We start from the raw sequence: 46920 nt of genomic DNA on the forward strand, positions 1-46920 counted from the left end.
CGGCGGGCGGACGCCCGGGGCCTGGTTTCGGTTTGGGGAGCAGGGGCTCAATCACAGCCCATTGTTCGTCTGTCAGCTCATGTCTCGTACTCATACTTCCATTTTACATTGGCAGATCATGTTTTTGAAATAGCTTGTAATCCTGTTTTATAAATTGCAATCCAATTTAAACGTTAAAGCTACTAAAATATCGATAAACGATTATGATAGAATTACTAAAGCTATCACAATAATAAAGGAGCACCCCGTTTCAGGCACTCCTTTTTCACCATATCGTTCCGTTTGACAAACCCTGTAAAAGACGGCTCAATCACCGCCCCTTGAAGTTGGGGGTCTTTTTCTGGAAGAAGGATGTGACGCCCTCGATGGCGTCTTCCGTCCGGATGACCGAGAGCATGTTTTCCCTCTCGATGGCCAGCCCCTGCTCCAGATCGGCATCGGTCCCCCGGATGACCGCATCCAGGATCCCCTTCATGGCGAGGGGCGGCCCTCCCGCCAGCTGCTCCGCCCACTTTATCGCCTCCTCCAGGACCTTCTCCCGGGGAACCACCCGGTTGACCAGTCCCCAATCCAGGGCGGTTTGGGCGGGAATGCGCTCCCCGCTCAACATCACCGCCAGGGCGCGCCGGCGGCCGACCAGGCGGGCCAACCGCTGGGTCCCTCCGTAACCGGGCATGATCCCCAGGCGCACCTCCGGCAGTCCCAGCTCGGCGGTGTCGGCGGCGACGGCCAGGTGGCAGGCCATCTGCAGCTCGTTTCCGCCGCCCAGGGCATGCCCGTTGAGGCAGGCGATGATCGGTTTGGGGAAGCGCTCGATCCGGTTAAACAGGTCGTGCATCCGCTTGAGGGTGGCTTCGGCGGATTCGGGATCCGCCATGCCCGCAAACTCCGTCACATCCGCCCCGGCGGAGAACATCTTCTCCCCGGCCCCGGTCAGAACGACGGCGCGGACTTCCCCGTCCCCCTCGATTTTGTCCAAAATCGTGCCGATTTCCGCGAGCGTATCGCGGCTCAAGGTGTTCATCGGGGGCCGGTCGATGGTGATCACCGCCACCCGCTTCCGCATCTCAAGCCGACAGTTTTCTCCCCCCACTTCCATCCCTCCGTTCTCTTTTCAGTCGGCCGTTGCGGCCACTTCTCTTGCCGCCCCGGCATCTTCGCTGTAAGCTTTTTCGATCTGTTCGGCATATTTCTTCTCGATCTCCCGCATCCGCACCTTGAGGGTCGGCGTCAATTCGCCGGTTTCCACCGACCACTCCCGTTCCATGATCACCACTTTTTTCGGCTGCTCGTGGGGAGCAAACCCTTGAACGGCCCTTTCCACTTCCTCCCGAATCAGCCGCTGAACCTCGGGATGCCGGACCACTTCCGACCGGTCTCCCTCGATTCCCTTCTTCTTCGCCCAGGGCAGGAGGTTTTCAAACTGGGGAACGACCAGAACGATGACATACTTGCGGTTGTTGCCGATTAGGGCCGAAATCTCGATGTAGCGGCTTTCGTTGATCGCCGTCTCCACCGGCTGCGGCGCCACATTTTTCCCGGTGGAAAGCACCAGGATGTTTTTCTTCCGGTCGACGATCTTCAGGTAGCCCTCCTCGTCCAGTTCGCCCAGATCCCCCGTGTGGAACCAGCCGTCCTCGGAGATCGCCTCCCGGGTCGCCTCTTCGTTTTTGTAGTAGCCGACCATCACGCTGGGGCCGCGGACCAGAATCTCCCCGTCCGGGGCGATCTTCACTTCCACGTTGGGCAGGGGTTTGCCCACGGTTCCCACCTTGGAACGGACCATCGGGTTGGCGGCGATGACCGGAGACGTCTCCGTCAATCCGTAACCCTCCAAAATGGGAACATCAACGGCCCAGAAGAATTTCCCGATCTCCGGATTGAGGGGCGCTCCTCCCGAGACCATGCCCCGGATGCGGCCGCCGAGACCGTCCTTCACCTTTTTGTAGACGAGGGCCCTGGCCAGTTTCCACTGCCTGCGCAAGCCGGGAGGCATGGGATCCCCCAGGAGCAATTTGTCGATGGATTCATTGAGATAAATCTCGTAGCGCCTCATACCGACGCGGACCGCCCAGTCAAAAATTTTCCGCCGAAGGGGCGTTCCCGACTCGATTTGCTCCTGCACCTTTTCATACACCTTTTCGAAGAGGCGGGGAACGCTGGTCATCACCGTCGGCTTCACTTCCTGCAGGTTCTCCTGGATCTTGTCGATGCTCTCCGCGTAGGCGATGGTCGTGCCGATATACAGGGGCATAAATTGGCCGGCCATCCGTTCGAAAACATGGGATAAGGGAAGGTAAGAGAGCAGGACGTCCTCGGGTTTCAGTTCGATCACCCAGAAATGAACGCCTTCCATGTTGGACAGGAAGTTTCCGTGGGTGAGCATCACCCCTTTGGGCGGCCCCGTCGTTCCCGATGTGTGGATGATCGTCGCTATCCGGTCCCGTCCGATTTCCTCGAAGGCTTTCTCCCACCCCTCCAGGGGATGGGATTTCCCCTCCTTCAGGAGACCGGCCATGTCGAGAATGCCTTCACCGGGCGCAAACCCGTCCCCGGGACGGATCACGATGATGCTGGAAACTTCCGCATCCCCTTCCCGCACCTTCTTGAGTTGATGTTCATTTTCGACGACAATCGCTTTGCATTCGGCATTTTTCAGAATGTAGGCCACCTGCTCCGGAGTCAGCGTGGGGTAGACCGGAACTGTAACCGCTCCCAGACTCAGGATGGCCAAATCGGTGATGGGCCACCAGGGATTGTTCTCCGACATGAGGGCCACCTTGTCGTCCCTTCCGATGCCCAACCGGGCCAACCCGGCGGCCGCATCCTGAACCTGTTGCCACATCTCCCGATAGGTCATGCTGTGATACTTCCCGTCGCTTTTCCACATGAGGGCCGGCTTGTCGGGGTAGCGCCCAACGGTTCGCTGCACTGCCTCCAACAGATTTTTGGGCTTCATCGAAACCCTCCCGTCGGTGTAAACTCGTACGGTTTCTCCCACAACCATTCCGAATTTATTTTTATTCCGGAAACACAGGGGGTTCCGAAGTTTCCGTCTTTTGAGAGGCTGTTTGTTCCCCTTCACGCTTTGCCGAGAGTGGAAGAAATCAAAAAATGCCGAATCCGTCGTCCTCACGTCCGCGGAGGTTCGTATTGACCCAATACGTTCTGCAGTTTCATCGCCAGTCCCAGGTTCCCCTTCACCTTCAGCTTGCCGGACATGAAGGCCGCCGTCGGATTCAGGTTGCCGAGCAGCATGTCTTTGAAATCGGCGGCGGTCATCTGGATGGTGCAATCGGCGGGTGCCGCTTCCCCTTGCTCCACTTTGGCCGCCCCGTCCGCGAGATGGAGTTGATACACGGCGCCGTCCTCCCCGGACAGATCAAACTGGTAGATGGCCTTCATTCCCTCGATCGGCTTCGGATTTTCCTTCAACCGCTTTTCAATCTCCTGAAATACTTCCGCTGTCGTATAATTGGCCATTTTCCCGCTCCTTTCGGGTGATGAATTTGAGGCAAACCGGTCCTTCGACCGGAGAAAAACGCTTTTCACCATCCTTTTCTCATCATCCGCCCGTCGCCGTCCTTCTCCCGTGCGGAAACCTGCGCATTTTCCCTTTCTTCCGACATTTCCAAACCGATGAAGCCTGCCATCGCACCGGTTCATTTCGGGGGGATGCTCAATTGGCGGGCTGTTTCATCACGAGGGCCGAGAAGGATCCCACAACCATCCGGTTCAACATCCGCGCCAACCGGTCGAGATCCACTTCCTGTTCCGAAGTGATCACGTTCTGGATCACCACTTCGTTGATCGCCCCCACCATCGCTTGGGCTCCGATTTTCAGATCCTCCTCGGGAACGGTACCGGACAGCACGTCCCGCACAATGCTGTAAATCAGTTCCGCAAAACGGAGATGAGCTTTGCGCCTCACCGCTTCCACCTCTTGGCTGACACCCACCGAGGCGACCAACAGCAGGCGCGCCACCGTCACCCGATCGGTGCACAGCTCGATATAGCGGCGGATTCCGGAAAAGGCCTTGTAGGACACCTTCTGTTGCCGATCCGCGGCTTTTTTCACCTCGTCCAGCACTTCGTCGACCAACCGTTCAAACAGCTGGACCAGCAATTCCTCTTTGCTGCGAAAAAAATTGTAGAACGTCGTTTTGGAAACGTGGGCCGCCTCCACCATTTCCAGGATGGAGGTCTCCTTAAACCCCTTGTCCGTAAACAGGCGCAGGGCCACATAAAGCAATTTCTGACGGGCGTCCTTGGGCATTCGTTTCGCAAAAAGCAGGGACTCCAAAAGATCATCCCCCCGTAAATACCAGTACGTATCGGTATTTTACTTCACGGTGGAAAAGGATGTCAAGATGGCATGGACTTTATTCTATTCTTGCATAAAAAAATCCTTCGGAATCAAAAGATGCCCTCCAGGCACAGTCGGCGGAGAGCGGATGCCGCCAACGGATCGTTTACAGAAGATGTAAATACAGTTAATATAAAAATTAACAGTAATAAGTCGAATATTCAAATATCGTATGCGCTCTCCAGGATCGATCTTTTGAAAACCCTTCAAAAATCATCGCCAGGACGTCCCTCCAGCCGGACCAGTGCCTTTGAATAACCCGTTTACAGGAGGTTCCTTCGATGGTCCGAAAACGAAACCGGCGGCTCCTCGCCGCCCTCATCACCCTCGTCTTGGTCGTGACCCTCCACTCTCCGTCCGCCTCCGGCGCCAGTCCGGATCCCCGCTACCGGGACTTCGGCGATCCGGGAGGGTTTATGAACATTCTGCCCCCGGGACAGGACGGCGTGGTCAACGGTGCGGAAATGCTCCTCTACCAGCTGACAAAGAAATATCCCAAGCACTACAACGACCAGACGGACATGTACAATTCCCTGGTGTACGCCGCACCGGGAATTTCCGACGAGGACCTGCCCAAGTATTTCAAGGACGCTTCCTTCGGCGTGAAGGGGAAAATCGAACGGTCCTACTCCCCCACCAAGGGAGCCACCATTTTGCGGGATGAATTCGGCGTTCCCCACATCTTCGGCGAAACCCGGGAGGCGACGATGTTTGCCGTCGGCTATGCCACCGCCGAAGACCGCCTGTTCCTGATGGATGTCCTGCGCCACCTCGGCCGGGGACGGGTGAGCGAATTCCTCGGAGCGAGCGAGCGAAACAAGGAGATGGACCGGGCGCAGCTGAAGGTGGCTCCCTACAAGGAGTCGGAGCTGACGAAACAGGTGAACGACATTTGCGACTCCGGTCCCGAGGGGGCCCAGGCCTGCCTGGACGCGCAGGCGTACATCCGGGGCGTCAACGCGTACATCAAAAAGGCGTATCTGGACCCGCGGCTGATGCCCGCCGAGTATCCGCTCCTGCAGCAGGTGCCGAAAAAGTTTGTTCCGGAGGACATCGTGGCCATCGCCAGCCTGGTCGGCGGCATCTTCGGCATGGGCGGAGGGAATGAAGTGGCCTCGGGCGCCTTCCTTCAGGGGCTGCAGCAAAAATACGGGGAAAGGGAAGGGAGGGCCATCTGGGAAGACTTCCGCAGCGCCAACGACGCGGAGGCGCCGGTTACGGTGAAAAAACCCTTCCCCTACAACAACCACCAGCGGATCGACCCCGAAACGACGGCCCTGCTCGACCCGGAAACGGCGGATGAGGCCATCAAGCAGCTGGACAAGCCCGAAATGATCCTCGACGGTCCGAAGGGTCCCATCCGCCTCAACCCGCCCAAGGGAAACAGCAACGCCCTGCTCGTCGCCGACAAGCACACCGCGGCCGGGCGTCCCATCGCCGTGTTCGGACCCCAAACCGGCTATTTCAGCCCGCAACTGCTGGTGGAAATGGATGTGCACGGTCCGGGAATCGACGCCCGGGGCGTGGCCTTCGCCGGAACCAACCTCTATGTCCAGCTGGGGCGGGGGAAAAACTATGCCTGGTCGGCCACCTCGTCCGGCGCCGACAACGTCGATCAGTGGGTGGTCAAGCTGTGCGAGCCGGACGGCAGCCGTCCCACCAAGAAATCGAAGCACTACTGGTACAAAGGAAAATGCCGGCCGATGGACGTCTACACCCACCGCCAGATCGCCAAACCCACCCTCGCCGGCATGCCGGATAAACCCTCCCTGAAGAACATCATTTTCGACATCCGGGTGGAGCGGACGGTCTACGGTCCGGTGGTGGCCCGGGGAACCGTCAAGGGGGAACCCGTCGCCGTCACCGTCCAAAGGTCCACCTACGGCCGGGAGCTGACCAGCGCCATCGGGTTTCAGCGGGTGAACAACCCGCAATTCATGAAGGACGGCGCCCGGTCCTTCCTGAAGGCCATGGATGGCGTCGAATACTCCTTCAACTGGTTCTACGCGGACGAAAAGGACATCGCCTACAAGCACACCTGCCTCTGCCCGGTCCGGGATCCGCGGACCGACCCCGATCTGCCCAGCTGGGGCACGGGCGAATACGACTGGACCGGCGAGTTCCTTCGCCCGGAAGAGCAGCCCCAGGCGATCAACCCGCCGCAAGGGTATCTTGCCAACTGGAACAACAAGCAGGCTCCGGAGTTCCGGGCCAATGACGCCAATTTCAACTACGGTTCGATCCACCGCTCCCTTTTCCTTGAAAAGCGGGTCCAAAAAGCGATTGCCTCCGGGAAGAAGCTGACCCGCTCCGACATGGTCAACCTGGTGATGGACGCCGCCACCGTCGATCTGAAGGGACAGGAGGTGTATCCCCTCGTCCTGCGCGTCCTGGGCAGCGAGGCCCCGGGAGGTGATCCGGTCCTGCAGCGGATGCGCGACCGGCTTGCGGAATGGGTGAAATCCGGGGGACACCGCCGCGACTTCAATCCCCGGGACGGGAAATACGATCACGCAGCGGCCGTGGCGATCGGGGACGCCTATTTCGAAACTCTCGTCGAAGCGATCTTCGGAGAGACCCTCCAGGGGACCCATCTGCCCAACCAGCTGGAGGATTCGCCGCGAAGCGGCCAGGGTTCCGCCTACATGGAAGGATACTACGCCTACGTCCACAAAGACCTGCGCCAGGTTCTCGGGGAGTCCGTCCGGGATCCCTGGCACAAGACCCACTGCGGCGGAGGCGATCCGGCCGACTGCCGCTCCAAACTGTGGCAGGCCCTGAGAAAAGCGGCCGACGACCTGACGAAGAAATACGGCTCCCCCGATCCCGACGATTGGAAATACGATTCCTCCCGGGACAACATCAAGCAGAGCCCCGTCGGACTGATCGCGGCCCCGGACATGCAGTGGATGAACCGTCCCACCTTCCAGCAGGTGGTTCAGGTGGGAGTGGACTAAGGTCGACGGGAAATGGGTTTCTCACCTCCTCCCCAATTCCTCGGAGAAGACAAACAACGCCGCCTCTACCGGGCGGCGTTGCTAATTTGCTGCGGTACGGAAGAGGATATTTGCCGTCTTTCCGCGGAACTTCTCTCCAATCACAACAACATGTAAGCCAGCCCCGCTCCCAACCCTCCGAAGACCAGAGAAAAGCCCAGATTCCAGCGGGAAATGCGGTAGGGACTGATGCCCGTCCGCTCACTCATCAGCATGACGGTCGAGTTGTAGGGACCGGCCACGTCCGGGGCGACGCTGGAGGTCACCAGCACCACGGCCAAGCTCAACGGATGGATGCTTTCGAGAAAGGGCTGAATGAACACCCCTACCAGGCTTAAGGTGACGAGCGTGCTGATTCCCAAGAACGTCATGCCCAGCATGAACAGCTGGATGGTCAGAAACAGGAGAAGAGGCATGTCTTCCACCCGGTGCAACAGGCTTTGGAGTCCGTCCATGGCCGCCGACTGTTGAATCATTCCGTTGAAAAATCCGACGGACAGAAAAAGGAGCACCATGTTCTGCATCCGCGGCGTCTCACGCTTCCAGGTGGAGTAGCTGTGCTTCACATAACGCTTCAAGCGGCCGAGCAGCGCCGCCCAAACGGCGGCGTACGGAACCATCGCAAGCGTCACAGCGGTAAAGAAGCGGATCTCCAAGAGGCTCTGCACCAACAAAACGAAACCCATAAAGAACACCAGCACCGCCGGAAGCAGAATCAACCGGCGTCGATCCCGGTCATCTCCTACCGGCTCACGGGCGCATCCGCCCCATTCAACGGCACGGTAGCGATAGCCCGCCGCCCCGTCGGCCAACAACAGCGCCAATGAAAACAGGAGGAGCCAGGGAAGCATCGCCGTATAATCGACCCGGGTCATTTCGGCCACGAGGGCGATGAGCACCTCCAAGGGACTCCACACCGTCCCCAGCGCAAATCCCCGCAGGATCGCGCGGCTCAAAAACTTCTTTTGAAGGGAGGAAGAAATTCCGGCAAGATTCCGTTTCAACAGGTCGTGGGCGATCGGAATCGCCGCAAAAAACAAAAAAACCGTCAACAGATAGCTCACGAGAGAGCCGCGGATATAAAGCTTTCCCAGGTGATCGACCCGAACGCTCAGCATCCGGTTCAGCGTCCGTTCGAAGGCTCCCACCTTCATCAGACTCTGAAAGAAGGGGAGAACGAACAACAGGGCGAGCAGCATGACGGGCGATGCCAAGTGGTCCGGCACATTTTGCAGGCTGATCCCCTCCAACCAAGCGATGCCGATCCCGGCCGTCAAGAAGAGGAAACCGGCCATCCGATACAACCGGTCAGCCCCCGGAAAAGACAAGAGGATGCAGATGACGCCGACAAGGCCGAAGGCATCCCGCAGGACCCTTGAGGGAAAAAAAAGCGTGAGAAAATATAAAGCCACCAAGAGGGAATAAAAAAAGAGCCTGGCGTGACCGCTTCGCTTTCCCATGGCGTGAACCTCCGGAACCGATTGTGCTGAAATGGGAGACGCATCGAGTATGGCTGACCGTCCGGCCTGCCCCTGCCCTTGAAAAAACTCAGACATCAAATTAGTTTTGGTTTGAACTAGACGGATTCCCTCATCGCTATCGCAAACATGGTGAAACCAAGCACAGTACAGACCTTCCAAACAGTATCATCCAGCAACAACCGCTAATACGATTTGACTCAGTCGGGAAAGTTGCCGGACCCGATTTGCGGGATTCTGAAGCGGTGATTTTGCTTAAAAAAGGGCTGCCTCAAAACAGGCAGCCGATATTAATAATATCATTTTTACTCCTATGCTGCTATCAACCTGCACCAGGGTTGCTCGATTGAATAGTTACATCTGCGACAGAAACTGCCGCTTGTGCCTCATAGCCCACCCAGGCAACGGACAAGACTGCGGCCGCTATAAACAGGAGTTTAAACCATTTCACGGCTTACACCTCCCTTTTGACGATCAAGCTCTTCTTGTACTATAAACATCTTCTCTGTACAACGTCGAAATTCCTCCTGGTCGATATCTTTCCAGCACTGACTGAGCCGGAACCATGCCTCGTATTCCATTTCCTTCAAATTATGTCTGTTGGCCAACTTCTCCACCCGTTGATAGTAGGAAAGGGCCTCCCGGCTATTTCCCTGAAGCCGGTAATAATCGCCCATGGCCGTCAAAGCCATCGTCAAGCGAGGAACATCGTTCATATACTCACCTTTTTTTATCGCCTCATCCAAAAAAGGCTTCGCCTGATCCCATTCTTTCAAATTCATATACATGATTCCGATTCTGGTATATGTGGTGATAAACAATTCCTTCTCGGGAAACTTGTCCTGCAAAGACAACACCACATCAAAGCACGCCTTGGCATTTTCGTAATCTTTTCGATCCATATAGATCGTGCCCAAAACGGTCCAAAGGTCAAAGAGGCTGATCCACACCCAGTTTTTGCGGGCAAATTCGATTCCTTCCTGGGCGTATTTCATCGCTTCATCAAGCACTCCGCCTCGTCGCAGCAGTTCGGAACGCAGCCAGTAGAAACTGAGAACGGTTTCCGTCTGATCAATTTTCCCCAGCTCGGGCCACACCTTGTCCACAATCCGCAGGGCCGGAACCACCCGACCCATCCGCTCTAAATAGATCCCCTTGTTCCGGAGGAGCACATATTTTACATGCTTTCGTTCTCCCTCAGGGTTGAAAGCTTCCAGCCCCTGATCCGTGTAGTGGACGGCTTTGGCCATGTCGTTCTGGTAATAGCAGCTCAGACTGAGCAAGTTGTACGCGTCCGACTCAACATTCATCCGTTCCGCCTGGGAATTTCCCTCACACAAGCGGATGGCGTTGGACAAAGCTTTCTCCGCCCGGTTCCACTTTCTTTCGTATATTAAATACTTTCCTCGCAAGCGATGAAAATGGGGAGCAAAAGGGTGGTCATCTTCCAATTGCAAGGATTCCAACTTCTCCGCGGCCAATTTGGTTTCTTGCGCGTCAATCAAACTTTCCACCGCGGCCAGCTGCAACCGGATGTCCTCCAGTTTCTTCTGCTCCCCGGTCATCATCTCCGGCAACCGGTCCAACGACAGCCCCAGTTTTTCGAGGACATAGTTCACCTTGTCCTTGCTGACGTGGGGGACGCCCCGCTCGATATTGCTGATGGTCGCCGGTGAAATATGTTCGTCAGCCAGATCCTCCAGGCGCATTCCCCGCTCTTTTCGCACCTTGCGGATCACTTCACCGATTTCCCTTATTTCCAATGGATCCACTCGTTCTTCCACCTCACCAGTCATATCATACTGAACATTTATATGATACTACTTTTATTCGGATTTGGAAATAGAAGGAGCTTAAAAAAACAAAAAATTTTACATCCAAAAAATTGCATTGCTTCGCAGGGGAGAAGCCGCCGAATCCCAGCTCTTCCGGGCTTGTAAACCTTGTCCCCTTGAAAGGGCGGGGATGCTTGTCCCCCCGCCATTTTATATAAATCAACAGGCACCTTTCTTCGATTCACACGCCTCCTCAGGCCACCACTCCCCGCTTTTTCTCATAGCGCTCATAGCTCTTTTCCTCCATAATTCTCCTCAACCGCTGCACCGCCTCCCACACGTCGGCAAAGGACGTATAGAGAGCGACGGGCGCCAGACGGATCACGTCGGGAGCCCGGAAGTCCGGGATGACCCCTTCGTCCTTCAGGGCTTTGCAAATCCGCACCGCCTCTTCGTGGATCAGGGCCACATGGCCGCCCCGGCGGCGATCCTCCGTCGGATTGCCCAGGGCAAAACCGTATTTCGAAAGCTCCTTTTCCGCCCAGTCCATCAAATATCGGGTCAGCCGGAGGGATTTCTCCCGAATCCGTTCGATCCCCGCTTCCGCGAACATCTCCAGGGAGCCGATCAGCGGGGCGGTACTCAAAAGGTTCGGCGTGCCGATTTGATAGGCCCCCGCCGTTCGAGCCGGAGTGAACCGGTGCTCCATGTCGAACTGCTTCGCCTTGTCGGAGCCGAACCACCCGGCCAGCCCGGGAAGCCGACCGAAATGCTTCCGGTTCACAAACAGCCCGGCCGTTCCCCCGGGTCCGCTGTTCAGATACTTGTACGTGCACCAGACGGCGAAGTCCACCTCCCACTCGCTGAGCGCATGGGGGATGGCTCCGATGGAATGGCACAGGTCGAAACCGATGGGAATGCCCCGTACCCGGGCCGCCCGGGCCAGGCGCGGGATATCCAGCAATTGTCCGCTTCTGTAGAGCACGGATGGAAGGAGAATCAGCGCCACCTCGTCGGTCATCGCCGCAATGATCTCTTCCTCATCAAGGGTGTTTCCGTCCCGGCTCGGCACGCGAACCAGATGTTCCTCCGGATCCAGCCCGTGGAGCCGCAGCTGGCTCTGCAGGGCGTAGATGTCGGAGGGAAAATTGAGGACATCCGCCAGGATCTTCGTCCGCTTCCCCCGGGGACGATAAAAGGTGGCGACCATCTGATGCAGGTTGACCGTCGTCGACCCGGTGACGATCACCTCTTCCGGATCGGCACCCACCAGGGGGGCCATCATCGCCCCCAACCGTTCGGACAAATCGAACCAGGGTTGCTCCCCTTCAGTCCACCCGTCGATCCCCAGATCCCGCCAGGCGGCGATTACTTGTTGCAGGGAGCGTTCCGCCCGCCTGGACAGGAGGCCGAGGGAGTTGCCGTCGAGGTAGATTCGGCCCTCCGGGAGGTAAAATTCCTGTCGGAAACGGCCCAGCGGATCATTCCGGTCCAACTCTTCGGCGTAGGATTTCGATGGATTGAAAGAATGAGTGCCCATTGCCGGCAGCCTCCTTTGCCAACTCGTTCGAAGACTCCGCATTTTTTGGAAAAAAGAGGAGTGACAATACCTGTTTCAGATAACTCGCGCCGGAGGAGGGGCCGCACTTCTTTCTTGCAACCGGTGCCGTACATTCCGGCGCGAAACGCATAAGCAAGGCCGTCGGGCAATAACCACAAGATCCGGTGCTCCCTGCCGCATATCCCGCTCTCCCGGGTCGTCACCACCCCCGGCCTCACCTTCGAAGAAAGGCCTACAACCATAGCATACCGAAAAATTGACGCCCTTTCACCGGGAAATCAGAAAACGAATACTACCGCTTCTCTAGTCTTCCCCATCCTTCTTCAGCCCAAAGAGCTCCACCGGTTCGTACATCGGCGTCCTCCCAAGATGGGAACGGTACAGGACGATCCGGTGCACTTCCCATTCCGGCCGGACGGAATCGTCCATCCATAGCGCCTCCAGCTCCCGGAGGGAAAAATCCCGCTGCCGGCAGTTCCTGGCCAAAGTCAGATGCGGGCGGAAGGGGCGCGTCTCCGCGGGAAAACCGAGGGGGGACAGCCGGCCCACCACTTCCCGTTGAAGGCGGCCCAAGGCCTCCAGTTCCCCCTCCACCCCGCTCCAAAGGATCCTCGGGCTCCGAGGGTTGCCGAACAAGCCGAGATCACCGAGCTTCAATCGAAAGGGATCCAGCGTCGGGGCCATCTCCCCCAACCGCTCCTTCACCCGCTCACAGGTCCGTGGGCTGCATTCGCCCAGGAATTGAAGCGTGATATGCAAATCCCGGGGATGAACCCATTTGCGGAAGGAGGCCGCTTTTTTCAGTTCGCCGAGCCGAAGGGCGATCTGACCGCGCACTGCCTCCGGAATCGGCACGGCGACAAAGAGGCGCAGGTCTCCTGGTTTCACGCAGTTCCCTCCTTACGACGGTTCACGACGCCTTTCCCGGAAGTAACGTGCGTACCCCATCTTACTATATCCGGGACGGCACATGCCTCCGGGCAAAGACAAAGACAAAAACCAAACCCCCGAAATGTGTTCGGAAATTGGAGCCGCTGACACGTTGAGTTCCACGCTCAGATCACGCGCCCGAACAACTCAAACCCCCGGAAAAGGGCTCCGGGGGTTTGTTGTCCTGTTCCCTGTTTACGAGGCCGCCTTTTTGGCCGCTTCGATCGCCGCTTCGTAGTTCGGGTGCTGGGTCACTTCTGGCACATACTCGGCGTATACCACCTTGTCGTTCTTGTCCACGACGAACACCGCCCGGGCCAACAGGCGCAGTTCCTTGATCACCACACCGTAGGCGGTTCCGAAGGAGAGGTCGCGGTGGTCGGACAGGGTTTGCACCCGATCCACGCCGGCGGCACCGCACCAGCGCTTCTGGGCGAAGGGCAGATCAACGCTGATCGTCAAAACCCGGACTCCCTCCAGGGAAGCCGCTTCCTCGTTGAAGCGACGGGTCTGCTGGTCGCAGACGCCGGTGTCCAGAGAGGGAACCACGCTGATGATGCGGACGGAACCTTTGCTGTCCGCCAGCGTGACCGGGGAAAGATCGTTGGCCAACACCGTGAAGTCGGGAGCGGTATCCCCCACCTTCACCTCATTTCCCACCAAGGTGACCGGATTTCCTTTAAAAGTCACAACTCCCGTGCGTTCCTGAGCCATATCGATTTCCTCCTTTTCAGATTGTCCTACCGGCCCTTTTTTCATCTTATCACAAGAAGGGGAAGTAGCGGATACCTCGAAACCCGACTCAATCGACGCCGTCCCGGTAGATCCGCCTCTCCTCGGCCTCCGTCAGGGATTCGGGGGTGCCGTCAAACACGATCCTTCCCCCGTCCAATCCGATGATCCGGGTGGCGAAGGCTTTGGCCAGGCGGACATCGTGCAGGTTGAGGAGGGTGATCCGGTTTTCCTCCCGATGGATGGCCAAAAGCAGCTCCAGGATCCGCCGCGCTGACACCGGATCCAAATTGGAGACGGGTTCATCCCCGAGGATGATCCGGGGGCGAAGCATCAGCGCCCGGGCAATGGCCACCCGCTGCTGCTGGCCGCCGCTCAATTCCCTCGCCTTGCGCCGGGCGAGATGGGAGATCCCCACCCGCTCCAGCGCCTCCATCGCCCGATCCACCGCCTCCCGGGGAAAAAGGCCCGGAACGCAACGCCACAGAGGCAGAGCGGGAAAGGCCCCCACCAGCACATTGGTCAGCACATCCAGCGGACCGATCAGGTTGAATTGCTGGAAGATCATGCCCATCTCCCGCCTGGCGCGGGACAGCTCCCGGGCAGAAGCGACGGTGAGATCCCGCCCGTTCCAAATCACTTTCCCGGAAGAAGGGCGAACCAACAGGTTGATGCAGCGAATCAGGGTGGATTTCCCCGCTCCGCTGCGGCCGAGGACCGCGACAAACTCCCCCGGGGAAACCGTCAAATCGATCCCTTCGAGAGCCGGCTCCCCTTCCTTGCCGTACCGCTTGCTCAAGTCGACCAATTGCAGGGTCATCCGATCACCCGGGAGCGGAAAAAAGCTCCCGCGTAATCCAACAGCCCGATCAGCACCATGATAATCAACACATCCACCGCCATGGCGGCGTATTCAAAGGTTTTGAAGTGGATGAACAGCATATCGCCGATCCCCCCCGCCCCGATCGCCCCGAACAGGAGGGAGGAGCGCACCCCCACCTCCAAACGGTAAAAATACTGGGACAAAACCACGGGGACGATTTGCGGGACAATCCCGTACAGGGCCACCAACACCTTCCGCGCTCCCGTCGCGGCAACCGCCTCTTGGGGACCGGGGTCGGCCGCCTCGATCAGCTCGGCGATCAGCTTGCCCAACACGGCGATGTTGTGCAGAAAGATGGCCACGATCACCGTCAGGGGAGAAAGTCCGAAGGTGGGGACAAAAATCAGCGCGATGACCAACTCCGGAATCGACCGGAGGAACGTCAGGAAACCGCGCATCCCGTGATACACCGCTCCGGGCGCCGTGTTGCGGGCAGCCAGAAAGGCGCAGGGGAACCCGACGATCAGTCCGAAAAACGTGCCGAGAAACGCAATCTCAAGGGTGATCAGCGTCTCGTTCAGGGCCTGGTCCACCATCGAAAAGTCGAGGGGCCACAGCTCTCCCAAAAAATCGAAGGTGTTGGGAAGGTCCCGGATATCCTCCAGGTTCAATCCCATATCCCACACGCTGAGAAAGACGAGGACCAGAAGCGAAACGGCGAGGAGAAAATATTTAAGGGCTGGCCTGATCGTTGCGTCACCCGTTTCCTTCATTCGAGCCTCCCCGCCTCCCGGGCCGCTTGTCGAATCGATTCGTAGTCGCTGTCTTTGGCGGTAGTGAAGCCGCTTGCGCCGAACACTCCCAGAATTTCCGGATCCTTGACCGACAGAAAGGCTTTCTGCAGCTTTTTCACGGTCTCATCGTCCACTATCTCCGAGACCGCCCAGGGATATTGGAACAGCTTTTCCGACTTCCAGATCACCCGGATTTTGTCCCCGTCCACCTTCCCGTCCTCCACCAACTGGTTGTATATGGCGCTGTCGATGGCTCCCGCATCGTACTTCTTGTTCTGGATGACGAGGGCGGTGATGTCATGGGAACCGGTATACGTGACTCCCTTGAACCGGTGGTTTTCCCGGTCCGTAAAAACCCCGCGCTTCTTCAGCTCGATGCCCGGGATGAGGGAGCCGGAAGTGGAGTTGATGTCGCCGAAGGCAAACCGGATGTCGCGGCTGTGCTTCACGAGATCGTCGATGGAGCGGTAGGGAGAGTCCTTCGGCACGATGATGTAGGAGTGGTAATACGGTTTCCCGTCGATCAGCTGGGTGACGATCGCCCGGGCGCCCGTCTTCTCCTGCACCTGGACGTAGGTGAGAGGACCGAAGTACGCCATCTCCAGCTTCTTGTATTTCATCGCTTCGACCACGCCTTGATAATCGGCATACACCGTGATTTCCACCGCTCTGCCGAGGTGATCGGACAACACCTTTTCCAACTTGTCCATCGCTTTTTGCATGTTTCCTTTGTTCTGTGCCGGAACGATGCCCACCCGGAAAGCTTCGTCCGTTCCCTCGGGGTTGGAACATCCGACGCTTCCCCACAGGAAAATGACGACGATCAAAAGGGCGATTCCCCGGGAAATCCGACTGTAAGCCTTTTTCATCGCATAACGACCTCCGACGAGTTTTTGCCCTCCACCCATGCCCGGGAGGCGATCCCCCAACAGAGATCATGCCGGAAGCGGGAGGAGGGCGATGCATATTGCTATCACATCCCCGTTCTTTGGGGCTTGCGCTACCTTCAGGATCGATCCCTACTCCTCGGCAAACCCGCCGTCACGGTTCTGGAAGCAAATATACCACTCGGGGATCGAGGGTTACAAGGGACCTCCCGATATCCACCCTATTTGCCCGCCGCATGCCGGCCTCTGCCGGCTGACATGAATATGTGCCCGGATTCCCCGGACAGGATGCCCCCGGACGATTTGCCGGCAACATTGCTCGAATCAGATGGAGCGGTTTTCGGTCTCAACCAAATCACGCTCAAATCCGATCATAGAGAGGATCATCACCATGAACACGGAACCGGAAGTCAAGGTACGCGTCACCCGCCGCTTCAACGCTTCTTTGGAGCGCGTGTTGGACGCCCGGCTGGACCTCGAGATGATCGACAAACGGATGTTCGTGCCCGCTGTCCGTGAAGAATAAGCGGTGCCCATTTCCCTCGCCCGCGCGTGGGTGGCGGGTTTCCTTTGTCGTGCCTCGTCAAGGGCAGGAAATCAACTACGCAGGGGAATATCTAGATCGACCGGCCCGCCGTCTGAGGTTCACCTGGGGGTGGCGGGCGCCAGCTCCGGGGTGACCATCGAGCATCGTACCTCTGGAGGCGGGGTGCAAGCTGGCCTTGACCCTCGACTGGTCCGACTTCGCGAAGCGCCGAGGATGCCTGGAGCAAGATGCTCGGCGCCCTTGCCGCGGCACTCGGCTGACGGGCCATCATGCCGGCCGCGACCATCCAGCCGCAAAAAAGGGATCGCGCGGAGGCTGCGTTCCGCCTTCGCCCAAGAAAGCCGGCGAAAAATACGTCCGGCGGCCGGAGGTCGGTGCAATCGACGCATCACCTCCCCTATCGGGACAAGAAAAAAAGCCGTTTTGTCCTCCCAAGGGCTCAAACCCGGGACAAAACGGCCTTTTCACTTGATTAGAGAGTGCCCAAATCGCCGTATTCAAACAGGTACTTTCGCTCGAGGGCGCTGACTTCCGTTCGCTGTCCGCTGTTCCGATCCTCCTCCTCGATAATCCTCTTCCACTCTCTGCGGATTCGTTCCAGCTTTTTCAGATACTGTTCCTGGGCCTGAATCGCCTCCTTGACCAGGCGCATGCGTGCCGGACTGATCGGCTGTTCCATACCGGATTCCTCACTCCCGTTCGATCGACTGATCCTTTTCCGAAGGCGCTCATCCGCCCCGATCATACGGAAACCATGTCAAATTCTCCGTCCCGCTTGGTACTGAGCAACTGGTGCAGGTGGCGGTCATCCGGATCCCTTTTGAGGAGATGACGAATCAGGGATTGTTCGACGGAGCGCATGATCAGCAGATTCCCGTTTTGAATCCCCGACTCCACATCGTTCAACAAACCGAGGAAAAACCGCAGGTCCTCCGCACGGCTTCCATCCCCGTCGTTTCCCGCGGCCAGTCGCTCCGCCATCCTGTCGATCGCTTCCTTCATCTCGTTCCGGACTTTTTTCATCAGGGCGATGTTCCACTGGTAATGATGCAACAGGTCCAATGCAAGGAGCACGTGCCGCCAAGCCTGATCTTTGGCCATATGCTCATCGTCTCCTTATACCGGGGAGAAAAACCCCATCTGTTTAATAACAGTTTTGCTATTTGTGATCTATTATAATACAGTTCTGGTTCCCTTGACAAGGCACAATTTGATCGGATTCGCCCAATTCCCGCGTTGTTTTATTCCCCGCACGTCTGCCCCATCAGCTCCATTCCCCACTGGTGGCGCGTCAGCAGAAGGCGTTTGATGCAGCGGTGCCGCGGATGCTTCCTTGCCATGTATTCCCGTAGGGATTCCTCGATGACCGGGACAGGTGACAGGTTTCGGTTCCGGATGCCCCATTCCACGTCCTCCAACAATCCCCGATAGTATTCGATATCGCGCTGTTTGTCGCCGCAGGGGCATTCCACTTCGGCCAGATGTTCCGTCAGGTGTTCAACGGCAGCCTTCAACCGCTTCCGAAGCTCTTCCAGCAGTGACAGGTCCCAATGTTCGTGATGCAGCATTTCCCACGCGCTCAGACCGTGGTTGTGGGCATCCAACCCCTTGTTTCCAGACATGGCGGCACCCCCAATCTGTTTAATAACAGTTAAAAATAATTTTGTTTTAATATATAACAGATTTCGCAGATGCGCAAGTCGTTCTCTTCGAAATCTCCCGAAAGGTCCGTGCGAAAAAACAGGGCATCCCCGGCTCCGATCCGGAAATGCCCTAAATTTCGGCTCGCCGTCCCGTTTGCCTCTCGGCTCCTTACGGGTTCATCCGCGCACCATTCCACTCTTTCCCCATCCAACACGGCAAGCCGCTTCTTCTTCCAATCGACAAATGCTTTGAACACTCCCGCCTCCGACAGTCTCAAACCACCGGTGATCCCGTGACAACATCCGAAACAAAAGGGGAATGGTTGCAAACGCTCCGCTCATCACAACGGGGGCAGAGGAATCGTCGCTCCCGCCCATGGGCCTTGGAGGCTTTCCGTTCCCCCTTTCACCGCCGCCAAAATCCCCCTTCCGAGTGGATCACCTGCCCCGTGATCCATTCGGCTTCGTCTCCGGCGAGAAAGGCAATGAGTCGGGCGGCGTCCTCCGGCTGACCGAGCCTCCCGGTCGGAAAACGGGCCAAGAGCTCCCGCTTCAGCTCTTCGGTCATCCATCCCGTGTCCGTCGGCCCCGGGTTGACGGCATTGACCGTAATCCCCCGGGAAGCGACCTCCACGGCGAAGGTGGAAGTAAACGCTTCGATCGCACCCTTGGAGGTCACATAGGCGATCTCCCCCGGCATCGGGCCCAGGGACTGGCCGGAGGTGAGGTTGATGATGCGTCCTCCCCGTTCTCCCTTCCAGCACCGGACAAAGCCGACGCTCAGCAAAACGGCGGCCCGGACGTTCACCGCATAGTGCGCGTCCAGGGTGTCCGCATCCAAACCGTCGACGCCGTCCAGGGTCGAGTAGGCGGCGTTGTTCACCAGAATCGACGGGGATCCAAATCGCTCCTCCACCCGGTTCAGCACCTTCTCGGGAGCGGCCGGAGAAGACAGGTCCATCGCAAAACCTTCTGCACGCACACCCTTGCTCCTCAGTTCCGCTTCCAGTTCGGCCGGGTCGTCCCCTTCATCCCGCATCCTTCGGTCATGGGGATGCCACACAAAGAGGATGTCCGCACCCTTGTCCGCCAAGGCCCGGCAGATGGCCGTGCCGATCTCCCGGCGCCGCCCCGCGCCGGTCACGACCGCGATGCGGCCGGAGAGTTCCCCTTTTCCCATATAATTCGCCTCCTTATCGACTAAACGCGATGACTGTGAATCCGGCGGGGAGGAGCCGCCACAACGCGTCCTCCCGTCGGAAGAGATAATCCTCCCTTCTACTTCATCTCCTTCACCAGGCGATCCAGCTTCAACAGGGTTTTGCCGATCCTGGCGTGGATGACGTGGTGAAACCGGTGATCCCATTCGGTGGCGCTCCCGTTGATGATCGCCTTCCGGCCCGTGGACAGCATCGGCAGCTGGTTGACGGGATATACCTCCAAACTGGTGCCGATCACCAGAAGAAGGGAGGATTCGCGGATGGCCCGGATCGCCCGGTCCCATTCCTCTTCCGGCAGCAGTTCGCCGAAAAGCACGACGTTGGGGCGAAGGGGCCCCCCACACAGACCGCAGGATCGCCCCTCGAGGAAATCCTCCAATTCGGCGGGGCTTCCGCACCGATGACAGCGGACCGTGCGGAGCGTTCCGTGCAGTTCGTACACCTCGGGACTTCCCGCCTTGTGGTGCAATCCGTCCACATTTTGCGTGGCCACCGCCCGAACGATCCCCTGTTTCGCCCACTCGGCCAGCACATAATGGCCGGCATGGGGACGGACGTCTTCCAGATTCCGCAGGCGTTCCCCGTAAAACCGGCGAAACAGGTCAGGATCCGTCTCCATCGCCTCCACCGTGGCCACGCGCCGCGGATCAATCTTCCGCCACAAACCCGTCGATGAACGGAAATCCGGTATTCCGCTTTCCGTGGACATCCCCGCCCCCGTCAGAACGACCGCGTCCCGGACCTTGCGGATCTCCTCGGCCAAGCGGGGCAGGGGGCACTTTTCCTCCCAGCTCCGTGGATCCGGCACCGGATCTTCCGGAAAACAGGCCCGAAACCAGGGAACCAGACCGGCGGGATCCGCCGCGCGCTGCAGGACCGCCCCCCAGATTTTCGACCGGAAATCCGGATGGACGGCGATCGGTTCATACTCCTCCCAAGGATCTTCATCCATGGCCAGCAAGGCATCCAGCCAATCGTCCCATTCGCGCCTTTCCTCACCTTTTTCGCCGCGGTCGACCCACCAGCGCCACGTCCCCCCTCTGTCCCGCTCGCCGGACAGCGTGATCAGCTCCTTCGGCCCCTTCACCTGCAACAGGGTTTCCGCCGCCAATCGCTCCACCTCCTGAACTGCGGTTTGGAAAGCCTATTTCCATGCAGCACCCGTTCAAACAAACGGAAACGGATGTCCGCCCCGGACACCCGTCTCCGACCGGATTCCTCCCGGACCCTACGCGTTCACATGGCCCAATACGCCGTTGGTGGCGGACATGGCGATGATGACGCAACCCCACATGTGCTTGTACGCGGTAACGGGATCGTCCAGGGTGAAGCGGATCGTCTTCGGACCGATTTGCTCCACCGTGGGCAGGGTGGTGGTCATCAGGGCCTGGTTGGTAGCTTTGAAGTCGATCTCATAGGTCACCGGCGTCCCGATCCGGTAAGGGGGGATCTCCCGGCGCCTCTCGACCGCCCGCATCGCCTTTTCCCGAATCATGCGCCGCGCCTTCTCGGGGGAGAGCAACCGGGCAGCGAACCGGTCCACCCCTTGTTTCACCACGACGGTTTCCGCCTCGGGAAGGGTTTGCTTCACCTCTTTCTCCAATACGTCGTCCCCCGTCACCAACAGTACGGGCACGCCGAAACGGCCGGCCACCCCGGCGTTCATCTCCGCCTCTCCCACCGGCCGCCCGTTGATTCGGATCTGCTCCACACAGATGCCCGCCAAGGTGTGATTGATCACTCCCCGGTACCCGCCGCCCTCCCGGCCGTGGTACCCGACGAAAAACACCCCGTCAAAGGTTTCGTCCAGCCCCTCCAGCTGGCACATCACCCGATTGTTTCCCGAAATCAGCTGGGCTCGCGGATCCAGCTCCTCGATAAGGATGTTGGGCATGTTTCCATGACCGTCGCACACCACCACCTCATCCGCCCCGGCCGCAAAGGCTCCGTCGACGGCAGCGTTGACGTCCTCGGTCATCAGTTTTCGAAAACGCTGGTACTCGCTTTCCTTTTTCAATTGGACATTGGTTGCCACGCCGGAGATGCCCTCCATGTCCGCGGATATGAACAATTTCACGGGTTCGGCTCCTTTCAGATCGGAATCAAACGCTTTCCTTCATCTCTTTCGGCAACGGCGACCGATGTCCTCCCCTTCCGGCGGCGGAAACCATCCCCGCCTCCCTCACACCTGCTCCAGTCGCGGCGGCCAAAAAGGGAGCGGGAAGAGCTCCCTCAGACGGCGGGCATGCGGGGAAGGTCCCAGGGCAGCCTCCACATCCAGGGGTCCAAACAGAGCCTGGGCCCAATTCCACCGGTCGCCGCGGACCACTTTCCCTTCAGCGCCGGCCGGAGGCGCTTCCAACCGCCGAATCCTCACACCCCTTTGGTCCCACGCAATCTCCACGGCCTGCGCGCCGCCCTCCGGATCCTCCATAACCATTGCCAACGAATCCGCCCCGGACGGGGGTCGCTCCTTCCACCAGGGGGTGTACGCCCCGAGCAGCGCCGCCAGATCGTGAATGCGGATCATCCCCGCCGGGCTGAGAAACTGTCGTTCCGCCCTCTCCCACAACCGCCTCTCCAGAGCGTTTAAACGCGGGCTGACCAGCACCTGCAGGCTCCCGCTTCCCTTCCGCATCAGAAAGCCGAGGAGCTCAAGCGCCAACCGGGAGTCCCCTGCCACCTCATACAGTTTGCTCCACGTTCCACCCCCCTCCTCCGCAGGGGGAAATCCGTCATCCAGGTGGGGACCCGTCGCTCCTCCCACCAGCGCGTAGGCGGCGTGGCCGTCCCGTTCCACCCAAAGGGTGTGAACCCCCCGGCGGGAGATCATCGCCCTCTGGTCGGAAGGGGAACGCAACGCCCGTCCAAGGTAGCGCTTTTGAACAGCCAACAATCCTTCGCAAAAACCCGGAGGGAATTGCGTCGAAGCCCCGATCCCCGCGACGTGAACCACTTGTTCGTCGTTCCAGCCGGGATCGGGAAAGCGCTTCCGATGGAGAACCAGGCCCAGCCGACAACCTCCATCCTCAAATCCGAACCGGCGGTAGCGGTGGCGCATGCCCTTCAAAAGGCTGAGGGGAAGCCCGCGCCGATCGATGTCATCCATACCCGCCTTCAGCAGGGCGCTCATCAAGCCGCGCCCCCGCCACTCGGGGAGGGTGCAAACCCCCGTCACCCCGGCACACCGAAAGGAAAAGGAGCCGACATTCAGGTCGATGGTCGGAAAACCCGCGGCGGCGACGATTCGCCCTCCGGCTTCGGCGACCTGCCAGGAGGCGGGATCAAATCGATCCGGCGCATAAACATGCCAAAACCGCTCCTCAATGCGCCCCGACGATTGTCCCCCCGCGAAGCAGGTCTCAACCACCTCCAGGATGGCCTCCCGATCCCCCGCGGACGCCCGGCGAATCTCAACACCGAAAGGCGGCCCTCCGCCTTCCTGCTCCGACCGGGCCTCATCGTTCCGTCCCGCCGTCCGCAACGACCTCTCCCGCTTCCGCTCGTCGCCCCAGTGCATGATCTCCACCTCCATAAAGGAAATGGGTTTGTTGGATCAAAAGGATGCTCAACAAACCCATTCCCTTCGGGCGGCCGAGGAAAGCCTCCCGTCACGCAAGAGTCAAGCCGATTCCCGCGCCGGCTTCTCCTCCGAAGGCCCCGTTCGCTTCGTCCTCAGAAAAACGGCGAGTCCCGCAAGGGTCAGGGCTCCGCCGACCGCCTGGTAATCGGTGATTCCTTCCCCCAACAGCAGATAGGCGAGAAGAATCGCCCCCACGGGCTCCCCCAGGATGGACATGGAGACGGTGGTCGCACCCACCACCCGGAGCAGGCTGTTGAACAGGAGGTGGCCGAAAACGGTGGGAACGACGGCCAACAGGAGGAAAATGCCCCACTCCCGCGCCGGATAACCGGTCATCCCGATTCCGGCCGCCAGGTTATATACGGCCAGGACCAGAGCGGCCGTCGAAAAGACGAGAAAGCTGTACACATGGGAAGGGATGTACGCACAGAGCCTTTGGCCGATCAACATGTGAACGGAAACGGCCAGGGTGCCCAGCAGGGAAAGAAAATCCCCGTAGACCGCCTCTTTGGAGAAACCGATGTCCCCCCATCCGATCAGGACGGTTCCGGCCAGGGCCATCCCCATCCCGAGCAGGGCGGCTCCGCCGGTCCGCTCCCGAAACGCCGCGTAGGCTCCGAGGGCGACAAATACCGGCTCAAGGGACAGGACGATCATCGAACTGGCCACCGAAGTGTAACGGAGGGATTCGATCCAGAACAGGAAGTGCAGCCCCAAAAACAATCCCGACAGGAAAAGCAGTCCGGCGTCCGCCGGCTTGATCTTCCGCACTTCCCGGCGAACGGAACTCCCCGTGAAAGGAGCCATCAGCAAAACCGTAAGCAGCAGCCGGTACATGCCGAGGACCGAAGCGGGAGCATCCGACCACTTGATGAAAATCGCGGAAAAGGATATGGCCACGATGCCGACAATGAGCGCCGGAACCGGAGCCACGGAAAAACGGCCGATATTCATAGAACAGGTCTCCTGCTTCTTTTGATCGACACCCATCACAGGACGGAAGAACCGCGGATCGAGCGATGAGTTTCACCCATGATTGTAACACGATCCGCCCATGCCGACAGCCTGTCTCCCTTCCCAAATTCCGGGATGAACCGGAACGCAAAGAGGCTCCGACTCCAGCCGGCCGCGGCGGACAGATCCGGAAAACTTTATTTCTGCAAGCGGAAAAACCCGGGCGATTGCCCGGGCTGCGTCCAAAAAATTGCTCGGGTTTCAGCTTTTGAACAAATCCAACAGCCGGCTCCAAAATCCCTTATTCTCCTCTTCCTTCGGTCCGCTTTTCGGTTTGTCCTCCTCTTTTTTGATGCTCTCGGTTTTCAAAACGAACTGCACGGACTTGACCTTTTTGTTCTTGGATGAAACAAAGGAGACGGGATCAAAATCCGAACGATCGTATTCGCTGACCATTTGATCGATTTCGGACTGCATTTGATCCGGCAAATTTCGGGTCGACCGGGCCAACTTCGATGTGCCTTGATGCAGTTCATGCATGCCCGTTTGAAACTGCCGAGTTCCATCCTTCATCTCCGCGATGCCGGTATGCAAACGTCCGTAGTTTTGGGACAGCCGGGCTACGCCGCGGGTATAATCGACCAGCCCGGAATGGAAGGCGCCATATTGCTCCGAGAGGGATTGCAAGCCCTGCTGCAACTTTTTCATCGACTCATCCAGATGGGTTTGATTCAGACTGTTGTCCAATCGATCGGCGATGATTTCGATATAGATACTCATCTCACGCACGGATCGAGCAACCTCTTTAAGGGTCGGATTTACCGCCTGGAAGCTGCCCTTCACAGCGGTGTAGGCATCCTTGGCGGCACGGGCGGCCGTATAGGTCTGGACCAATTGGTCGACCACCCGGGGATCGGCCCCGCTGGCTTTTAATTGCCGTATGTCCTCCTCGGAGATATCCTGGGCGGGAATCGCCGCGATCGATCGGTCCAAGGCATGGTAGGCCTTCGTATATTGATCCTGCAGAGCAGTCAGGGAATTTTCGGTTTGCTTCAGCCCGCCGGCCATGTCCGCCAGCCGCTTTTGCAGTTCCTTCAATTGGCCCACATCGATCTGATCCGCATCTCCTCCGAGGGACCGGCTCAATTTCTTTAAGGCGTCGCGGATCGACTTGGATCCTTCGATCAATTCCGCGGAACCCTGCTCCAGTTCGCGGATTCCCTGCTTGTATTTTTTCGACCCCCCGTACAGACCTTCAACCCCTTGATGAAGTTCCGCCATCCCCTTGTTCAGTTCGCTAATGCCCGCATCGATTCCCTGTACCGCATCGGACAGGGACCTCATTCCGTCCATCATCCCATCGGCATCGGGAATGTCGACGGACAGGCCCGGCGGAATGCCCGTGATTTGGATGCTCTCCATCTCCAGGTCCCGGACTTCGGCTCTCACGACAAAGCTCGCTTCTTTCCCGGGCATGACGGTGAAAGTCACCTGTTGATTCTTGCCCGCCTCGGCGATCGTCCCGTCCTTCGCCTCGACATTTTCATAGATTTCCGGGTCCAGCGTGAGGGAAATCTGCAACATATAGTTCTCGAAAAAGGGATTCTCTCCCGCCTTTTCGTTGGCTCGGGTGTGGATGCGGATCTCCAGCTTTCCATCCTTGCCCAGCAATTGTTCAGGGGGTAAGTTCTTGCCATTCAACCGGTACGAGACATCAATATCCCAGGGGAGCGGCCGGTCCTTGAGGGTCCCCTGATAATAAAACAGGTCCTTCGAAGTGACGAACCCGACCCGCTGGCCGTCCACTTCCATCTCCGTCAAGTCGGTCAAATTTTCTACACGGGTGTAGGGGCCGTAGTCGATGATCTTCCCGGGCCGGTCGACGGAAAACTTGTTGACGACATAGATCTCCTTTTGATCGCCGTCGGCCTCCAAGGTGGCATATACGACTTCGCTTTTCCCCGAATAGGAACCTTTTCCGGAGGACTGTGCGCCGTGTGCCATCGTCAGCGTGACGGGTGTCGACACAAGCAGAAGGAGGGCCAGGAACATCCCCCCCGTCCGTTTGAGACTCATCAGCATCCCCCTTTTCCCTGATAAAAGTTCGGCCGCAGCGTGGTCTTTTCAATCACCCGGTCAAAAAGGATCAACATCGCAGGCAGGGCGATGACGACCATTCCAAACGCCAACAGCGCGCCTCTTCCCAGCAAAAGCCCGATCGACGACACGATGGGGTTGCTGGAAGTGAAAAACAGGATAAAGCCGACGGTCGACAGGATGGAAGCGGGTGTCAGGATGGAAAACAGTTTGTCATCGAGGGTTTTCTTGATCGCTTCCATGGCCGGCATCTCCTGGCGGAGGTTTCGATAGGTATCCGTAAGCAAGATGCCGTAATCGACGGTGGCGGCCAGCTGTACCGTGCTGATGATCAAATAACCGACGTAAACCAGTGATGAATCGGTGAAGTAGGGGACGGACAAGTTCAGCCAAACGGCCGATTGGATCGTCAGCAGCAGGACGACGGGAATCGAGAGCGACCGGAAAGTGAAGAGGAGCACGAGGGCGATCGAACTGATCGTCAACAGATTCACGATAGCGTGATCCCTTTCCACCGTCTTTTTGATGTCATACAAGGTGACGCTCTCCCCGAGCAGATGCACCTCATCATAATAAGATTCGGCTGTTCTCCGCACTTCATCGACCAGCGAAAAGGCTTCTTCCCCCTCGGAATCCGTCTCCGCGTTCAGGATAATGCGCGCGTAGTTGTCGGAGTAAAACGATTTCGCGGCCGATTCCTCCAAATACTCGGATGGAATGGCCGGACTGACGGTATTTACATAGGAAGTGACGCTCTTGATGCGGGGAAGTTCCTCCAGGCGTTGGACGAGTTTTTCTTCCTTGCCCGGATCCCCCTTGGGAACGAGCAAAACCATCGTGCTGTTTTCCCCGAAGGCTTCCCGGATCGCCGCCGCATCCGCGCCAGCCCGGGAGGTTTCCGGCTGCTCGCCCAATCCGTAGACGAAGGAGGTTTGGCTCTGGGCCAAAAATGCCGGCACGATCAAAAGCATCAGGGCGATGAAAACGGGAATCCTCAGTTTCAACACCCGCTCTCCGAATCCCTTCCATTTCGGAACGAGCGGTGGATGCTGGGTCCGATCGATCCACTTGTAAAACATCAGCGTCAGAGCCGGCAGAAAGACGATGACGCTGAGAAAGCTGAAAGCGATTCCCTTAACAAGATTCAGGCCTAGGTCGGCTCCGATGCCAAATTCCATAAAGGAGAGGGCGATAAAACCGAAAAAGGTTGTGGACGCACTGGCTGCGATCGCGGGAAAGGATTCCTTGATGGCTCGCCGCATGGCTTCGCCGGGATCCGATATCTGTTTGCGGTGGTTTGAAAAACTGTGCAGCAGAAAAATGGCATAGTCCATCGACACAGCCAGTTGCAGGATCGGCGCCACCGACTGGGTCACAAAGGAGATCTCACCTACAAAAACATTGGCTCCCATATTAATGAGAACGGAAACGCCGATGGCGATCAAAAAGAACAGGGGTTCGATCCAGGAGGTGGTGGATAAAACCAGAATGATGATGAGGATGGGAATCAACAATAGGGCGGCATTGAAAGACTCCTGACCGGCCATCTTTTGGGAAACCGCCGTATCGACGGCCTCACCGGCGACGGCGTTTTCTTCACCGATCAGTTCATAAATGCGGTCGACCGTCTCGACTTCATCCCCCTCGCGGATGTGCAACGAAATCAGCGCCGTTTCATTCTTGTAATAGGGCTCCACGAGATCGGGATCCGCCATCTCGAGGGGCTCCTTTACATCGATCACATCATCCAGCCAGGTGACTTCGGTGACACCATCGATCGCCTCCAATTTCTCTTTGTATGCCAAAGCTTCGGTGATGGAGACGTGATGAATCATCACCCGCGCATTGGCGGTCGGCTCATCAAATTCGCGTTCCATGAGGTCGACCGCTTTCATCGATGGTGTATCCTGGGGCAGATAATCCGCCATATTGTAATTGACCGAGACGGCAAAATGCGCAATTGCACCGATCAACGCAAGGATGACGCTGGCAATGACAATCGTTTTTTTGTGTTTTACGATTTTTGCAGCGAAATCTATAAGTCTTCATCCTCCCTTGACCTCATGTTCCGGACACCTTAATATTTTAATGGACACCGTGTCGGAAATACAACATACAGTTTTACAATTCATGTTGTTTTTCCAACACCTTTCCGTTTTGTGTCGTATTTGACGCAATATTGGTGATATAAAAGGGGGGTCGGAATGCGCGAAAAGCTGGATCGCCGAAAAAAATACACGCGCAAGGTGTTGAAGGAAAGCCTCATCGCCTTGCTCGCCGATGGCAAGCCCCTCTCGGGCATTACCGTCAAAGCGATTTGCGAAAGGGCGGATATCAATCGCTCCACGTTCTATATGCATTTTTCGGACCCCTATGACCTGTTGAACCATATCGAATCGGAAATCATCGAGGATCTGATCGCGTATTTGAACACCTACCGATTCACCGTCGAAGAAGAGTCCCAAAAGATGACCCAAAAGCTTTTGGAATACATCGCAGAAAACCAATTCCTTTTTCAAACCCTCCTGGTCAAGAACAAGGATCCCGCCTTTGAAAAGCGGTTGATGGAGATCGCTCGGCGCTTTATGATGAGCGCCGTCCCCCATATGAACAAGGTCAACTCGAGATATTTGAGCACCTTCGTGGTCAGCGGTGCCATCCATGTAATCAAGGACTGGCTCGCAAACGAAATGGACCTTCCTCCCGAAAAAATGGCAGCCCTGATCAACCATTTCGCCAACTACCCTCGCCTGCATTGATGCGGGCAAAAGCGGGGCACCCGGCCTCGGAAGGAAACATCAAAAAAATTCGGCTCCGCAGCCGGCGCTGATCGCCGACGCGGAGCCTCACGGAACCCTTTCATGCCGACGCGTCCCAAGACATCATCCGCACCGTCCGGGCGAGACGGTCAATCAGAACAACGGAAACCGACTCTTCAAACCGACGGCACCGCCCCGGTCAAAACGCTCCCTTCTCGCGGATCAGCCTGCGGATGCCGCCGACAAACCGGTCCGCCTTGTCTTCAGGCGCTTTGGTGAAGAGGCTGACGACGACGAACAGGAGCGCGGAGACGCCAAGTCCCCAGATGCCGGAGGAAAGCCCCAGAGGTTTCGTCTTCGTCAGCTCCAGGAAGATCACCAGCAATCCTCCGGTCACGACGGCGGAGAGAACCCCGGCCGCCGTTCCCCTTTTCCAGTAAAATGCGCCGATAATCGCGGGAACCATCACCAATAGCCCGGCAGAGGAAGAGACGGACAGGACGGCGATCAAATCCAATTGCAGCTCGGCAAAACCGTAGGCCAGAAGGGCGATCAGCGGCATCACCCAACGCCCCACCCGAAGCTGGTTGGCGGCGTCGCCCTCCCTGCCGAGATTTCCATAGACATCCCGGGCCACCAGGGAAGACAAGGTGAGCAAGATCGAATCGATCGTCGAAATGGCGGCCGCCAGAATGCCGATCATGACGATCAACCCGAGCACCGGGGGAACCAGGGGCGAGCTGAGCAGGGCCGGGGTCGCCAGATCCGGATTCTCCAGATCCGGGGAATGGACGAGGGCTGAGAAGCCCCACAGAATGGCCACCAAGGTATAGATAAGGCCGTATCCGAGAAAGAGGAGGAGCATTCGCCGCATTTCCGCCAGGGAAGAAAGCATGAACAGCCGTTGACTCACCTGGGGATTGGAAATGCTGAAAAAGAACCAGGGCAACGTCAGCCCCAAAAAGGTGGCGAAGCTGAAAAACCCGTTCCCCGGCACCGTCAGCCATTCGGGATAATCGCGCTCCAGGGCGGAAAACAAACCGTCAAAGCCGCCCAAACCCCGGGCGACGACCCAGACGACACCGACGGAGGTGACGATCATGATCAGCGCCTGAAAGGCATCCGTCCAAGCGACGGAGCGGATTCCCGCGATCAAGGCGAGAACGATGGCCAGCACCGTCGCGATCAATGCCCCGGTGGTGAAGGAAATGGCCCCGCCGCTCATTCCCGACAAGAGGTAACCCACCCCCGCCAGCTGAACCGAACTGTAGGGAATGAGAAAGAGGCAGCTGGCAACGGCCGTCACGACGGCCACCGCCCGGCTGTTGTAACGATCCCCCAACATTTCCGATGGGGTCACATAGCCGTACTTTTTCCCCGCCATCCAGAATCGGGGGCCGAAATAAACCACCAACACCATCCCTGACAAGTACACCAGCTCAAATCCCAGCGCCCCGACTCCGCCCTGGTAAGTGAGGCCGGCCAATCCTACCAGCATGAAGGCGCTGTATGTCGTCGCCCCGTAACTGAGCGCCGACAGCACCCCTCCCATCGCCCTTCGCGCCAAAAAATAATCGTTTAATTCGCGCTGCATCCCTTTCCGGGACATCAGGGCGATGACGATCACCGCCGCGACGTAAATTGCCAAACCCGTCCAGACAAGCGTCGGTTCCATCTTTATTCCCTCCACTCCGCAGTGAGCCAGGCCATGACGAAAATGGAAGCCACGGCAAAAAGTACCCAGAAAAGTCCGCTTCCATACCAGCTGGGAACCTCCGTCAAGACCGTATAAGGTATCAGATACGCAGAAATCACCAAAATTCCCATGCACGCCAAACCGATTTTCCCTTTTCGATCCACACCACTCACCTCGCTTTTTTTCATTATAGCCTCTACGAAAATGGTCACCAGGTTTTTCTCTTCCAATTCCGTTCGTTTTCGCAAGGAATCGGGTGGTATTTTGTGGATTGGCAACTTCTCCTTTCGGGGCGTTTTTGCTATATTGTCATTGGCAGAAAGACTTGGACGGCAAGTTTTTTTGCAGAAACCGCAGGGGAAAAAAGCGCAGCTCTCATCGGTCGCCCGGCGGCTGACCGAGCAACCGATCGGACAAAAACCCGTCTCTCAAACGGAGCGATGCATCATGCCCTTTCCGAAATGGACTCTGATTTTCATCCCTCTCGTCATCTTGCTGCTCATCCTCCTCCTCTTCTGGAACCGGGTCTCCCGTTACGACCACGCCACCATCCAGCCGCGCTCCCTCCCCGCCGGACTGGTCCTCGGCGCGGCCCTGTGGGACGGAAGACCCAGCCCCGCCCTGAAGGAACGTCTGGATCTGGCTTATCAGCTTTACCGGGAAGGTCGGGTTCAATACCTGATCCTGTCGGGGGGAAAGGGGGATGACGGGCCGTCGGAAGCCGAGGGAATGAAGCGGTATTTGGAAGGCAAAGGCGTCCCTCCCGATCGCCTCCTGCTGGAGGATCAGTCCCGCAACACCGCGGAAAACATCGCCAATTCAAAAGGGATTCTCCTCAAGCGAAACTGGGAGCAAATCCACTTGATCACCCACGACTACCACATGTATCGGGCTCTCCGCCTCGCCGAAAAAGCGGGAATCGACGCCACGCCTGCCCCCGTCCATTCCCGGGTGCTGTTCACCCCGTTCTACAAGGTGCGGGAATGTCTCGCCATCATCAAGATGTGGATCCAGGAAACCCTCGGGTAAGAGCCTCCAAAGGGGGAAACGGATTCCGTTCAAGGTGCCGGTGGATCTTTTCGAACCATTTCTTCCGCGACAAAAAATGGGGAACCCCCGGTTCGGGTTGGAGATTTTCCACCGGCCCGCGAACGGTTTGCCCGGCAGACAAAGCGGCTGCCGGAGATTTTCGCGGTCGGCCGCTTCCGGCACGGAGCGGGAATGGAAAAATCCCCCAAATCGCTTTTTTATATGAAACTACATCTCCTATTTCTGCGAATATATCTTTTATCCCAAGAAAACCACGGATTATGAGGTTTAGTATATTGACAATTCTAATAGAATCTTCTACGATGGGATCGCACTATCATTTTCCAACCGATTGTGGAGGGGAAATATATCTTGGAAAAACGGTCATCACGAATCAAGCGTTCGATCACACGAAAGAGAATCGTCTGGATCGGCGCGGCAGCGGTCCTCCTCCTTTCCGCTTCGCTGGCGTATGCGGGATTTAATTCGGGTGGAGAGCCTTCCACACCTCCTTCCGCCGACGCCGAGAAGTCTGTGACGGATGTGAAAGAAGAACCGACGGTGGAAGAGTTGGCCAAAGCGACAGATGAAGAGCTGGTCGACCACATTCACTACTACAACGAAATCTCCCTGTCCAAGGAAGAGATTCAACGCAGCCATCCCATCGCCGCAAAAATCGTCAACCAGAAGGCCAAACAGCAAAACGTGAAGCCGGATCTGGACAATCCGCGCTACCGGGAACTGGCCATGGAAGCAGGCCTGGATCTGGAAGGGAAAACACCTGAAGAACAAAGAGAGCTCGCCGATTTTGCCAAGAAGGCGGACCAATACGAAAACAAAGAACTGAACAAACGGATCAAGGAGCTCGAACGCAAAGCCAAGAAAGAGGGTCTGACGGAGCAGGAACGGGCTGAACTGATCAGCCTGCTCCCGATCAAAAACCCGGGTCCCAAGCTGAAACCCGAGCCCAAAAAAGAAGCCGAAAAGAAACCTTCCACGCCGACCGAAGAACCGGCAAAAAACCCCGGCAAGGAAGAACAGAACGATAAGCAACAGGACGGCGACGGGCAGCCCAACCCCAAAGAAGGCGATAAGCAGGACGGAAAACCGAAAGACGGCGTCAAGGATGACCCCCGGGACGGAAAAGACGCTGAGCCGGGAGAAAACAAGCAAAAAGGCACCGGCAAGGATGAACCGCGGGACGACGGCCAGAGGGATGACAGCAGCGACGGGGATCAGGACGGAAACGAGCAAGACAGCAACGAGGACGGACAAAGCGGCAACGAGGACGGCCAGGACGAAGATTCCGAGCAGCCCGAACCGAATCAGCCGCCGCTGAAAACGGAAGCCAACGGCTACAACCGGGCCAAAGCCGTCGAATATGCGTACAAGTGGTGGAACAAGCGGAACAACGAGGAATACGGATTCTACAGCCGGGAACGCGGCGGTTGTTATGACTGCTGGTACGACTGCACCAACTTTGTCTCCCAGGTGATCAAAAACGGCGGCATCAAGGAACGGGTCGGCAATTATAATTTGTACGATTACTGGTTCTACAACGATGATCGGCCCGCCCTGACCTGGAGCCTTGCCCACAGCTTCTACTTGCACATGAAGAATGTCCGTCATGCGCAAAACGCCACTTGGCCTTCAGAACTGCAGGTCGGAGACATCATCAGCGTCGACTTTGAAGGAGACGGCCAAATCAACCACAGCGTCGTGATCACGAAGATCCAAAACGGCCAAATTTTCGCCACCTATCATTCCAGCGACAACAAAGACAAAAACATCACGGATTGGCTCCTGTACTATGACGTGTTCGCCTGGAAAATGGAAACGGTCAAAAACAATTACTGATAAAACAAAGCCTTCCGCAAAAAGCGGAAGGCTTTGTTTTACTCGCCCGGCAGTTCATCGTCCTCGCCCGGCAGTTCATCGTCAAGGGATTTCCGGTAATAATACCCCTCCCACACGTAGTGCCAATGGCGAATCCGATCTTCCCCGAGTCGCCAACAGAAGAACACCTCTTGACCGTTCAGTTTTGCCGGAAAATCGACCAATCCCATGTCGATGTCCTTCAACTGCACTTCAGCCTCATGGATGCGATGGATGATTCCGCGGGCCTGGATCTGGAGAAACTCCAGCCGGGCCTCCATTTCGAAAAAGGGGTCCTCGCGCTCCATCGTTACATTGCCTGCGCCGTGCAGCATCTTCAGCCGCCGCAGCTCGGAAAACTGGACCTCAAACTCCTGTTTCAAGGCTTGAAGCTGCTCCACTTCACCCCGGAGAAAGGGAATCAGCCTGTTTGCCTCCTCCAGGGTGAAATATTTTTTGGCCACCTTTAAGCGCCCCCCTTTTTCATCCGATTCCTCAGATCTTCGTCGATGATCGAGATGTTCAGATCGTAAAAGGGAAAGGGTTTCTGTTCGTAATTTTCCAGCCGCTCCAGATACTCTTCCACTTCCTTGCGAAGACGGCCGAGATCGATCCCCATATAGCGGTCCGGATACGGTCTCAGCTTGGAAAGGGCCGATGAAAACAGCTTCCTGGCCCCGCTTATGTTTTCCCTCCGAAAATGAAACAGTCCCACCGCCACCTGCAACAACCCCTGGTAGAAGGGATCACGCCCTTCTTCCAGCCACAGCTCTTCCATCACCTCATGGCATTCGTAATAATCCCTGTCGATGTTGAAATAAATGAAAAAACGGACGTACAGATCGGCGTACTCTTTCGGCTTCTCCATCGGATCTGCCTCCCGGCGGGCCGACCTCAAATTCTTTGGGAATTTCGGCCCGTTTTCGATACAATGAATAGGAACCCGATACAGGAAGGAGTTGTCTTTGTGAATTTGGAAACCCCCAGCAAGGAGAACGTGGCTCACATCGTGGATGAAATCAAAGCCCGCCTCAAACTCGTCAACGCAGCCATCATCGATCCGGAGGATTTTGAGCTGGAAAAATACGACGAGCTGCTGGCTCTGTATCGCATGATCCAAAAGAAGGAAACCTTGACCCCTATGGAGCTGGAAGGAATCCTCGCCGAGCTGGGCGAGTTGCGAAAAGAGAAAAAGTAAGCGGCCATCGCCGAAGAGGCGGTCGGAAGGGATTTCCGGCCCCCGTCTGTCCGCTTGCGCCATGCGCCGGGGGCTGCCGGGAGGTTATTCAAACCACTTGCCCAATTCCGGGGGGAGAGGAACGCTTTTCCGCTCTTTCAAATCGACGGTGACGCTCGTCACATGGGCATCCGCCACCCGCTCCCCCCGCTCGTTGTCGATGATCTGTTCCAGAACAAAGCTGCTCTTTCCCTTGCGCAGGGGGCGGGTCCGGATGGTCAACTTTTCGCCGAGACGGGCTTCCTTCCGGTAGTTGATGTTGATGTTGACCGTCACCGTTCCCACTCCCATTTCGGAAAACGCGTCAAAGGGCAGTCCGATCCGGTTATACCAGTCTTCACGGCCCCATTCCAGATATTCGAGATATTTCGCGTTGTTGACATGTCCCAACACATCGATTTCCGTGGAGCGCACTTCGATCTGAATGGACGTTTCCATCCCGTTCCTCCCGTGGTCTGTGATATTTGTCACGATACCCTCAAGGACGGGTACTTCCTTCGACAAAATTCGATGAATTTCCTCCCCCTATTAAAGGGCAAAAATCCCGGAAAAGGTTCCGGGATTTTTTGATGAAAGGCCCGCCGGAAGCCGGGGAAGGGGCGACGCCCCCTCCCCGCGCCGGGGGCTTTGGGAAATTTGAAAGCTGCGTCACTTTTTCACCATGTGGATGGCCTGCCCCAGCACGCCTTCCGCGGCTTCCATCACCGCTTCCGGCAAGGTGGGGTGCGCGTGCACGCTCAGGCTCACATCTTCGGCATTGGCACCCATCTCGATCGCCAGCACCGCTTCGGAGATCAGGGTGGAAGCCTCCGGCCCGACGATCTGCACACCCAAGATCTGTTTGCTCTCCTTGTCCGCCACGACCTGGGCAAATCCGTCCGCCGAATCCATCGTCAGGGCGCGGCCGTTGGCCTGGAAGGCGAAGCGGCTGACAACGGGATCGTATCCCTTTTCCTTCGCTTCCTGTTCGGTCAGACCGGTGTAGGCGATTTCCGGATCGCTGAAGATGACAAAGGGCATCGCCCGGACATCCACTTCGCTGGGCATGCCGGCGATCACCTCCGCCGCCACCTTGCCTTCATAGCTGGCCTTGTGGGCGAGGAGGGCTCCTCCGGCCACGTCGCCGATGGCGTAGATGTGCGGAACGGAGGTGCGCAGCTGCTTATCCACCTTGATGAAGCCGCGCTCGTCCAGCTGGATTCCCACCTGCTCCAGTCCCAGCTCATCCGTGTTCGGCTTCCGACCCACAGCCACAAGCACGACATCGGCGGCATAGGTTTTCTCCTCGCCTTTGACCTGGGCGGTGACCCGCACCTCGTCCTCGGAGCTTTCGCCTCCCTGCACCATGGCGCCGGTCACGACGGTGACGCCCAGCTTTTTCAATTTGCGCGTCACCATGCGCACAAGGGACGGATCCACGCCGGGGAGCAGGCTGTCGGTCCCCTCCAGAATGGTCACTTCGCTTCCCAGCTTCCGGTATGCCGTCCCCAGCTCGAGACCGATGTAGCCGCCGCCCACCACCAGGAGCCGCTTGGGAAGCTCCTGGAGGGAGAGGATTTCCGTGGAGGAGAGAATCCGTTTTCCGTCAAAGGGAAGGCTGGGAAGCTCGACGGGCCGGGAACCGGTGGCGATGATGCAGTCCTTGAACTGGTAGGTTTGGCTGTCCTTCTCCGTGGCGATGCGGACCGTGTCGGGACCGGAAAAGTAGGCTTCCCCTTTGATCACGTCCACCTTGTTCCCCTTCAGCAGGGTACCCACCCCGCCGGTCAGCTTTTTCACCACGCCGTCCTTCCAATTCATCAGTTCGGGAAGGTCCACGGCGATGTCCCCGTTCACACGGATGCCCATGCGGTCCGCTTCCTTGATCTGCTGAACCCGTTCCGCCGCGGTGATCAACGCCTTGGAGGGAATGCATCCCCGGTTGAGACAGACGCCTCCCAATTCGCCCTTGTCCACCAGCGTCACTTTTCGTCCCAATTGGGCGGCCCGAATGGCGGCCACGTACCCGCCCGGACCGCCGCCGACAACCAACACGTCCACTTCGTTTGCAAAATCTCCTACGACCATCTTACCTCATCTCCATCATCAGCAGGTTTGGGTTCTCCAGAAGCTGCTTCACCCGACTCAAGAAACGGGCAGCCACGTCGCCGTCGATCAGACGGTGGTCAATGCTGAGGGAGACCGACAAGATCGGCCGGATCACCACTTGCCCGTCCCGGGCCACCGGCCGCTCGGCGATGGTTCCGACACCGAGGATCGCCACTTCGGGATAGTTGATGATCGGCGTGAAGAACTGTCCGCCGAATGGCCCGATATTGGTGATGGTGAAGGTGCTGCCCTTCAGTTCCTTCACATCCAGCTTGCGGCTGCGGGCCCGCTCGGCGAGATCGGCGATCTCTTCAGCCAGCTCGAAGATGGATTTCCGGTCGGCATGTTTGACAACCGGAACGATCAGGCCGTCCTCCGTCGCGGTGGCGATTCCCATGTGAATGTGCCGCTTGATGACGATCTCTTCCGCTTCATCATCGATGGAGGCGTTAAGCGCGGGAAACTCGCGCAGAGCGGCGATGACCGCCTTGATGATGAAAGGCAGATACGTGAGCTTGATGCCCCGGTCCTCCGCGTATTTTTTCCCCTGTTCCCGTATGGAAACCAACTCGGCGGCATCCACTTCATCCATGATCGTCACATGGGGAGCGGTATATTTGCTTTCCACCATCCGCTTGGCGATGGTCCGGCGCAGTCCGCGAAGGGGAATCCGCTCTTCTTCTTCGACAAGCTGCCCGGATGTCGGCGCCGCCTTCCGTTCTTCCTGCGCTCGGGCGGGTTCTCCGTCGGCAAACCGGCGCACATCCTCCGCGGTCACCCGCCCGCGGGGCCCCGTTCCCTCCACTTGGGTGATGTCCACTCCCAGCTCCCGGGCCAACTTGCGCACCGAGGGCATGGCCAGGACCTTCCCGCGGCCCCTCCTTTCGGCTTCGACCCGGCCCTCCGATTTCCCTGCCTCATCCTCCACCTTCGCTTCCTTCTCCAGAAGGTCGTCCATCGGTTTCGCCTGTTCGTGGGCATTGGCGTAGGGCTCTTCCGTCACCTTCCCCTCCTCGGCGCTTGCCGGCGCCTCCCCTTCCGTTTCAAAAACGGCCAGGACGCTTCCCACGACCGCCACTTCTCCCTCTTTCACCCTCAGCTCCTTCACCGTTCCGGTCACCGGCGAAGGGATCTCCACCACGGCCTTGTCCGTCTGAACCTCGGCGAAGATGTCATCTTCCTGAATTCGGTCTCCCTCTTTTACGTGCAGCTTCACGATCTCCCCTTCGTGGATGCCCTCCCCCACGTCGGGAAGCTTGAATTCGTATGCCACGACCGATGCCCTCCTTCTAACTGATGGGTCGTCAACGTCAACGCATCTATGTCAAGAGCATGTCGGAACCGCCTCACCGAATTCACGCTGTCGGATCGGCGGCTCCGCATGTCTCTCAGAAATCGAGAACTTGATCGATCGCCGTGCGGATTCGTCCGACGGAGGGCAGCCACTCATCCTCCAGAGACGAAATCGGGTAGGGGGTGTCATAGCCCGTCACCCGGACCACCGGCGCTTCCAGGGAAAGGATCGCACTTTCGTTGATGCGCGCAATCAGTTCGGCACCGACGCCTCCCGTCTTCACCGCCTCATGGACAATCACCACCCGTCCGGTCTTCTCCACGGAAGCGAGCAATGTATCCATATCCAGCGGGTTGATCGTGCGCAGATCGATGATTTCCGCCTTGATTCCACGTTCCTTTTCCGCCTGCAGAGCCGCCTTCTCCGCCATCGGCACCATCGCCCCGTAGGCGATCAGGGTCACATCCGACCCTTCCTTCACGATGCGGGCCTTGCCGATGGGTACGGTATACGCCTCTTCCGGCACCTCCTGCTTGACCGAGCGGTAGAGGCGCATCGGTTCAAAATAGAGCACCGGATCCGGATCGCGGATGGCCGCGATCAACAGTCCCTTGGCATCGTAAGGATTGCTGGGAATGACCACCTTCAAACCGGGCGTGTGCAAAAACAGGGCTTCCAAGCTGTCCGAGTGCATTTCCGGCGTCTTCACTCCGCCGCCGAAGGGAGAGCGAATCACCATCGGCACGTTGAACCTTCCGCCGGACCGGAAACGGAGGCGGGCGGCTTGAGAGCAGATCTGGTCCATCGTCTCATATACGAATCCCTGAAACTGAATTTCCGCCACGGGCCGGAAACCGAGGGCGGCCAGGGCGACGGACGTTCCGATGATGCCCGATTCCGCCAGGGGGGTGTCAAAGACGCGCTTTTCCCCGAATTGCTGGTAAAGCCCCTCCGTCGCCCGGAACACGCCGCCGTTGACCCCGACATCCTCTCCCAAAACCAGTACGGAATCATCCCGTTCCATCTCCACGCGCATTCCATCCTGGATCGCCTTGATCATCGTCATGACGGCCATTATTTGGTTTCCCCCTTCCACTTAAGGAACTCTTCCTTCTGCGCCTTCAGATCGGGGGTCATCTCGGTGTACACGTCTTCAAACACGTCGACGACGGCCCCCTTGGGCATGGCTTCCACTTTTTTGATCCCCTCGTTGATCTCCTCGAGCATCTCCTGTTCCGTCCGCTCTTCATCCTGGTCGGACCACAAGCCCTTCTTTTCCAGGAAGCGACGGAAACGCTTCAGAGGATCGCGCTTCTCCTTCCATTCCTCTTCCTCCCGCTTTTCGCGGTAACGGGAGGGATCATCACCGGCCATGGTGTGAGTCCCCAGACGGTAAGTCACCGCCTCGATCAACGTCGGCCCCTCCCCGCGGCGCGCCCGCTCTGCCGCCGCTTTCACTTCCCGGTACACGGCCAGGATGTCGTTGCCGTCCACCCGAACGCCTTCAATTTCGTAGGCAATCGCCTTCTGGGCGATCGTTTTGCTCTTCATCTGCTTGGAAATCGGCACGCTGATGGCGTACTGGTTGTTCTGGCAGAAGAAAATGGAACGGGCGTTCATCACGGATGCAAAGTTGAGCCCTTCATGAAAATCGCCCTGCGACGTGGCGCCGTCCCCGAACATCGCCATCGCCACTTTATCTTCACCGCGAAGCTCGAATCCCCATCCGGCGCCGGCGGCATGGAGCACCTGGGCGGCGATGATGATCTGCGGAGGAAACATGTTCACTCCTTGGGGGATCTTCCCGCCTCCGATCTGCCCCCGGGAATAGAGAAAGACTTGATGCAGGGGAAGTCCGTGATACATGGAGGCCCCCATATCCCGATAGCTGGGGAACAGCCAGTCATCCTTCCGCAGGGCCGCGACCGATCCGATCTGGCAGGCTTCCTGCCCGGACATCGGCGCGTAGAACCCCAGCCTTCCCTGCCGGTTCAGTTTGACCGACCGCTGGTCAAAGATGCGGACCCGCAGCATCCACCGGTACAAGTCCTTCAGTTCCTCTTCCGACAACTCCGGAACTTCTTGATCCGGGTTGAGCTCACCGTCCTCATTCAAAATCTGCACCATATCAAGGGTTTGCTTCAGTTCGACGGCCACAAGGCTTCACTCCTCTCCAAAAGTCCCTTCGACAACCGATGGAAAAAGCAAGCAGTTCACTGCTTAGGATTCCTAATATTGGGATGCGACATTCCCTTTCCCCGGTGTTTTTGCGGCTCCCCCTGACACACAACAACGAAACAGGAGGGAAAGATGTGATAGTACAGATGTTGTTTTTTCGGACAATTTCTTTGATAAATAGGGGATCAAATTATATATAACAGTATCTCGAACCAATTATTTTGTAAACCGAAAAAGATGATGTCCACCAATTTTCGTTTTTCTGATAACAGGTTCGGGCGCTTTTGATAGAGACTCCCGGCCTCGGGGAATAAAAAATAGTGCATATACCCGGTTTCCCTCAGGAAGGAGGAGTTTCCATGTGCGGTCGCTTCACCCTGACCGTCGAATTGAATGCCCTGCGCCGCCGGTTCCTCGCTTCGGCCGAAGATGGTTCACTCAACCGCCCTCGCTTCAACATCGCTCCCACCCAGAACATTCCGGTCATCCGGCATGAAAAGGGGGGGAGGAAAATCCGCGAACTGCGTTGGGGGTTGATTCCACGCTGGGCGAAGGAGGCATCCATCGGACAACGGATGATCAACGCCCGAAGTGAAACCCTGACGGAAAAACCCTCCTTTCGGCCGCTCCTCCACCGGCGGCGCTGTCTCGTACCCGCCGACGGCTACTACGAATGGTGCAAAACCGAGACCGGAAAGAAACAGCCCTATCGAATCATCGTCGGAGACGGAGAGCTTTTCGCCTTCGCGGGGTTGTGGGACCGCTGGGTCTCCCCTGAGGGAAAGGCCGTCGAATCCTTCACCATCATCACCACCCGGGCCAACGAAAAACTCTCCGGCATCCATCATCGGATGCCCGTCATCCTTCCGCGGTCCGCGGAAGACCTTTGGCTGGACCCCGGGGTGAGGGATCCCGATCTGCTCCGCCAACTGCTGGTTCCCTATCCGGATGAGTCCGTCCGGTTCTATCCCGTTTCCACCCTGGTCAATTCCCCTCGAAACGACACCGAAGCCTGCATCCGGCCGCTTGACGGCGAAGAAACATAAGCCGGTCTGCATCGACCGGCTTGATATTGTATAATGGGAACAGGCTCAAATCTGTGAACGCGCAACCCGCCACCACAGGCGGGATTTTGAAGGTCAGGAAGCGGGGAAGGATCTGCATGACACGGGAATCGACGAACAATCCTCTCCTGTGGGGAGAGAAACGATATCACACGTGGAATTACCATTTACGTCAAACCTTCGGCGAGAAGGTGTTCAAGGTCCCTTTGGACGGCGGCTTTACCTGCCCCAACCGGGACGGCACCGTCGCCGTCGGCGGCTGCACCTTTTGCAGTGCCCGGGGGTCCGGGGATTTTGCCGGCAACCGGCGCGACGATCTGGTGAAACAATTCCGGGAAGTGCGCGACCGGATGCATCAAAAATGGCCGCAGGCAAAGTATATCGGGTATTTCCAGGCCTTCAGCAACACCTACGCACCGGTGACCACCCTGCGCCCCATGTACGAGACCATTCTGGAGCAGGAGGGAGTGGTGGGCCTGTCCATCGCCACGCGTCCCGACTGCCTCCCCGATGATGTGGTGGAACTGCTTGCGGAACTCCACCAGCGGACCTATCTGTGGGTGGAGCTGGGCCTGCAGACGATTCACGACGAAACCTCCCGGCTGATCAACCGCGGCCATGATTACGCCTGCTTCCTCGAAGGAGTGGAGAAACTGCGGCGCCACGGGATCCGCACCTGCGCCCACATCATCTACGGCCTGCCCGGCGAGGACGAAGAGATGATGATGGAAACGGCCCGGGCTTGCGCCGCCATGGATATTCAGGGCATCAAGATTCACCTACTCCACCTGTTGAAAAACACGCCGATGGTAAAGCAGTACGAAGCGGGTTTGCTGCGCTTTCTGGACAAGGAGACTTATGTCCGCCTGGTGGTGGACACTTTGGAAATTCTGCCCCCCGACATGGTGATCCACCGGGTGACCGGGGACGGCCCCCCGGACCTGTTGATCGGTCCCCGGTGGAGCCTGAAAAAATGGGAAGTGCTGAATGCGATCGATGACGAATTGAAAAAGCGCAACACTTGGCAGGGCAAAAAATATTCCCCCGAATACCGCGCAGCCCTGTGAAGGTCCTCGGGCAAACCGCCCTATCAAGCATACCCCTTGAACCCTCTGGAAGGAGGCTTGTGATTCTCCGCAGGCGACGGAGAACGGGATCTTCGCCATGATTCTCCCTTCCATCCTTTCCCTGTCCAAACAGCTGATCCGGCAGGCGCTCCACCCGGGGGACGCGGCGGTGGACGCCACCGTGGGAAACGGACATGACACCCTCTTCCTCGCGGAAACGGTGGGGGCCTCCGGCCTCGTCTTCGGCTTCGATATCCAGGCGGAGGCGCTCCAAGCCGCGCGCTGCCGCCTGGAGGCGGCCAACCTGGAGGGACGGGTCACCCTGTTTAAGGAAAGCCACCACCGGATGGCGGATTGCCTGCCTGCCGAAGTGCACGGCCGGATCAAGGCCGTGATGTTCAATCTGGGATACCTTCCCCACGGCGACCATGCGATCATCACCCGCCCCGAAACCACCGTTCCCGCCCTGGATGCCGCTGCCCGACTCCTCGTCCCCGGAGGCATGATGAGCGTCGTCCTCTACACCGGTCACCCGGGTGGTCCCGAGGAATCCGAGGCGGTGATCCGGTGGGCGAAAAAGCTCAGCCCCCACCGGTTTCAAACCATGTGGGTTCAACTGCCCAACCGGAATCATGCCCCTTCCCTCCTTGCCGTGGAAAAGCGACGGGAAGCCCCTTAAAGGCAAAAAACCGGCCCGGAGCCGTTCATGTTCGGCTTCCGGGCCGGTAATTCATTTCCTGCCGCCTTACTTCGCTTCTTCCGGAACGGTGATGGTGCCCTCAAAATTCCCCTTCAGATCCATCTTCATGTCCTGGACGATGTCCACCTTGATATCCTTGATATCCATCTTCGCATTCATGGTTTGTTCCACTTTTTTCTGTTGGAAGTTGTTTTCATCGATCCAAACTTTTTGGACATACTTGTCCACCTTCACATTGATGTCATCCTTGCTGATGGGAAGGCTTTGCTCGAGTTGGGGCACCATGGCCGATCGGAGCGCATCTTCCATCTGTCCCAAAAACTCCGCATCGACGTCCTTCGTCACGGTCACCTCGATCACATAAGCCCCGTCTTCCTTGCTCATCTTCAGGTTTTCATCCTGCTTGTCGCCCCGGAGCTTATCCACGAACTGGCGCAACTGTTCCAGAGCTTGGTTGGGGGTCTGGGTTTGACCACCCATTTGCGCCATATCCAAACCGTCCAACTGGCCTTTCGTCCAGCCGCCCGTTTCCGTCTTCTGATACATCATGTTGTCAACCATGTAAATTTCCATGGGCATCTCTTGGCCCATCATTTTCATGGAACCCTTCATGTGCATGGCCAGCGGATCGGTCGTCATGTCCATGTCTATGTCGAAGGTTTGTTCAAGCTCCTCTTTCTGCCCGTTCAAATCCATGGTCATGGTCTGATTTCCGGTGATGGCATAGCTGAGTCCCTTCCCCTCTTTCAAGGCCTTATCGGCCTCAGACAGCACATCCTGCATGCCCAAGTTTTTCTTTTCTCCAGGCTTTTCGGCATCCGCCCCCTGCTCGGCGGAATTGCTGCATCCGGCAATCGTCAGCGCCGCCATCATCAACAAAATAAAAAAAGGACGCAAGATTTGTTTCACTGCTACGTCTCCCTCCACCAATGTTTTACTATGTAGAGTGAGTTTGCCGGAAAGTCCGGAGCTTGTCCCACTCGTGGGGTCCATTATATCCCACGATAATGGAAATGTCCATCCCGTAACAGGTGGAAAACCAAAAAGTTGTAATACACTTCCCTAACCAAAGGGGTATATTCATACAAATATAATAATTCAATTTCTAAAAATCCACCATTTTGCGCAGAAACAAAAAAACATCTTCCTGAAGGAAGATGTTGCAGCCGACGTACTGCTCTTCGTCCACTTCGTCAGCGCTTTTTCTGCTTGGCGGCCAGGGCGCTCAGACGCTCTTCACTGCTCTTCATGAACTTTTTCATCATATCCTCGAAGTCCGCGGGACCCCTGCGGCCACGGCGGTCTCCCCGCTGCGGACGGTCGTCGCTCAACGCTTTGATCGAAAGCGAGATTTTTCCGGGCGGTTCCACAGAAAGGACCTTCGCCTTGACCACATCCCCCACCGACAGCTCGTCTTCCACCTTCTCCACATACTTGGTGGAGATTTGGGAAATATGGATCAAACCCGTCTCTCCCGTCTCCAGTTTGACGAAAGCACCGAAGGGTTTGATGGCCACCACTTCACCGCTGACGATGGCTCCTTCCGTTACCTTGCTCATTCAAACACTCCCGATGTGATATTCATTCTGTACGAAGATACCATTAATTTGTCCCCAAGTCAATGGGCAAAATACCCAGGGATGTGATGCATCCGCTTTCACCGGACATATATATATGTTATACTTTTTTGCGTATGAGACCCGTCCAAGAAAACACATTTTTTCTGAATTCTGAGGACTGGAGGCAAGATTGGACTCATGAGTACTCCGATACATGCAGCCACGCAAAGCGACCCGTTTTCTTTCGATCGCAGGAATCGCAATCTCCCCGTTCCTGCGCTGGTGGAGGCGGCATTGGCCCGGGGGGAAGCCATCCTGACCCGGGATGGGGCCCTTCGAGCCGTCACGGGAAAATACACCGGACGCTCGCCCAAGGACAAATTCCTGGTTGACGAGCCTTCCATCCGGGGAAAGATCGATTGGGGTCCCGTCAACCAACCGATGGACCCGGAGGTGTTTGACCGGTTATACCGGCGGGTGGCGGATTACATAGAAAGGCGGCAGCCCTACATCTTCGACGGATTTGCCGGAGCGGACCCGTCCCACCGCCTGCCCATCCGGGTGATCAATGAACTGGCCTGGCACAACCTGTTTATCCGGCAGTTGCTGATCCGTCCCACGGAGCAGGAACTGGCCGAACACCGTCCGGAATTGACACTGATCGTCGCTCCCGGATTCAAGGCGGACCCTGAGCGCGACGGAACCCGTTCCGAGACCTTCATCGCCGTCAGCCTGGAGCGCGGACTGATCCTGATCGGCGGCACCTATTACGCCGGCGAAATGAAAAAATCGATCTTCAGCGTGATGAACTACTTGTTGCCGGAAAAGGACGTTCTCCCGATGCATTGTTCCGCCAACGTCGGAGAAAACGGAGATGTCGCCCTCTTCTTCGGCCTGTCCGGCACCGGAAAAACCACCTTGTCCGCCGACCCTGAGCGTCAGCTGATCGGGGACGATGAACACGGATGGTCCAGCCGGGGAATCTTCAACATTGAAGGAGGCTGTTACGCGAAATGCATCGGCCTGTCCCGGGAGAAGGAACCGCAGATCTGGGAGGCCATCCGTTTCGGATCGGTTCTGGAGAACGTGATGCTGGATGACCAGCGCAACCCCCTCTACGATCGGAAGGATATCACGGAAAACACCCGGGCGGCCTATCCCGTCGATTACATTCCCTCCTCCGTCGTGCCGGGAATTGCCGGTCATCCGAAGGTGATCCTCTTTCTGACCGCCGATGCATCCGGCGTCCTCCCCCCGATCTCCCGACTGACGCCGGAACAGGCGATGTACCACTTCCTTTCGGGGTACACCAGCAAACTGGCGGGAACCGAGAGGGGAATCGTCGAACCGGAGGCCACCTTCTCCGCCTGTTTCGGAGCTCCCTTCCTCCCGCGCCCGCCCCTCGTTTACGCTGAAATGCTGGGCAAAAAGATCGCCGAGCATGGCGTCCGGGTTTACCTGGTGAACACCGGCTGGTCCGGCGGCCCCTACGGAGTCGGAAAGCGGGTGAAGCTCGCCTACACCCGGGCCATGGTCCGGGCGGCCATCAAGGGAGACTTGGAACAGGTGCCGATGACGCCCGATCCCATTTTCCAGGTGGCGGTCCCCGAATCCTGTCCGGGCGTCCCGAAGGAAATTCTCTGGCCGCGAAACACCTGGAATGACCCGGAACAATTTGACAGGCAAGCCCGGGAGCTGGCCCGTCGCTTCCAGGAAAACTTCGCCAAGTTCAAGGATGTTCCCCAATCGATCCGCGCTGCCGGTCCGAAAGCCTAATAGATCAAAAGCCCTCCCTCGTCGGGAGGGCTGAGGCTATTGACAAACCCAGCGGAAAAACCGCTGGGTTTGTATGCTAATTGGAAGAAAATAGAGAAGAACAGACGGATAAAGGACCCGCCTTGGGGCCCATTGTTCCTCTTCCAAAGGAGCAAGGCCATTTTCTTGATGTTTTGGCAAACGGCAGTAAGGAGGCATTGCTCTGTTACTCT

At 57.6% G+C, this 46920-nt stretch carries 44 protein-coding genes; 10 read left to right on the plus strand and 34 right to left on the minus strand.

What is annotated here, in order from left to right:
* Positions 1-310: 310 nt before the first annotated feature.
* From CLV97_RS15115 to CLV97_RS15130, 4 genes are all read right to left on the minus strand, one after another.
* Positions 311-1099 (minus strand): enoyl-CoA hydratase/isomerase family protein, encoded by a 789-nt coding sequence (locus CLV97_RS15115; protein ID WP_211295770.1) that lies wholly within the window; start codon positions 1097-1099, stop codon positions 311-313.
* 15 nt (positions 1100-1114) lie between these two features.
* Positions 1115-2959, minus strand: coding sequence for an AMP-dependent synthetase/ligase (locus tag CLV97_RS15120; protein ID WP_106346365.1), 1845 nt, complete (start codon positions 2957-2959; stop codon positions 1115-1117).
* 173 nt (positions 2960-3132) lie between these two features.
* On the minus strand, positions 3133-3483 hold the full coding sequence (locus tag CLV97_RS15125) for an SCP2 sterol-binding domain-containing protein (protein WP_106346404.1): 351 nt from the start codon (positions 3481-3483) through the stop codon (positions 3133-3135).
* A 196-nt stretch (positions 3484-3679) separates the two neighbouring features.
* Positions 3680-4303, minus strand: a complete 624-nt coding sequence (locus tag CLV97_RS15130) for a TetR/AcrR family transcriptional regulator (protein ID WP_106346366.1) — start codon at positions 4301-4303, stop codon at positions 3680-3682.
* Between the two features lie 344 nt (positions 4304-4647).
* On the opposite strand from CLV97_RS15130, the gene CLV97_RS15135 reads away from it, so the two are divergent.
* The gene (locus CLV97_RS15135) at positions 4648-7323 is read left to right on the plus strand and encodes a penicillin acylase family protein (protein WP_106346367.1); all 2676 of its coding nucleotides are present in this window, start codon (positions 4648-4650) and stop codon (positions 7321-7323) included.
* A gap of 140 nt (positions 7324-7463) precedes the next feature.
* Here CLV97_RS15135 and CLV97_RS15140 read toward each other — a convergent pair whose 3' ends face one another.
* From CLV97_RS15140 to phnD, 9 genes are all read right to left on the minus strand, one after another.
* Positions 7464-8822, minus strand: coding sequence for a hypothetical protein (locus CLV97_RS15140; RefSeq protein ID WP_106346368.1), 1359 nt, complete (start codon positions 8820-8822; stop codon positions 7464-7466).
* 340 nt (positions 8823-9162) lie between these two features.
* Complete coding sequence (locus CLV97_RS18815; protein WP_281257618.1) at positions 9163-9291, minus strand: hypothetical protein; 129 nt, start codon at positions 9289-9291, stop codon at positions 9163-9165.
* Positions 9278-10612, minus strand: coding sequence for a tetratricopeptide repeat protein (locus CLV97_RS15145; protein ID WP_170070564.1), 1335 nt, complete (start codon positions 10610-10612; stop codon positions 9278-9280). The genes CLV97_RS18815 and CLV97_RS15145 overlap by 14 nt, the downstream gene beginning before the upstream one ends.
* A gap of 256 nt (positions 10613-10868) precedes the next feature.
* Positions 10869-12155, minus strand: a complete 1287-nt coding sequence (gene kynU, locus CLV97_RS15150) for a kynureninase (RefSeq protein WP_106346370.1) — start codon at positions 12153-12155, stop codon at positions 10869-10871.
* 324 nt (positions 12156-12479) lie between these two features.
* Positions 12480-13064 carry an RNA 2',3'-cyclic phosphodiesterase gene (gene thpR / locus CLV97_RS15155; RefSeq protein WP_106346371.1) on the minus strand — a complete coding sequence of 195 codons (585 nt, stop codon included), beginning with the start codon at positions 13062-13064 and terminating at the stop codon, positions 12480-12482.
* 237 nt (positions 13065-13301) lie between these two features.
* A complete protein-coding gene (gene tpx, locus CLV97_RS15160) occupies positions 13302-13820 on the minus strand; it encodes a thiol peroxidase (protein ID WP_106346372.1) in 519 nt (172 codons plus the stop codon).
* 88 nt (positions 13821-13908) lie between these two features.
* The gene (gene phnC / locus CLV97_RS15165) at positions 13909-14658 is read right to left on the minus strand and encodes a phosphonate ABC transporter ATP-binding protein (protein WP_106346373.1); all 750 of its coding nucleotides are present in this window, start codon (positions 14656-14658) and stop codon (positions 13909-13911) included.
* Complete coding sequence (gene phnE / locus CLV97_RS15170; protein WP_106346374.1) at positions 14655-15434, minus strand: phosphonate ABC transporter, permease protein PhnE; 780 nt, start codon at positions 15432-15434, stop codon at positions 14655-14657. The genes phnC and phnE overlap by 4 nt, the downstream gene beginning before the upstream one ends.
* Positions 15431-16324: a phosphate/phosphite/phosphonate ABC transporter substrate-binding protein gene (gene phnD / locus CLV97_RS15175; RefSeq protein WP_106346375.1), complete on the minus strand. Its 894-nt coding sequence runs from the start codon at positions 16322-16324 to the stop codon at positions 15431-15433. Before phnD ends, phnE begins: the two co-directional genes overlap by 4 nt.
* A gap of 409 nt (positions 16325-16733) precedes the next feature.
* On the opposite strand from phnD, the gene CLV97_RS18820 reads away from it, so the two are divergent.
* Complete coding sequence (locus CLV97_RS18820) at positions 16734-16868, plus strand: hypothetical protein (RefSeq protein WP_281257619.1); 135 nt, start codon at positions 16734-16736, stop codon at positions 16866-16868.
* A 493-nt stretch (positions 16869-17361) separates the two neighbouring features.
* On the opposite strand, the gene CLV97_RS15180 is transcribed toward CLV97_RS18820, so the two are convergent.
* From CLV97_RS15180 to CLV97_RS15230, 10 genes are all read right to left on the minus strand, one after another.
* Positions 17362-17568 carry a hypothetical protein gene (locus tag CLV97_RS15180; protein ID WP_146130522.1) on the minus strand — a complete coding sequence of 69 codons (207 nt, stop codon included), beginning with the start codon at positions 17566-17568 and terminating at the stop codon, positions 17362-17364.
* A 62-nt stretch (positions 17569-17630) separates the two neighbouring features.
* Positions 17631-17990, minus strand: a complete 360-nt coding sequence (locus CLV97_RS15185) for a hypothetical protein (protein WP_106346377.1) — start codon at positions 17988-17990, stop codon at positions 17631-17633.
* A 140-nt stretch (positions 17991-18130) separates the two neighbouring features.
* Positions 18131-18511 (minus strand): hypothetical protein, encoded by a 381-nt coding sequence (locus tag CLV97_RS15190; RefSeq protein WP_106346378.1) that lies wholly within the window; start codon positions 18509-18511, stop codon positions 18131-18133.
* A 427-nt stretch (positions 18512-18938) separates the two neighbouring features.
* Positions 18939-19712, minus strand: coding sequence for an SDR family oxidoreductase (locus tag CLV97_RS15200; protein ID WP_106346380.1), 774 nt, complete (start codon positions 19710-19712; stop codon positions 18939-18941).
* A 98-nt stretch (positions 19713-19810) separates the two neighbouring features.
* The gene (locus CLV97_RS15205; RefSeq protein ID WP_245891633.1) at positions 19811-20863 is read right to left on the minus strand and encodes an SIR2 family NAD-dependent protein deacylase; all 1053 of its coding nucleotides are present in this window, start codon (positions 20861-20863) and stop codon (positions 19811-19813) included.
* A 117-nt stretch (positions 20864-20980) separates the two neighbouring features.
* Positions 20981-21829 (minus strand): M55 family metallopeptidase, encoded by an 849-nt coding sequence (locus tag CLV97_RS15210; protein WP_106346381.1) that lies wholly within the window; start codon positions 21827-21829, stop codon positions 20981-20983.
* A 105-nt stretch (positions 21830-21934) separates the two neighbouring features.
* Entirely contained in the window at positions 21935-23272 is a 1338-nt protein-coding gene (locus tag CLV97_RS15215) for a GNAT family N-acetyltransferase (RefSeq protein WP_170070565.1), read from the minus strand.
* A gap of 102 nt (positions 23273-23374) precedes the next feature.
* Complete coding sequence (locus CLV97_RS15220) at positions 23375-24289, minus strand: DMT family transporter (protein ID WP_106346383.1); 915 nt, start codon at positions 24287-24289, stop codon at positions 23375-23377.
* A 261-nt stretch (positions 24290-24550) separates the two neighbouring features.
* Complete coding sequence (locus tag CLV97_RS15225; RefSeq protein ID WP_106346384.1) at positions 24551-26365, minus strand: coiled-coil domain-containing protein; 1815 nt, start codon at positions 26363-26365, stop codon at positions 24551-24553.
* Positions 26365-28314 carry an efflux RND transporter permease subunit gene (locus CLV97_RS15230; protein WP_245891634.1) on the minus strand — a complete coding sequence of 650 codons (1950 nt, stop codon included), beginning with the start codon at positions 28312-28314 and terminating at the stop codon, positions 26365-26367. The genes CLV97_RS15225 and CLV97_RS15230 overlap by 1 nt, the downstream gene beginning before the upstream one ends.
* A 276-nt stretch (positions 28315-28590) precedes the next feature.
* Between CLV97_RS15230 and CLV97_RS15235 the strand changes: the two genes are divergently transcribed.
* A complete protein-coding gene (locus tag CLV97_RS15235; protein WP_106346385.1) occupies positions 28591-29145 on the plus strand; it encodes a TetR/AcrR family transcriptional regulator in 555 nt (184 codons plus the stop codon).
* Between the two features lie 199 nt (positions 29146-29344).
* On the opposite strand, the gene CLV97_RS15240 is transcribed toward CLV97_RS15235, so the two are convergent.
* Together CLV97_RS15240 and CLV97_RS18260 are read right to left on the minus strand one after the other, a co-directional pair.
* Entirely contained in the window at positions 29345-30820 is a 1476-nt protein-coding gene (locus CLV97_RS15240) for a sodium:solute symporter family protein (protein WP_106346386.1), read from the minus strand.
* Between the two features lie 2 nt (positions 30821-30822).
* Positions 30823-31053 carry a hypothetical protein gene (locus tag CLV97_RS18260; RefSeq protein ID WP_170070563.1) on the minus strand — a complete coding sequence of 77 codons (231 nt, stop codon included), beginning with the start codon at positions 31051-31053 and terminating at the stop codon, positions 30823-30825.
* Between the two features lie 235 nt (positions 31054-31288).
* On the opposite strand from CLV97_RS18260, the gene CLV97_RS15245 reads away from it, so the two are divergent.
* Both CLV97_RS15245 and CLV97_RS15255 read left to right on the plus strand, forming a co-directional pair.
* Positions 31289-31870, plus strand: coding sequence for a YdcF family protein (locus CLV97_RS15245; protein WP_211295771.1), 582 nt, complete (start codon positions 31289-31291; stop codon positions 31868-31870).
* A 372-nt stretch (positions 31871-32242) separates the two neighbouring features.
* Positions 32243-33727 carry an amidase domain-containing protein gene (locus CLV97_RS15255; protein WP_106346389.1) on the plus strand — a complete coding sequence of 495 codons (1485 nt, stop codon included), beginning with the start codon at positions 32243-32245 and terminating at the stop codon, positions 33725-33727.
* A gap of 38 nt (positions 33728-33765) precedes the next feature.
* Here CLV97_RS15255 and CLV97_RS15260 read toward each other — a convergent pair whose 3' ends face one another.
* Both CLV97_RS15260 and CLV97_RS15265 read right to left on the minus strand, forming a co-directional pair.
* The gene (locus CLV97_RS15260; RefSeq protein ID WP_106346390.1) at positions 33766-34209 is read right to left on the minus strand and encodes a DUF2203 domain-containing protein; all 444 of its coding nucleotides are present in this window, start codon (positions 34207-34209) and stop codon (positions 33766-33768) included.
* Between the two features lie 2 nt (positions 34210-34211).
* Positions 34212-34613 carry a DUF309 domain-containing protein gene (locus CLV97_RS15265; RefSeq protein ID WP_106346391.1) on the minus strand — a complete coding sequence of 134 codons (402 nt, stop codon included), beginning with the start codon at positions 34611-34613 and terminating at the stop codon, positions 34212-34214.
* A 99-nt stretch (positions 34614-34712) separates the two neighbouring features.
* Here CLV97_RS15265 and CLV97_RS15270 point away from each other — a divergent pair, with 99 nt between their 5' ends.
* Positions 34713-34943, plus strand: coding sequence for a DUF1128 domain-containing protein (locus CLV97_RS15270; RefSeq protein ID WP_106346392.1), 231 nt, complete (start codon positions 34713-34715; stop codon positions 34941-34943).
* An 84-nt stretch (positions 34944-35027) separates the two neighbouring features.
* On the opposite strand, the gene CLV97_RS15275 is transcribed toward CLV97_RS15270, so the two are convergent.
* From CLV97_RS15275 to pdhA, 5 genes are all read right to left on the minus strand, one after another.
* Entirely contained in the window at positions 35028-35420 is a 393-nt protein-coding gene (locus CLV97_RS15275; protein WP_106346393.1) for an acyl-CoA thioesterase, read from the minus strand.
* A gap of 210 nt (positions 35421-35630) precedes the next feature.
* Positions 35631-37049 (minus strand): dihydrolipoyl dehydrogenase, encoded by a 1419-nt coding sequence (gene lpdA, locus CLV97_RS15280; protein ID WP_106346394.1) that lies wholly within the window; start codon positions 37047-37049, stop codon positions 35631-35633.
* Position 37050: 1 nt separating this feature from the next.
* On the minus strand, positions 37051-38343 hold the full coding sequence (locus CLV97_RS15285; RefSeq protein WP_106346395.1) for a dihydrolipoamide acetyltransferase family protein: 1293 nt from the start codon (positions 38341-38343) through the stop codon (positions 37051-37053).
* Positions 38344-38458: 115 nt separating this feature from the next.
* Positions 38459-39439 carry an alpha-ketoacid dehydrogenase subunit beta gene (locus tag CLV97_RS15290; protein ID WP_106346396.1) on the minus strand — a complete coding sequence of 327 codons (981 nt, stop codon included), beginning with the start codon at positions 39437-39439 and terminating at the stop codon, positions 38459-38461.
* Positions 39439-40521 carry a pyruvate dehydrogenase (acetyl-transferring) E1 component subunit alpha gene (pdhA, locus tag CLV97_RS15295; protein WP_342749809.1) on the minus strand — a complete coding sequence of 361 codons (1083 nt, stop codon included), beginning with the start codon at positions 40519-40521 and terminating at the stop codon, positions 39439-39441. Before pdhA ends, CLV97_RS15290 begins: the two co-directional genes overlap by 1 nt.
* A 380-nt stretch (positions 40522-40901) precedes the next feature.
* Here pdhA and CLV97_RS15300 point away from each other — a divergent pair, with 380 nt between their 5' ends.
* From CLV97_RS15300 to mnmM, 3 genes are all read left to right on the plus strand, one after another.
* Positions 40902-41588 (plus strand): SOS response-associated peptidase, encoded by a 687-nt coding sequence (locus CLV97_RS15300; protein WP_106346397.1) that lies wholly within the window; start codon positions 40902-40904, stop codon positions 41586-41588.
* Between the two features lie 116 nt (positions 41589-41704).
* Entirely contained in the window at positions 41705-42673 is a 969-nt protein-coding gene (gene mnmL / locus CLV97_RS15305; RefSeq protein ID WP_106346398.1) for a tRNA modification radical SAM protein MnmL/YtqA, read from the plus strand.
* A gap of 97 nt (positions 42674-42770) precedes the next feature.
* Positions 42771-43352, plus strand: a complete 582-nt coding sequence (mnmM, locus tag CLV97_RS15310) for a tRNA 5-(aminomethyl)-2-thiouridylate-methyltransferase MnmM (RefSeq protein ID WP_106346399.1) — start codon at positions 42771-42773, stop codon at positions 43350-43352.
* Between the two features lie 66 nt (positions 43353-43418).
* Here the strand turns inward: mnmM and CLV97_RS15315 are convergent, their stop codons facing one another.
* Both CLV97_RS15315 and CLV97_RS15320 read right to left on the minus strand, forming a co-directional pair.
* Positions 43419-44282 (minus strand): DUF6612 family protein, encoded by an 864-nt coding sequence (locus CLV97_RS15315; protein ID WP_106346400.1) that lies wholly within the window; start codon positions 44280-44282, stop codon positions 43419-43421.
* Between the two features lie 284 nt (positions 44283-44566).
* Positions 44567-44932, minus strand: coding sequence for a S1 RNA-binding domain-containing protein (locus CLV97_RS15320; RefSeq protein ID WP_106346401.1), 366 nt, complete (start codon positions 44930-44932; stop codon positions 44567-44569).
* Positions 44933-45130: 198 nt separating this feature from the next.
* Here CLV97_RS15320 and pckA point away from each other — a divergent pair, with 198 nt between their 5' ends.
* Positions 45131-46708, plus strand: a complete 1578-nt coding sequence (gene pckA / locus CLV97_RS15325) for a phosphoenolpyruvate carboxykinase (ATP) (RefSeq protein ID WP_106346402.1) — start codon at positions 45131-45133, stop codon at positions 46706-46708.
* The last annotated feature ends 212 nt before the right edge of the window (positions 46709-46920 follow it).

Source organism: Planifilum fimeticola, assembly GCF_003001905.1.
GTDB lineage: Bacteria > Bacillota > Bacilli > Thermoactinomycetales > DSM-44946 > Planifilum > Planifilum fimeticola.

Bases quoted from the DNA above. Each gene is read 5' to 3' on its own strand.
- CLV97_RS15245 (WP_211295771.1), top strand. From the start codon at position 31,289: ATGCCCTTTCCGAAATGGACTCTGATTTTCATCCCTCTCGTCATCTTG.
- pckA (WP_106346402.1), top strand. From the start codon at position 45,131: ATGAGTACTCCGATACATGCAGCCACGCAAAGCGACCCGTTTTCTTTC.
- CLV97_RS15185 (WP_106346377.1), bottom strand. From the start codon at position 17,990: ATGGCCAAAGATCAGGCTTGGCGGCACGTGCTCCTTGCATTGGACCTG.
- CLV97_RS15300 (WP_106346397.1), top strand. From the start codon at position 40,902: ATGTGCGGTCGCTTCACCCTGACCGTCGAATTGAATGCCCTGCGCCGC.
- CLV97_RS15120 (WP_106346365.1), bottom strand. From the start codon at position 2,959: ATGAAGCCCAAAAATCTGTTGGAGGCAGTGCAGCGAACCGTTGGGCGC.
- mnmM (WP_106346399.1), top strand. From the start codon at position 42,771: ATGATTCTCCCTTCCATCCTTTCCCTGTCCAAACAGCTGATCCGGCAG.
- lpdA (WP_106346394.1), bottom strand. From the start codon at position 37,049: ATGGTCGTAGGAGATTTTGCAAACGAAGTGGACGTGTTGGTTGTCGGC.
- CLV97_RS15125 (WP_106346404.1), bottom strand. From the start codon at position 3,483: ATGGCCAATTATACGACAGCGGAAGTATTTCAGGAGATTGAAAAGCGG.
- CLV97_RS15180 (WP_146130522.1), bottom strand. From the start codon at position 17,568: ATGGAACAGCCGATCAGTCCGGCACGCATGCGCCTGGTCAAGGAGGCG.
- CLV97_RS15320 (WP_106346401.1), bottom strand. From the start codon at position 44,932: ATGAGCAAGGTAACGGAAGGAGCCATCGTCAGCGGTGAAGTGGTGGCC.
- CLV97_RS15265 (WP_106346391.1), bottom strand. From the start codon at position 34,613: ATGGAGAAGCCGAAAGAGTACGCCGATCTGTACGTCCGTTTTTTCATT.
- CLV97_RS15135 (WP_106346367.1), top strand. From the start codon at position 4,648: ATGGTCCGAAAACGAAACCGGCGGCTCCTCGCCGCCCTCATCACCCTC.
- CLV97_RS18820 (WP_281257619.1), top strand. From the start codon at position 16,734: ATGAACACGGAACCGGAAGTCAAGGTACGCGTCACCCGCCGCTTCAAC.
- CLV97_RS15290 (WP_106346396.1), bottom strand. From the start codon at position 39,439: ATGGCCGTCATGACGATGATCAAGGCGATCCAGGATGGAATGCGCGTG.
- CLV97_RS15220 (WP_106346383.1), bottom strand. From the start codon at position 24,289: ATGAATATCGGCCGTTTTTCCGTGGCTCCGGTTCCGGCGCTCATTGTC.
- kynU (WP_106346370.1), bottom strand. From the start codon at position 12,155: ATGGGCACTCATTCTTTCAATCCATCGAAATCCTACGCCGAAGAGTTG.
- CLV97_RS15200 (WP_106346380.1), bottom strand. From the start codon at position 19,712: ATGGGAAAAGGGGAACTCTCCGGCCGCATCGCGGTCGTGACCGGCGCG.
- CLV97_RS15140 (WP_106346368.1), bottom strand. From the start codon at position 8,822: ATGGGAAAGCGAAGCGGTCACGCCAGGCTCTTTTTTTATTCCCTCTTG.
- CLV97_RS15235 (WP_106346385.1), top strand. From the start codon at position 28,591: ATGCGCGAAAAGCTGGATCGCCGAAAAAAATACACGCGCAAGGTGTTG.
- CLV97_RS15240 (WP_106346386.1), bottom strand. From the start codon at position 30,820: ATGGAACCGACGCTTGTCTGGACGGGTTTGGCAATTTACGTCGCGGCG.
- mnmL (WP_106346398.1), top strand. From the start codon at position 41,705: ATGACACGGGAATCGACGAACAATCCTCTCCTGTGGGGAGAGAAACGA.
- tpx (WP_106346372.1), bottom strand. From the start codon at position 13,820: ATGGCTCAGGAACGCACGGGAGTTGTGACTTTTAAAGGAAATCCGGTC.
- phnD (WP_106346375.1), bottom strand. From the start codon at position 16,324: ATGAAAAAGGCTTACAGTCGGATTTCCCGGGGAATCGCCCTTTTGATC.
- CLV97_RS15275 (WP_106346393.1), bottom strand. From the start codon at position 35,420: ATGGAAACGTCCATTCAGATCGAAGTGCGCTCCACGGAAATCGATGTG.
- CLV97_RS15215 (WP_170070565.1), bottom strand. From the start codon at position 23,272: ATGCACTGGGGCGACGAGCGGAAGCGGGAGAGGTCGTTGCGGACGGCG.
- CLV97_RS15115 (WP_211295770.1), bottom strand. From the start codon at position 1,099: ATGGAAGTGGGGGGAGAAAACTGTCGGCTTGAGATGCGGAAGCGGGTG.
- phnC (WP_106346373.1), bottom strand. From the start codon at position 14,658: ATGACCCTGCAATTGGTCGACTTGAGCAAGCGGTACGGCAAGGAAGGG.
- CLV97_RS15225 (WP_106346384.1), bottom strand. From the start codon at position 26,365: ATGAGTCTCAAACGGACGGGGGGGATGTTCCTGGCCCTCCTTCTGCTT.
- CLV97_RS15230 (WP_245891634.1), bottom strand. From the start codon at position 28,314: ATGGCGGATTATCTGCCCCAGGATACACCATCGATGAAAGCGGTCGAC.
- phnE (WP_106346374.1), bottom strand. From the start codon at position 15,434: ATGAAGGAAACGGGTGACGCAACGATCAGGCCAGCCCTTAAATATTTT.
- CLV97_RS15190 (WP_106346378.1), bottom strand. From the start codon at position 18,511: ATGTCTGGAAACAAGGGGTTGGATGCCCACAACCACGGTCTGAGCGCG.